This window comes from Methylomonas sp. DH-1 (assembly GCF_046097555.1).
GTDB lineage: Bacteria > Pseudomonadota > Gammaproteobacteria > Methylococcales > Methylomonadaceae > Methylomonas > Methylomonas koyamae.
Window position 1 is genome coordinate 400,766 of sequence record NZ_CP143089.1, and the last position, 57,671, is coordinate 458,436.

Below are 57,671 nucleotides of genomic sequence, written 5' to 3' on the forward strand. Positions count from 1 at the left end.
GGCCTCGGCCGCCTGCGCGATCCAGAATCTGTGGCTGGCGGCCCGCGCCGAAGGCCTGGGCCTGGGCTGGGTATCGCTGTTCGAGCCGGACGCGCTGGCAACATTATTGAACATGCCGGCCGGCAGCCGGCCGATTGCGATTCTGTGCTTGGGCCATGTCGCCGAGTTTTACCCGAAACCGATGCTGGAATTGGAAAATTGGGCCGCACCGCAGCCGCTGTCGGCGTTCGTCTACGAAAACACCTGGCCCGATGAAACCTAGCGCGCCGTTCCCGGCCTTGATGGTGCAGGGCACCACGTCCGACGCCGGCAAAAGCACTTTGGTGACTGCTCTGTGCCGTTACTACCGGCGCCAGGGCATCAGCGTGGCGCCGTTCAAGCCGCAAAACATGGCCTTGAACAGCGCCGTGACGGTAGACGGCGGCGAAATCGGCCGGGCGCAGGCGGCGCAGGCTGCCGCCTGCGGCCTAGAGCCGCACAGCGACATGAATCCGGTGTTGTTGAAGCCCAATTCCGATACCACGGCCCAAGTCGTCATCCACGGCAAGGTCTTGCAAAACCAGTCGGCGGCCCAGTACCACGACTATAAAAAAGTGGCGAAACAAGCGGTGCTGGAGTCGTGGCGGCGCCTGACCGCGCAATACTCGATGGTCGTGGTCGAAGGTGCCGGCAGCCCGGCCGAAATCAATTTGCGCGCCGGCGACATCGCCAACATGGGCTTTGCCGAAGCGGTGGATTGCCCGGTGATTCTGATCGCCGACATCGACCGCGGCGGCGTGTTTGCCCATCTGGTCGGTACGTTGGAATTGCTATCCGCCAGCGAACGGCGGCGGGTGGTGGGCTTCGTCATCAACCGCTTCCGCGGCGATATCGCTTTGCTGCAATCCGGGCTGGATTGGCTGGAAGCCAAAACCGGCAAGCCGGTGTTGGCCGTGCTGCCGTATCTGCACGATCTGTATCTGGAAGCGGAGGATGCGCTGTCCACCCGCCATGCCTGCAGTGCAAATAGCGCTGCATTTCATATCGTCGTGCCGCATCTGCCCAGTTTCAGCAACCATACCGATTTCGATCCGTTGCAATTGCATCCCGGCGTTCAGGTCAGTTTTGCCAAGCGGCCGGAACAGGTCGAAGGCGCCGACCTGATCGTACTGCCGGGCAGCAAAGCGGTGCGCAGCGATCTGGCGCAACTGCGCGAGCGCGGCTGGGACAGCTTCATTCGCCGCCATCTGCGATACGGCGGCAAGTTGCTGGGCATTTGCGGCGGGTTCCAGATGCTGGGCCGGGCAATCGCCGACCCGCTCGGCCTGGAAGGCGCGCCCGGCCAAGCCGAGGGCTTGGGACTGTTGGATATGGCGACCGAACTGCAAGCGGAGAAATGCCTGAAACGCACGGCCGGCCGGTTTTACCGGCAGAGTACGCCGGTGGCCGGCTACGAAATCCATCTGGGGCTGAGCTCCGGTCCGGCTTTGTCGCGGCCCCTGTTCGAATTAGCCGACGGCCCGGACGGTGCGGTTGCCGCCGACGGCCAAGTCGCCGGCAGCTATCTGCACGGCTTGTTCGACTTGCCGGAAGCCTGCGACGCCCTGCTGGCCTGGGCCGGTTACCGCGCCGAATCCGCCGTCGATTTGAATGCGCTGCGCGAGGCCGGCATCGAGCGTCTGGCCGACTGCTTGGCCGAGCACTGCGATTTCGCCAAGCTGGAAGCCGGCGTCCGCCGGTTCCGCTCAGAACAATAACTCGCAGTGCTCCAGTAACTGGACGATCTCCAGATTCACTTCCAGTAGCTTTTTAAACTGCTCGCCGGCTTCCGCGGCGCGGCCCTCTTGCCGGCTGCGCCACATCAGTTGCGCCAGCCGGTGTTGTTGTTCCTGCGCGCGTTCCAGGCGCTCCAAGATTTGCCGGTCTACACTGCGTTCGTTTTTCTGCCGCTCCAGCCAGCGGCCCAGATGCGACTTTTTCGCCGTCGCAACCGGCCAGCGCGGTTGGGTTTCGACGTTGTCGCCGTGCAGGCACTGCTCCAGCCGGCGCAGCCAATATTGCTGTTGCAATTTCAGCAATTCCAACTGGCCGTGCCAGGCGCTGCGCTCGGTTTTGGCGCTGCGGTTCCAGGCCGGCGGATGGCGGTAGTTGGCGACCCAGCCCAACACCGCGTCGGCCGGCATCGGCCGGGCAATGCCGTAACCCTGGGCGATGCAGCAGCCCAAGTCGATCAGAAACACGCCGTGCTCCAAATCTTCGACACCCTCGGCCACCGCCTCGCGTTTAAAGGCTTTGGCTAGGGCGATCACGCTCTCGACGATGGCCATGTCGTCCGGATCGTCGATCATATCGCGGACGAAGCTCTGGTCGATTTTGACGGTGTTGATGGTCAGATGGCGCAGATGGGCCAGCGACGAATAGCCGGTGCCGAAGTCGTCCAGCGCGCACGGTACGCCCAGTTCGTGGTAGCACTGCTTCAACACCTCGCCGACCGAAATCAAATCCTCCAACACGCTGCTTTCCAGCACTTCCAGTTCCAGTTGCCGCGAAGATATCTGCGGGAATTCCGCCAGCAGCGTCTCCAGCGTCTTGATGAAATCCGGCCATTGCAAATGCCGCGGCGAGATGTTGACGCTGATTTGCTGGTTCAGCCCCTGTTCGCGCCAACTTTGCAATTGCAGAAAGGCCTGGTGCAACACCCAGTTGCTGACGTCGATTTCCAGCGGCGTGTTTTCGATGATCGGCAGGAATTCGGCCGGCGGCAACAAGCCGCGCTCCGGGTGGCGCCAGCGGATCAGCGCTTCCATGCCGACGATCTCGCCCGATTTCAAATTGACCTTGGGCTGGTAATACAGGCGAAGCTGGTTTTGCGCCAACGCCTGGCCCACTTCGGCCAGGGCCTGCTCCAGCCGGCTGGGACGCTGGCTGGAGACAGTGCTCGGCTGCGCCAGATGTTCGTAAAGTTTGAAACGGTTGCGGCCGTCGAGTTTGGCCTGGTACATGGCCTGGTCGGCGTGGCGCAGCAAAATGTCCGGGTCTTCCCGGTCCAACGGGTAAATCGTTACGCCGCTGCTGGCGGCGATGCGGACGTGGCGTGCCGCTAATTCGAACGGCTCGGCCAAAGCCTGGTGGATCCGGCTCAGCGTGTCTTCGCATTGCTGGATCGACTGTAAATTCTCGAACAGCAAGGCGAATTCGTCGCCGCCCAGCCGGCACACCGTGTCGCCCTCGCGCAGATTCATTTTGATGCGTTTGGCCACCTCGACCAACAACTGGTCGCCGGTTTCGTGGCCGAAGTGGTCGTTGACCTGCTTGAAGCCGTCCAGATCCAGATAACACAATGCCAACAGCGACTCGGCGCGCTTGCTGTGGGCGATGGCTTGGGCGAAGCGGTCGGCAAACAGCGCCCGGTTCGGCAATTGCGTCAGCGGATCGAAATGCGCCAGCACCTCGAGTTCCTGCTGCTGCTTTTTGGTCTCGGTGATGTCGGAAAACAAGCCGATGTAATTGATGACGGCGCCGGATTCGTCGCGTAGCGCGGAGATGGTTAGCAACTCGGCGTACAGTTCGCCGTTCTTGCGCCGGTTCCAGATTTCGCCGCGCCAGTGCCCGCTCTGGCCCAGGGTTTGCCACATCTGAGTATAAAATTCGTTGGACTGGCGGCCGGATTTCAGAAACCGCGGATTTTGGCCGACCGCTTCGTCGCGGCTGTAGCCGGTGATTTCGCTGAAGGCGGTATTGACGTCGATGATCAGCGCGTCGACGCCGGTAATCATGATGCCCTCGTGGGCGTCGGAGAACACCCGCGCCGACAACCGCAGCTTTTCCTCGGCTTTTTTGCGCTCGCTGATATCGTGGACGATGCCGCGCATCCGTACCGGCTTGCCGGAGGCGTCGCGTTCGGCCTGGCCCACCGAGCGCATCCAGCGCCGCTCGCCGCCGGTAGTTTGAATCCGGTATTCGACCTCGTATTTGGCGCCGGTTTCGATATGGCGCCGCGTCGCTTCCAACAGTAACGGCCGGTCGTCCGGGTAAACCACGGCCAGGAAATCGGCCCAGGTATGGATGTCTTTGGCCGGAAAGCCCAGTTCTGCGGTGACGATTTCGGACCAGAACTGACGGTTGGTTTGCAAATCCGACTCCCAGATGCCGATGCCGCCGTAGATTTGGCTGATGCGGAACCGCTCTTCGCTTTGCTTCAGCGCCAGCTCGGTCCGCTTGCGTTCGGTAATGTCCTGCACCAGCACGACGAAACGGTCGTGGCCGGCTTTGTAGCTGTCGATCGCATACCAGCGGTCGATTTGGGCCACATGGTTTTCGAAGCGCTTCGGTTCGCCGCTGGTGTCGAGGTCGTCGAAGCTGCTGATCCAGGCCGCTTCGGTATGCGGCAACACCTGCTTGACGGTCTTGCCGATCCAGTTTTCGCGGCCCAGCCCGGTCATTTTTTCGAAGGCCGGATTGATATCCAGATAACGGTAGTCGACGATCTTGCCGCCGGGGTCGCGAATCACCTGATGCAACGCAAAACCCAACGACATATTGGTGTACAAGCGCGCCAGATCGGCTTCGCTGGACTTGCGAGCCCGGATCTCGCGGCGTAAGCGGTACACCCAGTAGACGCAGAACGCCAAAGCGATCAGCAAGGCCAGCGCCGGCCTGGCCAGGGCTTTGACGTCGAGGCCGGCATCGACTTGCATGCCCAGCCAGCGGTTGGTGATGGCATCGCGCTGGGCCGGGTCTATCGCCGCCAAGGCTTTTTCGAGCACACTCAGCAATTCGGGATGCGCCTTGGCTACTGCCAGCCGGCTTTCGCTGATATAACCGGTTTGGCCGACGATGCGCAGATTCGCCAAATCCAACTGCTTGATCGCATAACTGGCGGACGCCGCGTCGCCGATGTAAGCGTCGACTTTGCCTGCGGCCAGCAGCCGCAAACAATCCTGTACCGATGCGGCGACCGTCAACTGCAATTTGGGGTAGTCGCGGCTTAGCAGTTCCTGGACGAAATAACCTTGTTCCACCGCGACCCGGCGCCCGGACAACATCTGCAGCGAGCTGATGTAGGTACTGGATTTATTGCCGATAATGACCGCCGGCATCGACACGTAGGGCTCGGTGAAATTCAAGTATTGTGCGCGGTCCGGCGTTTTTACCGCGGCGCCGATCATATCCAGCTCGCCGCGCTTGGCCATATCCAGCACTTCCTGCCAGGATTTGTTTGGCACTGGCACGAACTTGATGCCCAGACGCGCTTCTAGCAGCTTCAGAAATTCGGGAATCGCACCGATGTAGCGGCCTTCGGCATCCAGCTTTTCGTAGGGCATGAAGTTGGGGTCCACGCCGAGTCGAATCGTCGGATGGGTTTGCAGCCATTGCCGTTCCGCTTCGGTGATGGCGATACCGTTCAAGCGGCCGCCACTCTGGATGAAACCGTCCAATTCCCTGAGTTTCAACGGCCGGATCAATTTCAGGTCGGCGTAAATTTCGGCGACTCGCCGCAGCCGGTCCACCTCGATTTGGCCGAGCGGGATCGTGTCGGCCTGAATCCGCTTACGGGTTTCCTCCGCTTCGAAGCGCAATTGTTCCCGGCTGAGCTTGCTGCGGTATTTGCTGCGGATCAGTTCGATGACTTCATCGGGATGTTCCAGCGCATATTGCCAGCCCTTCAGGCTGGCGCGGCGAAACGCCTCGCTGCGTCCCGGACGGTGGTCCTGCTCGGCGATGGTGGTAAACAGGATGTCGCCGTAAAAATCGATGCCGTAACTTTGCGGCGAAATCAGGTTGAACTTGACGCCTTTTTGCCGCAACAGGAAGGGCAGGTCGGTCACGTAACCGGCCATCACGTCGACCTTGTTGCGGATCAAGTCGTCGTTGGAGAAGCTTTGCGCCACTTTCTGAAAGCGGCTGTCGTCGAGATTGGCCTCGGCCAACAGGGCGCGGACTTGGGCGTTATTGTCGCCGGCCAGATCGAACATGATGCGCTTGCCCGCCATCTCGTAGGGGCTGAGAATGCCGGAGGATTGCTTGCTGAACAACGCCAGCGCGTCGTGCTGGAAGATGGCGGCCAACGCCACGATAGGTTTGCCGGCGGCGTAATGCGCAATCAGGCCGGAGTCGCCGACCCCGTATTCGGCCTGGCCGGAAACGACCTGGTCAACGAAATCTTGCTTGGGGTCGCGTTCGCGGATCTCGACCTGCAAACCTTCTGCGGCGTAGTAGCCTTGTTCGAGCGCGGCGTAGTAGCCGGCGAATTGGAATTGGTGGAACCATTTCAATTGCAACGCTACCGGTTCCGGCGTTGGCCCGGCCGCGAAGGCGACGGCACTGAACGACACGGCGCAAACCGTTGCCAGCCGAATAAAGCTTATTTTCATGGGGCAGCACGCCGGAACGAAAGTAGGGTTATTCTACATCCAAAAATCAAATGCCCCAGCCGGATTTAGTCGGCGTTGTAGGTCGCGGCAGTAAAGATTGCTTGAAACTTATTCTTGCCGGTATTCGATTTGCGTTGCTGGGTGCTGGCCAGGGCCAGTTTGGCCTCGTTTTGCAATTGGCTGTCGGCAAAATACTGGTTTTTCCGCAACGGCGCTTGTGCCGCTTTACGCAAATACTCTTCGGCTTCGGCGCTACGGTCTTGCTGCAACAAATAGTCGGCGTAGAAATAATTGGCGTCGATGCCGTCCGGGTTGATTTTCAGGCTGGCTTGCAACATTTGCTCGGCCAACTGGTTGTCGCCGAAAGAAATCGGCCAGCCCGGCGCCATGTAATACAGCGTTCCCAGTGTGACGTAGGCGGCTCCGTCCAGCGCTTCCGGCTTTATGGCAATGGCTTCTTCGAGCAGCCTTTTGGCCGTTTTCAAGCTGGACAGCGCTTCCAGCGACGGTTGAAACGCGGCATTGGTGGCAATAATGGTTGCCTGCCAGATTTTCGGTTCCGCGGCGCGCGGGAAACGCTTGCCCAATTCGGCGGCCTTGTCGATCAAGCCCGGATAGGCCTTCCGCTGCAGACTTTCGTCGCTTTGGTAATAAACCTTGGCCCACTCGCTTTCCAGGCTATCGATAGCCGAGGCCAAGTCCGAAGCGAAACTCGGTGTCGCGAAAAGTATCAAAAAAACAACAACAGTGGCTCTACTCATACAGAAAATATAGAGCATTGCAGTCCGCTTTTCAATACGTCCCGTAAATTATTGTTATTTATCCCAATCCTTGAACGGGTTTTTCGCCAAATTATTGTTGTAATAGCGCAAATCGTCGGTCACTTCTTGTCCCAGCCAGTCCGGTTTTGCAAAAGATTCGCCAATTTGCGACAACTCGATCTCGGCCACGATCAAGCCTTGGTTGTCGCCGAGGAATTCGTCGATCTCCCAAATATGCGGGTCGCGGCGCACGAAATGGCGAACTTTCTCGATCAGCGGTTTATGGCAAAGCTCGGCCAGCAATTGTTCGGCATCCGCCAGCGGAATCTCGTACTCGAATTCCAGGCGATGGGTGCCTATCGTCGCGCTTTTAATGTTCAACCAGGCCTGGCTGGCGGAAATCCGCACCCGGATCGAACTGAGCGGGCTACCGCTCAGATAGCCCTGTTTGTATATAACCGAATCCTCGACTTCGTTACGCCAAGCGTCGTTAGCCAACAAAAATTTGTGTTCCACTTCGAGCGCCATACTGTGTTTCCTCGCGGCAAAAGCGCCATGATAATGGCTAAGAGCGGACTTTTCAGGACTTCGGAACCGAGCCGGGCATAGTTGCCAGCGAGGGGAGGGGAAACTTGGAAAGGGCAGCGCCGCCGGTTCGCCCGGCGGCGTTTTACGGATTAAGGCGGTTGCCGATTATTCCGGCGATTCGGTATTGTTGCGGCCGACGCCGAAGCTTTCCAGCAACATCAGGCCCACGCCGATACAGATCGCCGAGTCGGCGATATTGAACGCCGGCCAGTGCCAGTCTTGATAATACACATCCAGAAAGTCGATCACGTAGCCGTAGGCGACCCGGTCGATCAGATTGCCGACCGCGCCGCCCAGCACCAGCGACAAGGCCCAGGCCATCAGGGTTTCGTGCGGTTTCAAACGGTAGAGCCAGACGCCGATGATGCCGCTCATCACCACGGCCAAACCGGCGAACAGCCAGCGCTGCCAGCCGCCGGCGTTGGCCAGGAAGCTGAAGGCGGCGCCGGTGTTATGGGCGTAAGTCAGGTTGAAATAAGGCAACAGCGGAATCGACTCGTAGAGTTGCATCGTCGCGTCGACCGCCAGTTTGCTGGCCTGGTCCAATACCAACACCAGCGCGGACAGCCATGACCACTTAAGCATACAAACGGGTCTCGCCGGCACCGGCCACGTTCTCGACGCAACGGCCGCACAACTCCGGATGTTCCGGATGTTCGCCGATGTCGTAGCGCTGGTGCCAGCAACGCACGCATTTTTGTTGTTCCGAGACGCTGACCTTGACCTTCAAGCCGTCGATGTCGGTCGCGACCGCATCGTCCGGGCAGAATTGCATATCGGAAACGCCGGCGTTCGAGGTAATGAAGACGAAGTGCAGCTCCTTGCCCAATTTATTCAATTCGGCAGCGTAGGCCTCGTCACAATACAGCTCGACCTCGGCATTCAGCGACGCACCGATGGCTCCGGCTTTACGCAAAGCTTCCAGTTCCTTGGACACCGCCGCGCGCACTGCCATGACTTTGTCCCAAGTGTCGCGGTTGATCGCGGCGTCGGCCTCCAGCGGGAACAGGCCTTGGTACCAGGTTTCCATAAATACCGATTCGCCGCGTTGGCCGGGAATAAATTGCCAGATTTCGTCGGCAGTGTAACTGGTGATCGGTGCCAGCCAGCGCGCCAGTGCCTCGACCACGTGGTACATTGCGGTCTGGCCGGAGCGGCGTGCCAGGCAATCTTCCTTGGCGGTGTATTGCCTGTCCTTGACGATGTCCAGATAAAACCCGCCCAAGTCGATGCTGCAGAAGTTCAGCACTTTTTGGTAGATGACCTGGAATTGGTACTCGTCGTAAGCGGCCTTGATTTCTTCCTGCAACTGCCATGCCTTGTCGACCACCCAGCGGTCCAGTGCCAGCAGATCGTTTTTGCCGACCTGATGTTGCGCCGGATCGAAACCGTCCAGGTTTGCCAGTAAAAAGCGCGCGGTATTGCGCAAGCGGCGATAGGCGTCGGAGGTACGTTTCAAAATTTCGTCGGAGACCGACATTTCGTAGCGGTAGTCGGTACTGGCCACCCAAAGCCGCAACACGTCGGCGCCCAGCGATTTCATCACCGTTTGCGGCAGCACCACGTTGCCCTTGGATTTAGACATTTTCTTGCCTTCGGCGTCGACCGTGAAACCGTGGGTCAATACTTCCTTATACGGCGCGACGTCGTTCATGGCGACGGAAGCCATCAACGAGGACTGGAACCAGCCGCGGTGCTGGTCCGAGCCTTCCAGATACAGATCGGCCGGAAAGCGAAGTTGTTCGCGTCGTTCCAATACGGCGGCGTGGGTCACTCCGGAGTCGAACCACACATCCAGGGTATCGGCGACTTTTTCGTAGTGTTCGGCTTCAGCGCCGAGCAGTTCCGCTGCATCCAGTTCGAACCAAGCGTCGATGCCTTGTTGCTCGATGCGTTGCGCCACTTGTTCGATCAATTCGGCGCTGCGCGGATGCAATTCGCCGCTTTCTTTATGCACGAAAAACGCAATCGGCACGCCCCAGGTGCGCTGGCGGGAAATGCACCAATCCGGGCGGTTGGAGATCATCGCTTCGATCCGCGCTTGGCCCCAGTCGGGAATCCAATCGACGCGCTTGACTTCGTTCAATGCCGTGTCGCGCAAGCCGTTTTGGTTCATCGAAATAAACCATTGCGGCGTGGCGCGGAAGATGATCGGCGTTTTGTGGCGCCAGCAATGCGGATAGCTGTGCAGCAACGCGTGGTGGTGCAGTAACTTGCCGCGTTCGCGCAGCACGTCCAACACCTTGTCGTTGGCGCTGAATACGTGCTGGCCGGCGAACAATTCGGTGCCGGGCAAAAACACGCCGTTGCTGCCGACCGGATTGTCGACCGGCAAGTCGTATTTCATGCCGACCACATAGTCTTCCTGGCCGTGGCCGGGCGCGGTATGCACAGCGCCGGTGCCGGCATCGGTGGTGACGTGGTCGCCGAGGATGATCGGCACTTGGCGGTCGTAGAACGGATGTTGCAGCAACAAACCTTCCAGCGCGTTGCCCTTGCAATAGCCGACGATGTGGTGCTCGCCGATGCCGTAACGTAACACCGCATCTTTTAATAATGCTTCAGCCAGCAACAGCCGTTCGGTTTGGCCGTCGATTTCACATTGCACGACGGCGTATTCCAGTTCCGGATTCAACGCCACCGCCTGGTTGGCGGGCAAGGTCCACGGCGTGGTGGTCCAGATCACCACCGACAGCGGGCCTTGGCCTTCGCGGTCGCCGGCATGGTGGCACTTGGCCATAAAGGCATGCTCGTCGACCACGGCAAAGCGCACGTCTATGGCCGGCGAATGCTTGTCCTCGTATTCGACTTCAGCCTCGGCCAGCGCCGAGCCGCAATCGGTACACCAGTGCACCGGCTTGAAACCCTTGCTCAAATGGCCTTTGGCGGCGATACGGCCCAAGGCGCGGACGATGTCGGCTTCGAAGGCGAAATCCATAGTCAAATATGGATTGTCCCAATCGCCCAACACGCCGAGGCGGATGAATTCTTCTTTCTGAATGCCGACTTGCTTCTTGGCGTAGGCGCGGCATTCCTTGCGGAACTCGGCCGGCGACACTTTAACGCCGGCCTTGCCGACCGACTTTTCCACCATCAATTCGATAGGCAAACCATGGCAGTCCCAACCCGGTACATAGGGCGCGTCGAAACCGGCCAGGGTTTTGGATTTGACGATAATGTCCTTCAGGACTTTATTGACCGCGTGACCAATGTGAATCGCACCGTTGGCATAGGGAGGGCCGTCGTGCAAAATGAATTTGGGCCGGCCGGCGCAAGCTTCGCGAATCTTTTGATACAGCTGGTTTTCGTTCCACTGTTTCAGCATCTCCGGCTCGCGCTGGGCCAGGTTAGCCTTCATTGCAAATTCGGTCTTGGGCAGGTTCAGGGTTTGTTTATAATCGATGGTCATGGTGATTTCTGCGTTGCATTCCGGCGCGCTGTCGCCGGCAACGGCCGCCGAAGCCCAACGCTTGCGCCGATTTGCCGAACGGTTCGATAACGGTAAACGCGCGATTCTAGCACCAACCGGCAAGCGCTATAAAGCGCCGGCTGCGCGAAGCAGGGAGCTGCAATGTTGAGGGAATAGCCTTGCAGGGCCGCCGCCGGCATTTTCGGCGGCGGGCGCAGGCGGCGACTCAGGCCCGGTTGCGCAGCCAGTAAAGCCCGTACACCGCGCCAATCAGGATGCTGACGCCGATTGCCGCCAGCGGGTGGTCGTATCCGGAAGCGTTTGCCCCGGAGACCGTGTCGAACACCAGCAGATTTGCCGCCCAGGAATGCGCCGGACCGGCCGCCGCAGCCATTGCGCAAATGCTAAATAACCACCACAGGCTTTTTTTTGGCATGATACCGCTCCCGGTTGAATTTATTGTTATAGTTTTGATTCGCTATCATATTAGCGGCAAAACCGGGCCGCGCAAACCTTTTTTTGATTCCTGATTTCGGGTGATCCTTATGCATAGAAAACCAGCCCAAACCTCGGTAGAAATTAGCGGCCTGATCGCCGAACGCTGGAGCCCGCGCGCATTTGCCGCCGACCTACCGGTCAGCCGGCGCGACTTGACCGCGTTAATGGAAGCGGCGCGTTGGGCGCCGTCGTGTTTTAACGACCAGCCCTGGCGCTTTATCGTTTGCGACAAATTCAGCGACGGCGAAGCCTGGCAAATCGCGCTGTCCACCGTTGCCGAAAAAAACCGGTTATGGGCGCACAATGCGCCGGTGTTGTTGCTGGCGGTAGCGATGCATAACTTCAACCACAACGGCAAGCCGAACCGTTGGGCGCCTTACGATACCGGCGCCTCCTCCCTGAGCATTTGTATCCAGGCCACCGCTTTGGGATTGGCGGCCCACCAAATGGGCGGTTTCGATGCCGATCTGGCCCGGCAAAGTTTCGGCCTGCCGGAAGACTGCACGCCGATGGCGATGATCGCGGTCGGCTACCCGGCGGATGCCTCGATATTGCCCGAGGATTTTCAGGCCGGCGAGCGCGGCGAACGCAGCCGGGCGGCTTTGGAGCAGCGCTTCTATTGCGGACACTGGGGCAAAGTCTTCGACTAATCCGTATTCTTAACATCCAATCCGGCGGTTCGGCATGTTGGCGAAATCTGCAAAAACATCGTATGCGCGCAGCCTGATCGAGGCCAGCCTGGATCCGTTGGTGACGATCAGCGCCGACGGCAAGATCATGGACGTTAACAGCGCCACCGAAAAAGTCACCGGCGTGCCGCGCAAGGAACTGATCGGCAGCGATTTTTCCAGCTATTTCACCGATCCGCAAAAAGCCCAGGACGGCTACCGCCTGGCCTTCTCGCAAGGCAAAGTCACCGATTATCCGCTGGCGATCTGCCACGCCTCCGGCAAGATCACTGAAGTTCTGTACAACGCCACGGTCTACCGCGACGAAGACGGCAATATCGCCGGCATTTTCGCGGCGGCCCGCGATGTCACGGCTTTGAAAAAAGCCCAGCGCGAACTGGAAGCGGCGATCTTGCACATGCAATTGATCCGGGAAATGACCGATCTGTTGCAAAGCTGCCAGAAAATGGACGAAGCCTATCCGATCATGAAAGCGGCCTTCATGCGCTTGTTTCCGGAATCCAACGGCGGCCTGTATATGCTGGACGCGGCCGGCAATTCGCTGGTAATGGCAGATTGCTGGGGCGATATCCGGCTGGAGGCGGTGTTCAATCCCGACGAATGCTGGGGAATGCGCCGCGGCCGCATCCATCTTGCCGGTTGCTGCAATTCGATCAACCCGGTCTGCGGCCATGTCCGCGCCGATGCCGGCCCCTATCTGTGCATCCCGTTGTTGGCCCACGCCCGCGGCCTGGGATTGATCTATATCGAGCCTCGTTTCGCCGACCCGAACGGCGACGGCATCGAGCGGATGCTGTCGATTGCCGAAGCGGCGGCGGACAGCGCCCGCTTGGCGCTGGCCAACCTGACGTTGCGGGAAGAACTGCACGAATTATCGATCCGCGACCCGTTAACAGGTTTGTTCAACCGCCGCTTTCTGGAAGAGGTACTGGACCGGGAACTGCTGCGGATGCGGCGGAGCGAGCAAATGCTGGCCGTGGCGATGATCGATATCGACCATTTCAAGATATTCAACGATAACTACGGCCACGACGCCGGCGACGAGGTATTGAAGAAAACCGGCCATTTGCTGAACGGTTTTCGCGAGGGCAGCGACATCGTCTGCCGCTACGGCGGCGAGGAGTTCGTCGTCGTAACCACCGAAGTCGATCCGCAGAAAATTTTACGCCGTCTGGAGGGGCTGCGGCTGGAAGTGGAGCATCTCAGCGTCAAATTCGGAAACCAACAACTTCCCAATCTGAGTGTGTCGATCGGGGTGGCGATTTTTCCGGAACACGGCAGTAACCGGATCGAGCTGCTGAATCGAGCCGACCAGGCACTGTATGTCGCCAAGGAAGCCGGCCGTAACCGGTTGGTTGTGGCTGGCTAAATCGGTTACGGTTTAGGCCGGTAGGCGAAGGGTTTGGCCAGCGGTTCGCCGACGAAAATACCCTGTCCCGGCTGCTGCACGCTTTTCCAATACGCTTCGATCAGGCTGCTGCCGCGCAGGTAAAAATACAGCACCACGCCGGGGTTCGGAAATTTGGCCGGAAAGTTACACGGTTCGACTACCGCGCCGTAACTGGCGGTGGCCCCGGCGCGCAGCCATTCGGTGATGCTCATTTGGCCGCCGCCGGACAGCACGCCGCCGGCCGAGGTCAAATGGTCGGCGATCGCCCCCGGCAGATAACGGTTTTCGTCCAGATGCGGCACATGGGTCAGGCCGGTGAAATAAAACATCACGTCCTGGCGGCCGCTGATGTAGTCCTGTTCCAGATAGTGCACCGGCCAGAAATTCTGCATCGCCTCTGCCACTTTGGGAAAGATTTGGGCACGCGAACTGCGCGCCTTGTCCGAGGTTTTCAGCAAATAAGCCGCACCCTGCGGATGCGAATAATCGGCAGCGACGCCGGTATCGATCAACCTCTTGGCGTCTTCGAAGGTTTTGCCGGCCACCGCCATGGTCGGCCGCCAAGCGTGGGCCTTAAACGGTTTGTCGGTTTCCGAGGTGAAATAAGGGCTGTTGCGCGTGGTTTGGCAGCCTTTGGCGCAAAACGCCGGATCGTAACCGGCCGCGAACGCGGTCGTGATCGACATGCAATCCACCCGGAACGGCAGCAGCCAGGTCAACGCAAACGCCTGCACATGGGCCGGAGTTTGTTGGTCGACTTGCCGCTTCAACGCCTCGAAGGTGCCTTGCGACATCACCGCCTGCCGCGGCGGAAACTGCAGATGGATAATCTGCTCGGCCGGAATTTGCCGCTGCTGGCGGTAATATTCGCCGATTTGCCGGCTCAGCGGGTCGGCGTCGTTGACGATCACCGCCAAATCCCGTCCCGTCAGCGCCGGCGCCGGCCGGTACAACGGCGAAATCGCTTCGGCCTGGACGTTGGTGCCATGCCAGCAGGCCAGAGCCAGTACCAGTGGTAGCAATCGAATCAGTTTGGCGTAGAACACGCGAGTCTCCTCCAGGAAGGGCCTGCTCGGCTTGAGATAGCCGCGGCCGGCGAAACGCCGAGCATAGCCGACGCCGGTTCGATTTCAAACCTAGCCGCTGCCGATACTCGATCCAGTCGCCAAATAATATGCACGGCGCCGATCCGGTTCGGCAAGCGGCAGCCCACGATTTTTGCCGACCGGCGCCGCGGCGGTTTCAAGTACAATCCGGGCTTCATTGCCGCGGCCGCTTCCGCCGCATCGTTTGCAATCGGGAACGATCTCCGCTTGACGCCAAAGGCGCAACGGCGATTGCCCGCCAAGCCGAGAGCCATTATGACCACGATCCGCCAAGACGATTTCATCCAAAGCATCGCCGATGCCTTGCAGTTCATTTCCTATTACCATCCCAAAGATTTTATCCACGCCTTGTATGCCGCCTACCAAAAAGAGCAAGGTCCGGCGGCGAAGGATGCGATGGCGCAGATTTTGATTAATTCCCGGATGTGCGCCGAAGGCCGCCGGCCGATTTGCCAGGATACCGGCATCGTCACCGTGTTTTTAAAAATCGGCATGGATGTGCGCTGGGACGCGAAATTGAGCGTGACCGAGATGGTCAACGCCGGCGTGCGCCAAGCCTACCTGCATCCGGACAACGTGCTGCGCGCGTCGATTCTGGCCGATCCGGCCGGCAAGCGCATCAACACCAAAGACAACACGCCGGCGGTGGTGCATATGGAACTGGTACCCGGCGATAAGCTGGAAGTGGAAGTGGCAGCGAAAGGCGGCGGTTCGGAAGCCAAATCCAAATTCGTCATGTTGAATCCTGCCGACAGCATCGTCGATTGGGTATTAAAAACCGTGCCGACCATGGGCGCCGGTTGGTGCCCGCCCGGAATTCTCGGCATCGGTATCGGCGGCACCGCCGAAAAAGCCATGATTTTGGCCAAGCAGGCCTGCATGGGCTCTATAGACATTCAGGATTTAATCGCGCGCGGCCCAAGCAATGCACTGGAAGAACTGCGGTTGGAGCTGTACGACAAAGTCAACGCGCTGGGCATCGGCGCTCAGGGCTTGGGCGGTCTGACCACGGTGCTGGACGTGAAAATCCTGGACTACCCGACCCACGCCGCCAACAAGCCGGTGGCGATGATCCCCAACTGCGCCGCCACCCGCCACGCCCATTTCATCCTGGACGGTTCCGGCCCGGCGATTTTGACGCCGCCCAAATTATCCGACTGGCCGGAAATCACCCAATCCGCCAGCAGCGCCCGCCGGGTCAATATCGATGGTCTGACCAAGCAAGACATTGCCGACTGGAAACCCGGCGAAACCCTGCTGCTCAGCGGCACTTTATTGACCGGCCGCGACGCCGCCCATAAGCGCATAGTCGATTTATTGAACAAGGGCGAACCGTTACCGGACGGCGTCGATTTAACAGACAAATTTATCTACTACGTCGGCCCGGTCGATCCGGTGCGCGACGAAGTGGTCGGCCCGGCCGGCCCCACGACGGCGACGCGGATGGACAGTTTTACCGACACCGTGCTGGAACAGACCGGCCTGCTGGGCATGATCGGCAAATCCGAGCGCGGCCCGCAAGCGATAGCCGCCATCGCCAAACATAAAGCGGTGTATCTGATCGCGGTCGGCGGCGCGGCCTATCTGGTGTCCAAAGCCATCAAACAGGCGCGGGTCGTGGCTTTTCCTGAACTGGGCATGGAAGCGATTCACGAATTCGTGGTCGAAGACATGCCGGTCACCGTGGCGGTCGATAGCCGCGGCGAGTCTATTCATAACAGCGCGCCTAAGCTGTGGCAGGCCAAAATCGGCAAAATCAAGCTGGTGGTGGAGTAGGGATGGCGCGCAAGCGCTGGTTTTAAGCTGCCGCGCCGGCACTGGCGCCTGCGCTTTGGCCGAGGCGGCGCAATCGTAAAAATGCGGCAAATCCCCTGTTTTTTCGAGTGCCGGTGGGGATTTCGGATTTTGAAACGTCTTAACTGACGAGGCCCTGCATGCAAGGGGCCCGCCATACCGTTTTCCACCGCCATTAACCGACGCATGCCATTACTCCGCAAACCGGCCTCGAATTTAAAGCTCTGCGCTTGGCTGGTAGCGGCGGCGTGCGCTTGCCAGCCATTGCCGCCGCGCGATCCGCAGGATTTAGCCTTTGCTGCGCCGCAGCAGTGGTCGGACCGGCCGGCCGCAGCGGAGCAGACGGTAGCGGCTTGGCTGGATAGCTTCGCCGATCCGCAGTTGAGCGCGTTAGTGGCCGCCGGCCTGGACGGAAATTTCGATTTGCAGGCCGCCGCGGCCCGCATCGATGCCGCCCGCGAACAAGCGGTGGTGGCTGGCGCCGGGCGTTGGCCGCAAGCTTATTTCAATCCCGGTTACCAGCGCAGCCGCGATTTCGGCGTCGAATCCGGCCAGTTTTCGGCATTGTTCAATCTGAGTTGGGAACTGGACGTCTGGGGTCGGATCAAGGCCGGGCAGCAGGCTGCCGTCAGTAACGCCGCAGCGGTTGCCGACGATTATCTGGCCGCCCGCTTATCGCTGGCGGCGCGGATTGCCCAAACCTATTTCGCGTTGAGCGAAGCCCGGTTACAAGCCAGCGTTGCGGCGCAATCGGTGCACGACCGCGGCGTGATCGCCAATCTGGTACGCGGCCGCTTCAACAAGGGCCTGACCCGCGGCCTGGATTTGCGCTTGGTGTTGACCGACTTGGCGAATGCCGAAGCGCAACTGGCGCAAGCCGACAACGAAGTGCAATTGTTGGCGCGGCAACTGCAAACCTTGCTCGGCCGTTACCCGGACGGGCGCATAGTCCAAACCGAAGCGAGCCGCGAATCCGGCTCGGCGCCGAAAAGCTTGCCGGAGCCGCCGCCGGGCCTGGCCGCCGGTCTGCCGGCCGAGCTGCTGCAACGCCGCCCGGACATCGCTGCCGCCTTCAAACGCCTGCAGGCCGCAGATTCGGGTTTGGAAAGCGCCGAGAAAGCCTTGCTGCCGCGGGTGACGTTGACAGCCGCCGGCGGCACCGCAAGCCCGGCCCTGGCCGAAATTGTCGATCCGCGCGCCGCGGCCTGGAATCTGGCGGCCGGCCTGGCCCAGCCTTTGTTCACCGGCGACCGCTTGCAAGCCGAGATCCGGTTGAACCAGGCCAGAGTTCGCGACGCCTACCAGCAATACCAAAGCGTGGTGCTGGCCGCGTTCCGCGAAGTCGAACAAGCCTTGGCCGCCGAAGTTCGCTTGCGCGAACAGGAACAGGCGCTACGCGAGGCGGTCGAGCAAACCGAAGCCAGCCGCAAGCTGGCGGTGTATTCCTACCAGCAGGGCTTGATCGAAATTCTGACCTTGCTGGACAGCTACCGCAGCACCTTGAACGCGCAAAGCGCGCATCTGGCGGTGCAGCGCCAATTATTGGCCAATCGCATCAACTTGTATTTAGCCGTGGGCGGCCCGGTGTGAACGATAAATCCCGTTGGTTACAAATTCTTTTGCCGGCCGCCGTATTGAGCGCGGCAGTCGGCGCCGCTTGGGCGATGATCGCCTTGCGGCCCGGCAGTTTACCGGCGCCGGCCGAGCCGCCGGTACCGCAGGTCGAGGTCGTCGCTGCCCGGCCGCAAACCTTGAAACTGAACGTGCAGTCGCAAGGCGTGGTCGCGCCGCGCGAAGCGATAGACTTGATCGCCCAAGTCGCCGGAAAAGTCGACCGGATCCACCCGGCGCTGGTGTCCGGCGGCTTTTTCAAGGCCGACGAGGTGTTGGCGACCATCGATCCGCGCGACTACGACTACGCCATCGTTGCCACTCAGGCCAAGATCGCCGAAGCCAAACGGGTGTTGATCAACGAACGCGCCCAGGCCGAGCAGGCGCTGAGCGAATGGCAGGCCTTGGGCCAGGGCGAAGCCAGCGATCTGGCCTTGCGCAAGCCGCAACTGGCCGAAGCCGAGGCCAAATTGCAAGCCGCCGAAGCCGATCTGGCCAAGGCCAAACTGGACCGTAGCCGCTGCGAAATCCGCGCGCCGTTTTCCGGGCGGGTGTTGAGCAAACAAATCGGCCGCGGTCAGTTTCTACCGGCCGGCGCCAGCATCGCCCGGATTTACGCCAACGACATCGCCGAAATCCGGCTGCCGGTCGGCATCAACGAATTGGCCTTTCTGGATTTGCCGTTAAGCGCATCCGGGCCGGCGGCGCATTGGCCGGCCGTTACGTTGAGCGCGGAAATGGCCGGCAAGCCGCAAATCTGGCAGGGCCGCATCGTCCGCAGCGAAGCCGAACTGGATAGCAGCAGCGGCCAGTTGTTTCTGGTCGCTCAAGTCGAACAGCCCGATAACAGCCGCGACGGCGGCGCACCGCTGCTGAGCGGCTTGTTCGTGCAAGCCGAGATCGAAGGCGTGGCCCGCGCCGGGCTGTATGCCTTGCCGCGCAACGCTTTGAACAATCTGCAGCAGGTCAAACTGGTCGATGCCGACCGGCGTTTGGTTTTCCGCGACGTGGAAGTCCTGCGCAGCGAACCGGACCGCGTCGTGGTCAAATCCGGATTGCAAGCCGGCGAGCGCATCGTGGTCTCGGAATTGCCGCTGCCGGTGGCCGGCATGCGGGTCGAAATCGCGCCGAGTCAGCCATGAGCGGCTCGCAAGGCGCGGCCCGTCTGGGCGGGCTCTTGGCCTGGTTTGCCGGCAATCCGGTTGCGGCCAATTTGTTGATGCTGCTGATTCTGGCCGGCGGCGTGATCGGCATGCTGGATGTCGATAAGGAAGTGTTCCCGCGCTTCAGTCCGCATCAGATCGAAATTACCGCGGCGTTTCCCGGCGCCGGGCCGTCCGAAGTCGAGGAAGCGGTGTGCATCCCGATCGAAGAGGCGGTGCACGACCTGCCCGGCATCAAGCATTTGCACGGCGAAATTCAGGGCGACACCTGCACGCTGGCGGTGGAGATAATGCCCGACCGGGACCGCGAGCAAATGATGGCCTTGCTGCGCGCCAGGGTGCAAGCCATTCCGCGCCTGCCCAAGCAACTGGAAAAAATCGACGTATTGCCGGCCGACCGTAAGGATGACGACGGCGTGATTTGGGTGGCGCTGCACGGCGACACCGACGCTTTTAAATTGCAGCAGTTCGGCGACCGTATTCAGCAACGGTTATCGACGATTCCCGGCGTCAGCCGGGTGCGCAATTACGGCGAACGCAATTACGAGATCGGCATCGAAGTCGCGCCGGAACAAATGCGCAAATACCAACTGACGCTGGACGATGTGACCCAGGCGGTGCGTGCCGCGTCGGTCGATCTGCCCGGCGGCCTGGTGCGCAACCCGGATGGCGAGCTGTTGCTGCGGGTGGCCGGCCGGGCCAAGGATGCCGACGCGGTCGGCGCCTTGGTCATCAAGACCTTGCCGGACGGCAACCGGCTGCGGCTGGACCAGATCGCCACGATCCGCGACGGCCTGGAAGAGCGCCTGTACGACTGGCGCCACAACGGCGAGACCGCGCAGGGCTGGGAAGTCCACACCGAACGCGACAGCGTCGCGGTGGCGCGCAAGGTCAAGGCGGAGGTGGCGGCCATCCGCGCCGGTCTGCCGGAAGGCTTGCGCTTGATTACCTGGTGGGACGATTCCCAGGCCTACGACGAACGCATCGGCACCTTGCTCGAAGACGGCCTGAGCGGCTTCCTGCTGGTCTGCCTGGTGTTGACCTTGTTTCTGCGGGTAAGGGTGGCGTTGTGGGCCGGGGTCGGCATCTTTACTTCGGTGCTGGGCGCGTTCTGGCTGATGCCGGCGCTGGATATTTCGCTGAACATGCTGTCGCTGTTCGGCTTTTTATTGGCGATGGGTGTGCTGGTCGACGATGCCATCATCATCGGCGAAAGCGTGCACAGCCGGCAAATCGAAGGCGGCGAAACGCCGCTGCAAGCTGCGGTCAACGGCGTGCGTGCGGTGGCGCTGCCGGTCACGCTGTCGGTGTTGATCGTGCTGGTGGCGTTTCTGCCGGGTCTGTATCTGCCGGGCTGGGCCGGGCAAATGATGCGGCCGATTTGCCTGATTATGATCTTGACCCTGGTGTTCTCGCTGGTCGAGGCGCTGTTGATCCTGCCTTCGCATTTGGTCGCGCCGGTGCAGGCACCGGCCGCCGGCAACGCCTTGCACCGGCTGCGCACCCGCTTGAACGGCGGGCTGGACCGCTGCGTCGAGCGGGTTTATCGGCCGTTGCTGGCGCTGGCCTTGCGCTGGCGCTATTTGACCGTGGCGCTGTTCGCGGCCCTGCTGATTATCTGCTGGGGGCTGGTAGCCAGCGACCGGGTGCGGCAATCGATCAATCCGGACGTATCCAAGGACAGCTTTTGGGTCTCGATCCGCCTGCCGCAAAGCGCGCCTTATAGCGAGACGAAGGCCCTGGCTACCCGGGTCGAAAATGCCTTGTTCGAATTGCGCGACGAATTGGACGGCGTGCCGCCCGGCGCCGGCAAGCGCGGTCACGATCCGGAGCATAGCGTGATCGTCGGCGTCGAAACCATCGTCTGGGAGCACGGCGCCGGCCTGTGGCTGGAACTGTCGGCGGCCGGCCGCCAGCGCATCAAGGTCGAAGATTTCATCCGCGACTGGCGCAAACGCATTGGCGAGATCAATCTCGGCCAGGTCGATTTCATTTTCAAGGAAGGCGACGAACCTTACGATTTGGAACTGACGGTCGGCGCCGACAATCCGGCCCAGCTCGGCCCGGCGGTGGAACAGCTCAAGCAACAGATCAAGGGCTTTCGCGGCGCCTATGACGTGATCGATTCCGGCGAGCCCGGCAAACCGGAAATCCATTTGACCCTGAAGCCCGAAGCCGAACGGCTGGGCATGCGCCTGGAACAACTGGCCGAGCAGGTCCGCAACGGCTATTACGGCGAGGAAGTACACCGCTTCATGCGCGGCCGCAAGGAAGTCAAGGTGATGGTGCGCTACCCGCTACGCGAGCGGCGCTCGCTGGAACAACTGAATGCTCAGCCGGTGCGGCTGCCGAATGGTGCCAGCGCGCCGCTGGCCAGCCTGGCCGATGTGGAAGTGCTGCAAGGTTACGCCCGCATCGTGCGCGAAGACCGGCAGCGGGTGCTGAAGGTCCAGGCCAGGGTCGATCCGACGCTGGCCGACGCCAACGAAGTCTACGCGGTACTGGAGCGCGAAGTGTTCCCGGCCCTGGAAAGCCGTTTTCCCGGCCTGAACCTGCAAATCGGCCAACAGCGCCAGGAACAGAAACAACTGCTGGCGGCCTTCGGCAAAAACACGCTGATCGCGCTGTTGGTGATTTACGCGTTGATCGCGGTGCCGTTCCGCTCCTACGCCAAACCGCTGATCTTTCTGCTGGCCGCGCCGGTGGCCTGGTGCGGCGCGGTGTTGGCGCACTGGGCCGCCGGCCTGCCGTTGTCGATGGAATCCTTGGTCGGCATGATCGCCGCCAGTGGCGTCGTCGTCAACGATAGCCTGGTGCTGCTGGATTATCTGCGCCAGCACGACGGCGACCAGCGGCCGGTGGATGCACTAATCGCCGAAGCCTGCTGCTCCCGCTTCCGGCCTATCCTGCTGGCCTTCCTGACCAACTTCGCCGGCTTCCTGCCCACCCTGCTGGAAACCAGCCCGCAAGCCCAATTCCTAATCCCGATGACCCTGTCGCTCTCGGCCGGCCTGCTGATCGGTATGGCCGCCAGTTTGATTTTGACCCCGGCGTGTTATGCGTTGTTGGGGGAGAGGTGAGTTGGGTGTCGCTGCGAACCGGCACTACGCGCGGTTGCAGCCTACCGTTCAACCTGATTCAATGCCGGCAAGTTGATGCTGGCCTATTCTATTTACTTGGCTCCAATGATATACGGAAACTATCAATAACTAGTCAAATCCAAAGGAGTAAATATGACCCAAGCAGTGTGTTTTAAATGCGGAGAAATCAAGTTTGGGGCTTTCGTGCTCTGCCCTAATTGCAACGCAAGGCCTGCAGCGGATGAGGAGCTAATTCTTTCCTTGGCGATGACGGACCACTACTTCGATCTTGCTACCATGAAACAAATGGGTGCGGCAATCAAAAATGGTAACCCCCCTCATCTTGACGAAAAGTCTCGCCAAGACCTTCAGAAGCAATTGGAGGAATTCAAAAAAATGCCAATGAGCAGCCTTATTACTGGTAAAGGTTCGATCCCTGCTAAGAGAAAAAGCAAATGGTGGCCATTTTAAGAGACTAATACACAGGAGAAGAAATGCGCATCGAACTAAACAAGTATCAGAGAGCCGCTCTTTTTGTTACAGCTGCAGTAATAGTTTTCGTTCAATTTGCCCAATTTGATCATGAAGGGTTTGAGGGCTACGGCTGGGCGTTTTCGTTTCTTATAGCAGGAGGGTTGATCGTCGTCGGCCTCGCAAAGAATTCCCGCTTTGATTTTCTTGCAAAAGCACCCGTGCAAAGCATCGTTCTACCCAGCAAAGACGAGCTAGAAGCGGGGTATGCAGTTCTTCGCGAAAATGCAGAGGTCTTGGCCGTCGAGGTTGAGCAACGAGCAAACATGCTTGCCGATGCTCTCATTAAAGAAGAGAATGAAATGACGAAAGGGTTAGTTCATACCATTCAAGGGAGCAAAGAACTGGGCGACAAGTTTGTCGAGCAGTTGAACATGCACATTCGGGAGCGCTGCATATATTTAATGTTGGGGCTGGTGGGAATGAGAAGGTCAAAAGGGAACAAGATGTACATAACTGGCATCGAGTTTAAAACCCTCCAAGAGAAAATCTATAAAAAACTTATTGAAGTGGCAGTTGCCTCTCATCGCCTCATGCCAGTTCCGATGGAAATAAATACAGAGGCTCTTTCAACGGCAATGCTGGAAGACATTCAGCAAATCAGAAAAACAATTACTCAATACTGTGTTGCTTGTGAATCAAAACTTCCTGATCCAGAAACATCGCTGCTTGAATGGTTTGAGTCAAAGTGCGGACTAAAAATAAAAGGAAATCCGCAAATTTCTCAGGTGCTATTCCAAGACAATGCCAATCCGTAAGGCGGAAGCCGGCAGGTGTTCCGCCGAATGGAAGCTAAAACGAGCCATGAAATATGCATTTTGAATGGGATCCGAAAAAAGCCACAGCAAACCGGCGCAAACATGGTGTTACCTTTGAAGAAGCGAGCAGTGCATTGCGCGATGTATTTTCGGCTAGTGCGCATGACCCTGACCATTCAGATGACGAGGATCGATTTGTAACCTTTGGTATTTCCTCCCAAGGACGATTACTTACGGTGGCACATACCGATAGAGGTAATGCGATTCGCATCATTTCGGCACGACTTGCGACTAATATTGAGAGGCAAATTTATGAAGAAGGTTAAATCAGAGATGGCTGACGAACTCAGACCAGAATACAACCGATCAGATTTCAGTGAAATCGTGCGCGGCAAATATGCAAACCGGATCAAAGAAGAGACCAATGTAGTGCTTCTTGAGCCTGATATTGCAGAAGCTTTTCCAAATGATGAAGCGGTAAACAAAGCACTTCGGTATTTGCTGGAAGTGGCAAAAACATCGACCAGCCTAACCCAACGCTCCAGCGGACTCCGCTAACGCTTCGCCGCTGAGCTCTGCGTTAGCTATTAAAACGAGCACCTATGGACGAAATCTGCAACAACATCCTTCGGCATTATCTGGAGTCATCCCGTTTCAACGGGGCTCGGATTGATGGCTCATGGGATCGTTCAGTAATTCGGTCACCTATCGAAACTGGAACCCTCGAAATAGTTGGCCCAGGCATGTTCCCCAACCCCTATATCAGGCCAATATCCTTGCGACTTTTTATTTTGTCTTGACAATTGGAATGTCGTCGTCCTCGATTCCGCTAGCGCTCCATCGAGGCTACGCAAGGCCAGCCAGCCGCGTAGGGTACGCACCGCGTACCTTTTCGCTTCGCTGGCGATAACAGCCTGTAGTCCGCATCGCGTACTTTTCTGTCTTCATCTCCGGACTCCTCTTAAGGTACGCGTTGCGTACCCTACATCTGCCTAGCAAGTAGCCTCGATGCAATCGAGGATTCGAAGGCTATACCCTATACAAATCGCCGATGTTAGTTTCGTGACCGAACCGCCGACACCCTCGATTCCGCTAGCGCTGCATCGAGGCTACGCGAGGCCAGTCCGCCCGATAGCTCGTAGGTCGGGTTAGCGAAGCGTAACCCGACCCAAAGCCGGCTAGACAAGCGCCTCTTTTAGCCGTTCAATTCCGGAATGTTGGCGGCTAAGCGGGAGCGCAACAAACTTAGCTGCCTTTGCAATTCGTCTTCGGCATCGCCGATATTTTTAAACGCCTGCAACACTTTTTGATCGTTCAGTGCGTCCGGATAATGTGCTTCGACGAAATCCAGAATTTCGGCGTCCATTTCGCTCATGCTTTTGACCATTGCGTCCAGCTTGTCCAATACCGCGCGGAGTTCGTTTAAATCTTTAGCCATAAATCTCTCGTTAATTTAGAGGGTTATCGTTAGCCGGCCGTTCGGCGCCATTGCCTATGCGGCCCGGTCAATCCGGCATAGTTGGCCGAATTCTGTTCAGCGCCACCTCCACACTCGATGGTTTAAGGCGCTCGTTCCAGCAAGGCGTTGCGGGCTTCGGTGATTCGGATAAATTGCTCGTGGCTGCCGCCGGCGTCGGGATGGGCCTTTTGGGCCAGGCGGCGAAATGCGGCTTTGATTTGCGAGGCTTCGAGCAAGCCGTCGAGCGGCAGGTGTAAGGTCTCGCGATGGCGGCGGTCGCTGAATCGGCGCTCCGGACCGGATTGCCGAAAGCGGCCGGAGTTGAATTGGGCTTGATAGTCGGACAGTCTTTCCTGGGCCTCGCGCCGCAGTTTTAACGATTCCCGGCGCAGTTCCACTTGGTCTTCCTGCCATTTTTGCCGGGACATGACGGTGCAAGCCGCGAAGCTTATCCGGCCGTTCGCGAGTAGATCGTCCAGGTTGAACGGTCCGACCATGTCGTAGGGTTCCTCCAACCACGCGCTGGTGCCATGCGGACCGGCTGCGATCCGGCCGACCGTCACCGTATCGACGACGCCGAATGAGCCGTTCCAGATGACCCATAACTCTTCGTGTTCCGGTTCCGGATTGCAATGCATGGTATTTGCCTGGTCAGCGAATAAAACAGAATGATTCGGTAACGCAGCAAAATGGATACCAAACTCGTCGGAGCCGCGAACTTGGCCGCCAGCCGGCGTTTTGGCGGTACCGGCCAGCGGCTGCTCGCGGTTAAATTAAATATTCGGAAGGATTCGAGCGCCGGAAAACTTACAAACTGTCGGGTTCGAGACAAGCCGGGCGAATACGCTTGTGCCGTTCCAAGACCGGGGTGTGGGGAGTTTTGGCTTGGTAGCGGGTTGGTTAACGCGTTAACCGGCGGGCGAACGGAATTTCTTCCAGTCATGCGTTTTCAGGAAATCGACCCAATCCAAGCGGCATAAATTGCGCTGGCCTGAGATAATAAGCCCTGCGTCGTTTCTACAAATTTGCCGTATCCGTGTCTCCCAAACTCAACCCGCAACAACTTGCCGCCGTTAAAACCGTCGATCGTCCGCTGCTGGTGCTGGCCGGCGCCGGTAGCGGCAAGACCCGGGTCATTACCGAGAAAATTGCCTATTTGGTGCAGCAAGGCACGCCGGCGCGGCATATCGCGGCGGTGACCTTTACCAACAAGGCTGCACGGGAGATGAAAAGCCGGGTCGGCCGCCTGATCGACGACAAACAAAGCCGGGGGTTGCGGGTGTCGACTTTCCATTCCTTGGGTTTGGATATTCTGCGCAAGGAGCACAAAGCGCTGGGTTACAAGGCGGCGATTACCTTGTTCGACGAGCAGGACAAGTTGAGTTTGTTGAAGCAATTGATCGGCCACGGTGCGGACGGCTGCGACATCGATGCCGCCGAGAGTTACAACCATAAGATAGGCCAGTGGAAAAACTCCTTCGTCAGCCCGGAACAGGCGCTGAACCGGGCTGAGGATGCCGAAACCGCGGCGGCGGCGCGCTTGTACGGACAATTCAACCGCAGTTTGAAGGCTTACAACGCGGTGGATTTCGACGACCTGATCGGCCTGCCGGTCGAATTGTTTCAACAGCATCCGGACATTCTGCAGAAATGGCAGAATCGGATTCGCTACCTGTTGGTCGACGAATATCAGGATACCAATATCACCCAATACCAGTTGGTGCGGGCGCTGGCCGGTTCCTTGGGCCGGTTTACCGTGGTCGGCGACGACGACCAGTCGATTTATGCCTGGCGCGGTGCTCAGCCGGAGAATCTGAGCCAGTTGCAGAAGGATTACAACCGCTTGCAGGTAATCAAACTGGAGCAGAATTACCGCTCGGCCGGGCGGATTTTGAAGGTGGCGAACCAATTGATCGCCAACAATCCGCATACCTTCGAGAAGAAATTGTGGAGCGAGTTGGGCTACGGCGAGCCGTTGCGGGTGTTGAGCCACAAAAACGATTTGGCCGAAGCCAAGCAAATCACCGCCGAGATCATTCACCACCGCTTCAAGACCGGCGGCAGTTACGGCGACTACGCCATTCTGTACCGCGGTAACCACCAGTCGCGGCTGTTCGAGAAGGAGTTGCGCGAGAACAACGTGCCCTATTTCATCAGCGGCAGCGCGTCGTTTTTTTCTTATGCCGAAATCAAGGACGTGCTGGCTTATTTGCGCCTGCTGGTCAACGCCGACGACGATGCCGCGTTCTTGCGGGTGATCAATACGCCGCGGCGGGAGATCGGGCCGACCACGTTGGAGAAATTGGGCGCTTATGCCAACGAACGGCATATCAGCCTGTTCCGGGCTTGCTCCGAGTTTGGGTTGCAGCAGCGCTTGTCGGAAAAGTCGGTGCAGCGTTTGACCAAGTTTTGCGACTGGCTGCGGGAAAAGGCCTTGAAAATCGAACGCGGCGATACCTTTGCCGAAATCGAGAAAATGATCGACGAAATCCATTATCCGCAGTGGCTGGACGAAAACAGCAAAACTCCGGCGTCGGCCGAACGCAAATTGAAAAACGTCTACGAATTGGTCGAGTGGCTGCGGCGCATTGCCGGTAAAGAGGAAGGTCGCGAGCAGTCGCTGGCTGAGGTGATCGCCAAGGTGATGTTGCTGGATATCCTGGACCGCAACCAGGAAGAAGAAGCCGGCGACCAGGTCAGTTTAATGACGTTGCACGCGGCCAAGGGCCTGGAGTTTCCGCACGTGTTTCTGATCGGCATGGAGGAAAACCTGTTGCCGCACCAGAACAGCATCGAGACCGGCAATATCGAGGAAGAGCGGCGTTTGGCCTATGTCGGCATTACTCGCGCCCAACAAACCCTGACCTTCAGTTATTGCACCCACCGCAAGCGCTACGGCGAACTGGCGGAATGCGAACCCAGCCGGTTTTTGGGCGAGTTGCCGGAGGAGGATTTGGAGTGGGCCAACCGAAAACAGTTGGCTCCGGAAGAGATCAAGCAGCGCGGCAAGGCCAGCCTGGCCGCGCTGAAATCGATGTTGGCTTGAGGCTTATTGCAGCACCACGAAAAACGCCTCGCCGCCGCGCTGCAGGTTGACCAGCAACGGCGCATTCGGGTTGACCACCTGTTTCATTTCGTCCAGGTTTCTGACCCGGTAGCGGTTGGCGGTGACGATGACGTCGCCGGGGCGCAGGCCGGTTTTCCAGGCTTTGGAGTTTTGCTCGATTTTTTCGATCAGGATGCCTTCCACTTGATCCTTCGGCGTGACGCCGAGCGTGGCGCCGCTCAACACCGGGTGCAGTTTGGCGCCTTCCAGTTGCGGCCGTTTCGGTTTGCCGATTGTGGCTTGCACGGTTTTGCGTTCCTCTCCGCGCATGATGTCCAGCTCGGCGGTATCGCCGACTTGCAATAGGCCGATCGCGTTGCGGATTTGAGCGCTGCCGCCTTTGACATCCTGGCCGTTGATCGCGACGATGATGTCACCCGGTTCCAGGCCGGCTTTTTCGGCCGGCGAGCCGGCTTCGACTCGGCTCACCACCGCGCCGCGCTGGCTTTTCAACGAAAACGCCTTGACCAATTCCGGCGTCAGATCCTGGGTGGTGACGCCGAGCAGGCCGCGCCGTACCTCGCCGTGTTGCACCAAAGATTCCATCAAACGCATCGCCATGTTGGACGGAATCGCGAAGCCGATGCCGACGTTGCCGCCGCTGGGCGCCAGAATTGCCGTGTTCATGCCGACGAATTCGCCGCGCAGATTGACCAGCGCGCCGCCGGAGTTGCCGGGGTTGATCGAGGCGTCGGTCTGGATGAAGTCTTCGTAGCCTTCGATGCCCAGGCCGGAGCGGCCCAAGGCGCTGACGATGCCGGAGGTGACGGTTTGGCCCAGGCCGAACGGATTGCCGATCGCGACGACGAAGTCGCCGACTTTCAATTGGTTGGAGTCGGCGATTTTTAACGCGGTCAGGTTGTCGGCCGGAATTTGGATCACGGCGACGTCGGCTTCAGGGTCGGTGCCGAGCAGTTTGGCGTTAAGCTGGCGGCCGTCGGCCAAGGTCACGGTAATCTTGTCGGCTTTGTCGATCACGTGGTTGTTGGTCAGCACGTAGCCTTGGTCTTTGTCGATGATGACGCCGGAACCCAGGCTGTTGCGTTGTTGCTGCTTGGGGTTGTTGGGGATGTTGAAAAAGCGGCGGAAAATCGGGTCGTTCATCAACGGGTTTTCCTGCATCCGCACATTGGTCGAGGTGGAAATGTTGACGACGGCCGGCATGCTTTGCTCCAGCATCGGCGCCAGCGACGGTAGGTTGCTGCCGTCCACTTGCAGCGGCAGTGCGGCGTTGGTTTGCCAGCTACTCAAGCCAAGCAACAATAGCAGAATCAGTTTATTCATGGTCGTCATGTTCTCCGGTTGTGGGTCGTTGAATCGCCGGCATGGACACGCCGGAGCCTAAATTTGTTTCAAAGTGTTTGATTGATAATCGGCTATCATAGGCCATGTTCTGTCGTTGGATTCCGTTCACTTCAATCCGCACCTGACTCGTGGCTGTCGACATCCATTCCGCCGAGGGCCGGATTATCCGGCAGTTAATTCCGCTCTCCACGCTGCCGTTTAGTAAATTTGAGGCGATATGCGCGCAAATCAATATCGAATCCGCCGAAGAGGGTAAATTTTTATTTGAACGCGGCGACGAGCGCAACGAGCTGGTCTATTTGCTGGACGGCAGCGTGACCTTGCAGACCGAAGCGCTCAAGATCGAAACCATCAGCGCCGACAGCCCTTCGGCGCGGTTTGCGCTGGCGCACCAGATTCCGCGAAAGGTGAACGCAGTCGCTAATAGCAGAATTCGGTTTTTACGTTTGAATAGCGATGTGGTCAAATCGGCGCAAGACGGCAATTTCGAGGAAAACGAGAGTTTTATGGTAGTAGAAGAGGTGGAAGACAACGACGACTGGATGACGACGCTATTGAAGTCGCCGGTGTTTCGGGCGTTGCCTCCGGCCAATCTGCAGAAAATTTTGATCGGCATGCAGGAACTGCGGGTCGAGGTCGGTGAAGTGATCGTCAGGCAGGATGACCCTGGCGACTATTTCTACATCATCAAGAAAGGCCAGTGCCAAGTCAGCCGCCGGCCGGCGCCGAACGCAAAAGAGATCAAGCTGGCCCAGCTCGGCGATCAGGATACCTTCGGCGAGGATGCGTTGATTTCCGGCGAACCGCGCAACGTGTCGGTGACCGCGCTGACCGATGTCAGCCTGTTGCGTTTGTCCAAAGAGCTGTTTCTGACGCTGATCAAACAACCGACGCTGAAATACATCGATTACCGGGAGGCGCAGGATTTGGTGGCGAAGGGCGCCGATTTGATCGATGTGCGCGAGCCGGACCGATACAAGCCATCGCATTTGCCGATGAGTATCAATATCCCGTTTTTTTCGCTAAGGATGCATTTGAAGACCTTGAACCGCCAACATCCGATCGTAGTGGTTTGCCAGAACGGCAGGATGAGCGAGGCGGCGGCATTTATCTTGATGCGGCATAAATTCAACGCGCTGATTTTGGCCGGCGGCATCGACGCTATCGATCCGGCCCATTTGAAAGCGCCGTCTTCTTTTCCGATCGACGATGGCGTCGAAACCAGCAATTTTCGGGAAGTATCCGGCGAAACCGGCATATCCGCCGCTAGCAGCCAAGTGTTCGCCGAGCCGTCGTCGTTACAGGACGACATGCTGAAGCTGCGCCGCTATTTGCAGCAATTTAAGACCAAGTACAATATTTTGGAAGCCGAGAAAAAGGCTTTGGAAATGAAGTATGTGTCGCTCGCCAAATACGCGGAAAGCCTGAAGGCTGAGTTGGCAGAGCTGAAGAAAGCCGACAACCGGGGCTGACCGGGTATCCCGGCCGCCCGGAGGGCTAGAAGCGGATTTATTTGATTTTGGCTTCTTTGTACATCACGTGCTTACGGACGACAGGATCGTATTTTTTGATCTCCATCTTTTCCGGCATGGTTTTTTTGTTTTTGGTCGTGGTGTAGAAATGGCCGGTGCCTTCAGTCGAAACCAATTTGATTTTGTCGCGCATTGTCTGTCTCCTTAAACTTGTTCGCCGCGGCTACGGATGTCGGCCAATACCGCATCGATACCGTTTTTGTCGATGATCCGCATGCCTTTCGAGGATACTCTCAAGCGTATCCAGCGGTTTTCGCTCTCGACCCAGAATCTGTGGTGGTGCAGATTCGGCTCAAAACGACGCTTGGTTTTGTTCATCGCGTGTGAAACGTTGTGCCCGCTCAGGGGGCGTTTACCTGTTACTTGGCATACTCTGGACATGACTACCTCAATGCGAGCTTTTGATTCAAAATAGCCGCGCTTTATATCAAAAAAACTTTTCCGGGTAAACCACAGCCCGGAAAATAAATTTGATAAAATCCGCTCCATTTCCACTTATTTCGCGTATTACAGGACTTTATGGCACTCAAACTCGGCATGGTCATGGACCCCATCGACCAGATCAATATCAAGAAAGACACCAGTTTTGCCATGTTGCTGGAAGCCCAGGCTCGCGGTTGGGAGCTGCACTATATGGAGCTGTCCGATCTGTTCATGCACAACGGCCACGCCTACGCCCGCAGCCGCTTGCTCGAAGTCAAGCGCGACGAGCGGCAATGGCATGCGTTCGGCGCCGAGCGGCAGATCGAGTTGTCCGAACTGGACGTGATCATGATGCGCAAGGATCCGCCGTTCAACCAGGAATACATCTATGCCACCTACATATTGGAACAGGCCGAACGCCAGGGTGTGTATGTGGTCAACAAACCGCAGTCTTTACGCGACGCCAACGAAAAAATGTTTACCGCCTGGTTTCCGCAATGCTGCACCGATACGCTGGTGGCGCGGGACCCGCAAAAAATCCGCAATTTTCTGGCCGAACAAGGCGAGATCATTCTGAAGCCTTTGGACGGCATGGGCGGCGCCTCGATTTTCCACGTGCGCGAGGGCGACCCTAATCTGAGCGTGATTCTGGAAACCATGACCCGCCACGGCAGCAGTTACATCATGGCGCAACGTTACTTGCCGGCGGTCAGGGACGGCGATAAGCGGATTTTGATGGTGAACGGCGAACCGGTGCCTTATTGCCTGGCGCGGATTCCGGCCAGCGGCGAAAGCCGCGGCAATCTGGCGGCGGGCGGCCGCGGCGAAGGCCGCGAATTGAGCGCGCGCGACCGCTGGATCGCCGAACAGGTCGGGCCGACCTTGCGCGAAAAAGGTTTGGTGTTCGTCGGTTTGGACGTGATCGGCGACTATCTAACCGAGGTCAATGTCACCAGCCCGACCTGCGTCCAGGAATTGGACAAGCAATTCGGCATCAATATCAGTGCGCAATTAATGGACCACATTGCCGCCCAAGTACAAGGCTGAAATGCAGGCTCCGCAATTGACGCCGACTCCGCTGTCGCAAGGCGATTCGCTGATCACGGCGCTGTTCCTGGCGGCGGTAGTTCATATCGCTCTCGTGCTCGGGATCAACTTCACGGCGCCGCAGCCGGCAAAAGTGAATAAGTCGATGGAAATCACCGTGGCGCACACGCCGCTGAAAAAAGCGCCGAAAGATGCCAAATATCTGGCCGCCGAGCATCAGCTCGGTGCCGGCGAAGAAACCAAGAAACCGGAGCCGTTGCAGCATAGAGAGGCCGTGCCGCTCGCGCCTCCGAGTCCGCCGCCGAAAAAAGTGCAGCCGCAACCGGCGCCGGTACCGGCAAAGCCGGTCACCGAGAAAGTGCTGGTCCAGGCCAAGGCGCCGGCCAAAGTGGCCGCCGAGCCGGAACAACCGGTGCAGACGCCGGAACCGGATGAAATGCACGATGCCGCCCCCAAATTGTCGGCGGAAGCGCTGCAGCAGCAAATCGCGCAATTGGGCGAACGGATTCGCAATAGCCAGCAAAGCACCCAGGAATCCAAGATCAAATTCGTGCACTCGATCAGTACCCACAAATACCTGGCGGCACAGTACGTCAGGGATTGGGAGGACAAGGTTGAGCGTACCGGCAATCTGAATTATCCTGAAGCGGCACGCAAAAAAGGCGCTTCGCAGACCTTGACGATGGATGTCGGCATCAACGCCGACGGCAGTATTTACAGCATGCGGATAGTCAAATCGTCCGGTAATCCGGCGCTGGACGACGCCGCCAAACGCATCGTCAAGATGAGTGCGCCGTTCGCGGCGTTGCCGGACGAGTTGTTACGGGAAGTGAACGTTTTGGTGATCACCAGGGTCTGGAAATTCTCGGACGAAACCGGTATGACCGCACGCTAGCCTAATGAGCAATGCCATGACAGACGTAACGTATTTGAACAATCAGTTTTTGATCGCGATGCCCGGCCTGGCCGACCCGCATTTCTTTCATACCGTCACCTACCTGTGCCAGCACAATGCGGAAGGTGCGCTCGGTATCGTCATCAACCGGCCGACCGGTATGAAATTGAAAGATATTTTCGAGCAGATGGGCATCAAATCCGAAATCGAAGCGGTGTTGAACACGCCGATTTTCGCCGGCGGCCCGGTGCAGCAGGAGCGCGGCTTCGTGATACACAATGCCTGCGGGCAACGTTGGGATTCCAGCATTTCCACTGCGGAAAACATTACCTTGACCAGTTCCCGCGACATCCTGGAAGCCATCGCCGAAGGCAGAGGCCCCAGCCACTACCTGATCGCGCTGGGTTATGCCGGCTGGGGTAGCGGCCAGTTGGAGAAAGAAATCGTCGAAAACGCCTGGTTGAATACGCCCTGCGGCGAAGCCATCCTCTACGAGACGCCGATCAGCCAACGCTGGAACGCCGCGGCCGGCCAGCTCGGGATCGACATCAACCGCCTGACCACGCCGGCCGGACATGGTTAAAATCGATCCGCTGGCTGCCAAATTAAGCAGCGACGCCTATTTGGGATTCGATTTCGGCAACAAAAAAATCGGCGTTGCGGTCGGTTATGCCGGCAGCGGCATCGCCAGTCCGCTGAAAACCATCCGTTCGTTAAACCAGGTGCCGGATTGGAACCGGATCGGCCTGCTTATCGCTGAATGGCGGCCGGCCGGATTGGTGGTCGGCATTTCCCGCCAAGCCGACGGTTCCGACAATGTCGTGACGCCGCGGATGCAAAAATTCTGCCGCCAGTTACACGGCCGTTACAATCTGCCGGTACACCAGATCGACGAAGCGCTGACCACATTTGCCGCCAAACAGATGCTGTTCGACGAATTGCAACTCAGCGCGACTAAACTATGGGCGGTACAGGACCAACTTGCCGCCCAATTGATTCTGCAAAGTTGGTTTGACCGATAAATCCGGATTTAGGGCGGATGGATTTTTGTCCTGCGCTCTATCGATAATAACTATAAAACTCTCGACCACGCCATGCCTACTGCTTCATTGAATATCGACATTCTGCTGGATAACCTGGAACTTGCCATCCGCCAGCAGATCGGCGAACGCAAACTGCATAATCCGCTGCTGATCGGCATTCACAGCGGCGGCGCCTGGGTCGCCCGCCACATGCATTTACGCTTGGGTATCGGCGAACCGTTGGGTTTGCTGGACATCACCTTTTACCGCGACGATTTTTCCCAAATCGGCATGCATCCCAAGGTCAAGACCAGCCAGTTGCCGCCGCATCTGGAAGGGCGCGATATCATTCTGATCGACGACGTGTTTTACAGCGGCCGCACCAGCCGTGCCGCACTGAACGAAATTTTCGATTACGGCCGCCCCAGCCAGGTAGTGCTGGCGGTGTTGATCGAGCGCAACGGCCGCCAAATTCCGCTGCAGCCCGATTGTCGAGGCATCCGTATCGATCTGGCCGAGGGCCAGCGGATCAAATTGACCGGCCCCGACCCGCTCGGTATCGAGATTCAGGACCTGGCCGGAGTCGCGGCATGACCCGGCATCTGCAACTGACCGAGCAAGGCAAACTCAAGCATTTTCTGACCATAGAAGGTCTGGACCGGGAGTTGTTGACCGAGATTCTGGACACTGCCGAGTCTTTCGTCGGCATGTCAGAACACCAGGTCAAAAAAGTGCCGTTGCTGCGCGGTAAGACCATCGTCAACCTGTTTTTCGAAAACTCGACCCGCACCCGCACTACCTTCGAATTGGCCGCCACCCGGCTGTCGGCCGACGTGTTGAACATGGACATCGCCCGTTCCGCGACATCCAAAGGCGAAAGCTTGCTCGACACGATCCGCAATTTGGAAGCGATGCAGGTCGACATGTTCGTCGTGCGCCATGCCTTGAGCGGGGCTGCCCATTTCATCGCCCAGCAAGTGGCGCCCCACATCAGTGTGATCAATGCCGGCGACGGCCAGCACGCCCATCCGACCCAGGCCATGCTGGATATGTTCACGATCCGCCAACACAAGAAACAATTCGAGGGCCTGAAAGTCGCGATTGTCGGCGACATCCTGCATTCGCGCGTGGCGCGTTCGCAAATCCTGGCTTTAAACGCGTTGGGAGTGGCCGAAGTTCGGGTCATCGCCCCCAAAACGCTGTTGCCGGCCCAGGTCAAAACCATGGGCGTCACGCCGATCCACGACATGGACGAAGGTCTGGCCGATGTCGATGTCGTGATCATGCTGCGTCTGCAAAAGGAGCGGATGAACTCGGCCTTCCTGCCCAGCGAAAGCGAATTTTTCCGCTGTTTCGGTTTGACCGAAGCCAAGCTGCAGCGGGCCAAGCCCGATGCGATCGTGATGCATCCGGGCCCGATCAACCGCGGCGTCGAGATCGCCTCCAGCGTTGCCGACGGTTCGCAATCGGTGATCCTGCAGCAAGTCAGCAACGGCGTGGCGGTAAGGATGGCGATCATGTCGATGGCCATGCAAAGCGGAGGTACGGCATGACCCCATTTCAGGACGGAAATTTTGCCCCGGCAGCGGCGGTCCGCCAGCGAGGTGCCGAGTGAGCAGGATTAAAATCGAGAACGGTCGCATCGTCGACCCGGCCAACGGCATCGACGCCATCGGTTCGCTGTATATCTCGGGCGGCAAAATCGTCGCCGTTGGCGAAGCGCTGGCCGATTTCGATGCGGAACAGACCATCGATGCGGCCGGCCAAGTGGTGTGCCCCGGCTTCGTCGACCTGAGCGTGCGCCTGCGCGAGCCGGGCCAGACCCAAAAAGGCAATATCCAATCCGAAACCCGGGCTGCACTGGCTGCCGGCGTGACGTCCTTGTGTTTGCCGCCCGACACCAAGCCCTGTATCGATACGCCGGCCGTGGTCGAGTACATTAAAGACAAGGCGGAGCAGGCCGGCTATTCGCAGGTATACAGTATCGGTGCGTTGACCCAGCGCCTGGACGGCAACGAACTCAGCACGATGTTTGCCTTGAAACAGGCCGGCTGCATCGCGGTGGGCAATGCCAGCGCGCCGCTCGGCAATTTGTTGATTTTGCGCCGAGCTATGGAATACGCCAGCAGCCACGATTTGCTGTTGATGTTCCGCGCCAACGAGGCGTCGCTATCCGGCAAGGGCTGCGCCCACGAAGGCGCGGTCGCCAGCCGTTACGGCTTGCCGGGCATTCCGGAAGCGGCGGAATCGATTGCGTTGGCGCAGTGTCTGGAACTGGCCGAATTGACCGGCTGCCGGGTGCATTTCAGCCAAATCAGTTGCAAGCAATCGGTGATCAAGATCCAGCAGGCCAAAAAGTACGGTCTGAACGTCACCGCCGACGTTGCGATACACCAACTGCATCTGACCGAAAACGACATCGAACCGTTCGACAGCAACTACCACGTGATGCCGCCGCTACGCGCGGCGATAGACCGCCAATACCTGCGCGAAGCCTTGGCCAACGGCACCGTCGACGCCATTTGTTCCGACCACCAACCGCACGACCTGGATGCCAAGCTCGGCGCGTTTCCGGAAACCGAATCCGGCGTGGCGGCACTGGAAACGCTGTTGCCGTTGACGCTGGCGTTGACCGGTCAACACCGGATCGGTTTGGCGCAAGCCCTCGCCGGCCTGACCTGCAATCCGGCGCGGATTATGGGCTTGGCCGCCGGCACGCTGGCAATCGGAGCGAACGCCGACGTCTGTATTTTCGACCCCGCTCTGGTCTGGCGGGTCGAGCGCCCGGCCTGGCTCAGCGCCGGCTGCAATACGCCCTATTGGGGGCGCGAGTTGATCGGGCGCGTGACCCACACCTTACAAGGCGGACGGGTGGCTTACCGGCTGCAGCAACCCGCGGCAACCAACCGGGCCTGACCTCCGTAACCGTGACGGCGGGCAGCCCTCGCCAAGGAAGCAAACATGAGTTGCATCAAAAACCGAACCAGCAGTTCCGCATCGACCAGCATTATCGACGATTTGAAGGGCGATCAATCCTGGCGTATTTTTCGCATCATCAGCGAATTTACCGAGGGTTTCGACGAATTGTCCGGCCTGTGCGACGCGATTTCGATTTTCGGCTCGGCCCGCTTGAAACCGGAGCATCCCTACTACGCCAAGACCGTGGAAATTGCCGACCTGCTCAGCAAACACGGCTTTGCCATCATCAGCGGCGGCGGGCCGGGCGTGATGGAGGCGGCCAATAAAGGCGCCATCGCCAACGACCAGCCTTCTATAGGGTTGAATATCGAATTGCCGATGGAACAAAAGCCCAACCCTTACCAGAACATCGCGCTGAATTTCCGTTATTTCTTCGTGCGTAAGGTGATGTTCGTGCGCTACTCGATCGGTTACGTCTGTATGCCGGGCGGTTTCGGTACGCTGGACGAATTTTTCGAAGCGCTGACCTTGATGCAGACCCACAAGGTCTATCCGATTCCGTTGGTGTTGTTCGGCAGTGATTTCTGGAACGGGCTGATGGACTGGATGAAGGCGAAAATGCTCGAATACGGCACGATTTCCGAAGAAGATTTGGCGCTGATCACCGTCACCGACGACCCGCACGAGGTCGTCAAAATCATGGTTGCCCACCGCGAATGGAAAGACCGGCAACGCAAAAACTAGTCGAACCGCAACTTTTCGGACCGTTGCCGGTCCCAGACCGGCAAACTTTAAAACCTTAATCAGACATGACCGCTACCAGCCCAGATTCCTGCCAAACCGCGCTGCAACAACTCAAACACCACATCAACAGCCAAATCATCGGCCAGGAAGTCCTGGTGGAACGGATGTTGATCGCGCTGCTGGCCGACGGCCACCTGTTGGTGGAAGGTGCGCCGGGTCTGGCCAAAACTCGCGCCATCAACGTTCTTAGCCAGGGCATTCAGGCCGATTTTCACCGGGTGCAATTTACCCCGGACCTGTTGCCGGCCGATTTGACCGGCACCGAAATTTACCGGCCGCAGCTCGGCAGTTTCGAATTTCAGACCGGCCCCTTGTTTCATAACTTGATTCTGGCCGATGAAATCAACCGGGCGCCGGCCAAAGTGCAGGCGGCGTTGCTGGAAGCGATGGCCGAGCGGCAGATTACGGTCGGCAAAGCCACTTATCCGTTGCCGCAACTGTTCATGGTCATGGCCACGCAAAACCCGATCGAACAGGAAGGCACCTATCCGTTGCCGGAAGCGCAGCTCGACCGGTTTTTGCTGCACGTCAAAATCGATTATCCGGACGCGGTCCACGAACAAGCCATTCTGCATTTGGCCCGTGCCGAAGCCAGAGGCGCCTTGCAGGCCGGCGCCGCGCCGGCGGTAAAGATCAGTCAGCAAACCCTGTTCGCCGCCCGCGGCGAAGTGCTGGACCTGTATCTGGCCGACAGCCTGGAGCAATATTTGTTGCAGATCGTACTGGCAACCCGTAAACCGGCGGCCTACGGCCAGGACTTGGCAGGCTGGATTCAATACGGCGCCAGCCCGCGGGCCAGCATCGCGCTGGACCGTTGCGCCCGGGCCAAGGCCTGGCTGGCGCAGCGCGATTTCGTCGATCCGGCCGATATCCAGGACATGGCTTACGACGTGCTCCGCCACCGGCTGATTTTGTCTTACGAAGCCGAAGCCGAAGGCATCACCGCCGACTATGTGGTCAAGGAACTAATCGCCAGAATCGCCGTGCCCTGATGAATGCGCAACCAACGGCCGACAACCCGCGGGTGGCCGTCTCTCTAAAAGCGTTGGTCGATCTGGCCAAACCGGCCGCTGCGATTAGCCTGGGCCATGCCAACATCCGCGCGGCGCAGAGCGGGAATTACCTGTCGCATCTGAAAGGGCGCGGCATGGCATTCGACGAAACCCGGCTGTACCAGCCCGGCGACGACGTGCGCCGCATCGACTGGCGCGTCACCGCCCGCACCGGCAAACCGCACAGTAAGATTTTCAAGGAGGAACGGGAGCGGCCGATGTTCATCGCCGTCGATTACCGGGCGGCGATGGCGTTCGCTACCCGCGGCGTATTCAAATCGGTGCAGGCAGCTCGACTGGCGGCTTTGCTGGCTTGGGCCGCACTACAGCAGGGCGACCGCATCGGCGGCCAGATATTCAGCGAAGCCGGCTGCCAGGAAATCCGTCCGCAAACCGGCAAACCGGCCTTGCTGCGTTTTTTGAATGCCCTGGTAAAACCCGTCTATAGCGGCGATCCGGCCGCTACGCTCGACCTGCCGTTGTCCCGATTGCTGCACCATGCCCGTCCCGGCAGCCGGGTCTATATCCTCAGCGACTTTCGCGGCCTGAACCCCGCCGCCGAGCGGCATCTGGCCAATTTGGCCAAGCACTGCGAAGTGGTCCTGGTTCACATCGCCGATCCGCTGGAAATCAGCCTGCCCGGCAAGGGTCGCTACCGGTTTACCGACGGCTTGCGGGAAATCCTGTTCGACAGCGGCGACCGGCAACGGGCGGAGGCTTACCGGCAACGTTTCGCCGACCGCCGCCGGTTGTTGCAAAAGTTGTCCAACCAATTGCGTCTGCTGTTGATTCCCTGCAGCACGCAGCAAGCGGCGCTGGACGTGCTGACCGGCGCCCGGCCGCAATACCGCTAGCGTTTAGAACGACCATGCCCGCTTCCCTGAATCTTTTACGTTCCGCCAATCTGGCCGCCCCGGCGCTGCGGGCACGGCAAGCCGGATTTATGCGGCCATGGCATTTCGCCGGCGGCATCGGTTTGCTGGCGGCCGCGATTTTTCTCGGCGGTTGGTTGGGGATGAAACTGGTGATTCCGCCCGGTTATTCCAGCCCGCTATGGCCGCCGGCCGGGATTGCATTGGCCGCGCTGCTGATATTCGGCCGCCGGTTCTGGCCCGGCATCTGGTTGGGGGCGCTGCTGAACGAACTGGCCACGGCTGCGAGTTTCTCCGGCCAATTGGACTTGGCCGCTATTGCCGCCGCGTCGCTGATCGCCAGCGGCAGTACCCTGCAAGCCGTGGTCGCGTCCGTGTTGTCCGAAAAATACCTGCAGCCTGGCTTGCCGAAGCTGGAGACGCCGGGCGCCATCCTGGCATTTTTCGTGTTGGCCGGCCCGCTGGCCTGTTTGACCGCACCCAGCGTTGGTGTCGCCACCCTGTACGGCCTGGATTTGATGCCCGGCGACGAGTTGCAAAACTCCTGGCGAAACTGGTGGATCGGCGACAGCTTGGGGGTGATGGTGATCGCGCCGTTGCTATTTTGCGTCTGCGGCCGGCCGCAGGCGTTGTGGCGGGCGCGGCGCTTGAGCGTGGCCTTGCCGCTGCTGGGAACTTTGCTGGCGCTGGTTTTAGTGTTCATGCAGGTGTTTCGCGCCGAGCAAACCCGGATCCAGCAGGCCTTCGACAATCGGGCCGCCGCCATCGAAACGCTATTGGTGGAATATACCACCCATGTCGTCGACAGCAGTCTGGCGTTGCGGGATGTGTTTCTGGCGTCCAGCGATGTCAGCCGCGCGGAATTTGCCGTGTTCGCCCGCGGCATTTTGGAACGGCATCCGGAAATCCAGGCCTTGGAATGGTTGCCGCGCATCCGCCTCGAGCAACGCGCAGCCTTCGAGGCCAAAGTGCAGCAGGAAGGCTACGCCGGCTTTCGCATTACCGAGCGCGGCGCCGACGGCGGTTTGGCGCCGGCCGCCGAACGCGCCGAATATTTTCCGGTGGCCTACGTCGAGCCGATGGTCGGCAACGAAAAAGCGTTCGGCCTGGATTCGCTTTCCAATCCGCTGAGCAAACTGGCCAAGGACGAGGCCCGCGCCACCGGCAAGCCGACCGCGTCGGCCGGCCTCAGTCTGATGCAGGTCAACGGCTCGGCGCCGGGCGTATTGGTGTCGATACCGGTGTTCAAGGCGGCGGCCGGCGTTAGCGGCCAGGATTTTGCCGGTTTCGTATCGGCGGTGATTTTGCCGGCGCGGATGGTGGAAGTCGTTACCAAGGGACTGAACACGCAATCGCTGGACATCAGTATCGAAGATACCGCCGGCAGCGGCGTGCATAAGGAACTGTTTGCCAAGCGTCTGCCGGCCACGGTAAGGCAAAATTACGCGCTGCGGGATTGGCAGCGCATCTTCAAGTTCGTCGACCGCGATTGGCGGGTGACGATCTCGCCGAGTAGCCTGTTCATCAACGAACAGGGTTCTTCCGTGCTGTGGGTGACCTTGCTCGGCGGGCTTTGTTTCACCAGCTTGATGAACATTATGCTGTTGATCGTCAGCGGCCGTACCGCCGCAGTCGAAGCTTTGGTCGAACAGCGTACCCGCGATCTGGAAACGGCGGTGGCCGAACAAAAAGCCGCGGCGCAACAGGCGCAGGAGTCGGAGCTGAAATTGCGCACTATCGTCGAATCGCAACCGGAATGCGTAAAACTGCTGGCGCGCGACGGCAGCCTGCTGCAGATGAACCGGGCCGGCCTGGACATGATAGAAGCCGATAGCTTGCAACAGGCCCAGGATTGCCGGTTGGAATATCTGGTTGGCGCCAAATACCGTAGCCAATTCAAGAAATTGATCCGCCGCGTCTTCGCCGGGGCTTCCGGCACGCTGGAATTCGAAATCACCGGTTTACGCGGCGGCCAGCGCTGGCTGGATACCCATGCCGTGCCGATGCGCGATGCCGACGGCAATATTACCGCCTTGCTCGGCCTGTCGCGCGACATTACCGAGCGCAAATTGGCCGAGGATGATTTGAAACTGGCCGCCCGCGTATTCAGCGCAGCCCACGAGGGCATTTTGATCACCGACGCCGCCGCCAACATCATCGACGTCAATCCGACGTTTTGCGAGATTACCGGATACAGCCGGGACGAGATCGTCGGCAAAAATCCAAGCATTCTGCAATCCGGCAAATACGGCCCGGAATTCTATGCCGAGATGTGGCGCGAGTTGCGCCAGCACCAGCATTGGCACGGCGAATTGTGGAACCGCAAGAAAAACGGCGATTTATATGCGGAATGGTTGACGATTTCGGCGTTGTGCGACAGCGACGGCCACATCACGCATTACGTTGGCTTGTTTTCCGACGTGACCCAGGCCAAACAACAGCAACAGCTTTTGGAGTTGGTGGCGCATTACGACCCGCTGACCCGCTTGCCGAACCGGATATTGTTCGCCGACCGTCTGAGCCAGGCTATCGCCCACAGCAAGCGGGACAAGTCGCTGCTGGCGATCTGCTTTCTGGATCTGGACGGTTTCAAACCGGTCAACGACGTGTTCGGCCACGACGTCGGCGACCGGGTGCTGGTGGAAGTGGCGGAGCGCATCAAAAATGCCATACGCGAGGAAGACAGCGTGTCGCGCCACGGCGGCGACGAATTTGCGTTGCTGCTGCGCGATATCGACACGCTGGAGCAATGCGAGCAGGCCATTCTGCGCATTCACCAGGCGATTTCCGAACCGTTCGCCATCGACGGCCAGCAAGTCACGGTCGGCGCCAGCAGCGGCTATACCTTATATCCGCTGGACGATGCCGATCCGGACGGCCTGTTGCGTCACGCCGACCACGCCATGTACCAGGCCAAATTGGCCGGCAAGAACCGCTGCCAGTTGTTCGATGCGACCCAGGACCAGCAGATCATGCATCGCCACCAGCAATTGCGCGATATCGAAGCGGCCTTCCTCAACGGCGAAATGTGCCTGTATTACCAGCCCAAAGTCGATATCAAGCGCGGACGGGTGGCCGGGGTCGAGGCGCTGATCCGTTGGTTGAGCCCGCAACGCGGCATGGTGCCGCCGCTGGATTTTTTGCCGGCCATCGCCTCCACCGATCTGGAAATCCGCATCGGCAATTGGGTGATCGAGCAGGCCTGTCGCGACCTGGCGGCCTGGCGGGCGCAGGGGTTGAAGTTGGAAGTCAGCGTCAATATTTCCTCTTACCACTTGCTGTGGCCCGGGATTCAGGACCATATCGCCGGCATCTTGCGGCAACATCCCGAGGTTCCGGCGCAAGCCTTGCAGCTCGAAATACTGGAAAGCACGGCGTTGGACGATTTGGGCGCCGTGAACCGCATCATCAAGAATTGCCGGGAACAACTCGGCATCAGCGTGGCGCTGGACGACTTCGGCACCGGCTATTCGTCGTTGACTCATTTGCGGCATTTATCGGTCGATACCGTCAAAATCGATCAGACCTTCGTTCGCGACATGCTGGACGACCCGGACGATTACGCCATTATCGACAGCGTGATCGAGCTGAGCCAGGCTTTTAACCGTAAGGTGGTTGCCGAAGGCGTCGAAAGCCAGGAGCAGGGCGTCGTGCTGTTGTTGCTGGGCTGCCGGCTGCTGCAAGGTTACGCCATTGCCAGGCCGATGCCGGCCGCCCAGGTCGCCGAATGGGTCGCCGGCTACCGGCCTTTTGCCGACTGGAATTTCTATGCCAATGCCGAGTTGACGCCGGAACAGACCATGATCGCGATTCGGCGCTGCGATGCCCGGCAATGGTTGCAGCGGGTGCGGGATTGCCTGTACGGTGCCGGGCAGAAGCCGGCGCCGGCCTGGCCGATCATGGATCGCAAACGCACCCATCTCGGGCGCTGGCTGCGCCAGGCCAAGCAGGAGCGGCAATACGCCGAGGATTGGCTGGAACGGCTCCAGCAATTGCAGCACGATTTGCACAGCCAAGCCGACCGCTTGAAGCATCGGTACGATGCCGGCGAGTTGGCGGCAGCGCAAGCCGGGTTTGCCGATTTGCAGGCGCTACAACAGGAAATCGACGAACGTCTGATCCTGTATACTCAACTTCCCTGAATTCGATAACGCCAACGATGGAACAATTGCCGTTAAGAGATATTCATTTGCCCGACGCCGTCGGTTTTTGGCCGCCGGCGCCCGGCTGGTGGGCGTTGGCGCTGTTGCTGCCGGTTTTGGCGCTTGCCTTGCGCCAACTTTATAAAAGAATGCGCCGGCGCAGCGCCGTTAAAACCGCCGGCAAATTGCTGCAAAGTATGCGCCGCCAACCCAACGGCGATGCCAAACAAACCGTGGCGGCCTTGTCCGCGTTGCTGCGCCGGGTCGCAATGAGTACCGCGCCGCGGCGGGACGTGGCCAGCCTCAGCGGCCACGCCTGGCTGCAGTATCTGGACCGCTCCCTGCCGGATGCGCCGTTCACGCAAGGTCCGGGCCGATGCCTGGCCGATGCCCACTTCCGGCCGCACGCGCCGGCCGAAGCCGAGCTGGACGCGGTGTTCGAGCTGTGCGAACGCTGGCTGAAACAACAGGCGAAACACGCATGATAACGCTGGTCTGGCCTTGGCTGTTGGCCCTGGCGCCGTTGCCGCTGTTGCTGCGGCGCTGGTTGCCGGCCCAGGTTCCGGCCCGGCAAGCGGCGTTGAAAACGCCGTTTCTGGACGATTTCGGCAGCGATCCGGGGCAAATCGCCAGCAGCGAACGGCGCTGGCCGCTATGGCTGGCCGCTTGCGCCTGGCTGTGTCTGCTGCTGGCGGCGGCGCGGCCGCAATGGCTGGGCGAGCCGTTGGAGCAGGCGGTCAGCGGCCGCGATCTGATGCTGGCGGTCGACGTATCCGGCAGCATGCAGGAGGAAGACTTCCTGTTGGGTAAACAGCGGGTCGACCGGCTGACCGCGATCAAACAGGTGGCCGGAGAGTTCATCATGCGCCGCGCCGGCGACCGTCTCGGCCTGATTCTATTCGGTACCCAGGCTTATCTGCACGTACCGTTGACCTTCGACCGTAAGACCGTGCAGACCTTGCTCGGCGAAGCCTTTATCGGCATCACCGAAGACGAACCGAAAACCTCTATCGGCGATGCCATCGGCCTGGCGATAAAACGCCTGCAAGACCAGAAAGATTCCAGCCGGGTGCTGATTCTGTTGACCGACGGCGCCAACACCGCCGGCGAACTGGAGCCGCTGAAGGCGGCCGAATTGGCCGCCGAACACCACTTGAAAATCTATACCATCGGTATCGGCGCCGACGAGATTTTGGTGCGCAGTCTGTTCGGCACCCGCCGGGTCAATCCGTCGCTGGATTTGGACGAAAAGACCTTGACCGCCATCGCCGATACCAGCGGCGGCCACTATTTCCGCGCCCGCAATACCGAGGAATTGGAACGCATTTACCAAATGCTGGACCAACTGGAACCGGTGGAAAAAGACAAACAATATTTCCGGCCGCGCACGGAGCTGTTCCATTGGCCGCTGGCACTGGCCTTGTTGCTGGCCGGTTTGGTCGCCACCGGGAGTTTGCGGTGGAGCTGATGCCGGCAGAGTTCCATTTCTTGCGTCCGCTCTGGTTTCTGGCCTTGGTGCCGGCAGCTTTGCTGTTGCTGAAACTGGCGCGGCACCGGCAAAGCCGGGCGAATTGGACTGAAGTTTGCGATGCGGAACTGCTACCGTTTGTACTGCAGGACCAACCGGGGGCAGCGCAACAGCGCCACAGCGTTGCCGCCGCCGCGCTGGCGGCAGTACTGGCGGTCACCGCGTTGGCCGGCCCGACCTGGGAGCGTTTGCCCAGCCCGGCCTTCAGAAACGATGCGGCTCTAGTGATTGCATTGGACTTGTCCAAATCGATGGATGCCGCCGATATCAAGCCCAGCCGCATCGGCAAGGCCCGCTACAAAATCGCCGATCTGCTGAAACAGCGCAAGGACGGCCAGACCGCGTTATTGGTTTACGGCGGCGACGCCTTTACCGTGACGCCGCTGACCACCGACACCGCGACCATCGACAGCCAGTTGCCGGCATTGACCACCGACATCATGCCCAGTCCGGGCAGCCATACTGGTATCGCCATCGAACACGCCGCCAATTTGTTGCGCCAGGCCGGGCTGGCCAAGGGCCATATCCTGCTGGTCACCGACGGTGCCGACGCCGACGTGGCGGAACAGGCCGAGCAGTGGCTGGGCGGCTACCAATTATCGGTGTTGGCGGTCGGTACTGCCGACGGCGCGCCGATCCAGGCGGCCGGCGGCGGCTTTTTGAAAGACCGCAGCGGCAATATCGTCGTTGCGAAAATGGACGAAGCGACGTTGGCAACTCTGGCCCGCCACGGCGGCGGCCTTTACCAGCCGGTAACGGCCGGCGACGAAGACGTCGAAGCCTTGAGCCGGGCGTTTAACGCAGCACAAACCGATCCGCAAAACCGGGATTCGAATTTGCTGTTGCAGCAATGGGACGAGAAAGGCCCGTGGCTGGTTTTGCTGGTGTTACCGTGGGCGGCGCTGCAGTTCAGGAAGGGTTTGCTGCTCTGGTGCCTGTTGAGCCTGGCGCCGCTACCCAGAAACGGATACGCGCTGGATTGGCAAAGTTTATGGAAAACCCCCGACCAACGCGCGCAACAAGCCTTCCAGCAGCAGCAATACCAGCAAGCGGTCGAGCAGTTCCGCGATCAAGCCTGGCGCGCCGCCGCCCAATACAAGGCCGGCCAATACGAACAGGCCGCCGAAACCTTGCAACACGCCGACAGTGCGGAAGGCCATTACAACCGCGGCAACGCGCTGGCCCTTGCCGGCCGGCTGCCGGAGGCGGTGGAAGCTTACCGCGAAGCCTTGCGGCTCGACCCGCAGCACCAGGACGCGCGCTTCAACAAGGAATTAGTCGAGAAGAAATTGCAGGAACAGCAACAACAGCAACAGCAACAGCAAGCGCAGTCCGGTCAAGCCGACCGCGACCGGCAGGCGCAATCGGCTGAGCAACAACGAGAACCAGCGGCGGAGCAACGGCAGTCTGGGCAGCAACCGCAAACGCCGCAGGAGCCGAAACCAGCGGATGAACAACAACCGGCGCAGCCCGACCCGGCCCAAGCCCAGCCCAAGGACGCCAAACCGGAACCGCAGCCGGCGCAATCGGCCGCCGAGGTCGAGCAGAACGAAACCGAGCGCGCCAACCAACAGCTATTGAAACGTATCCCCGACGAGCCCACCGGTTTGTTGCGGCGTAAATTCAAATACCAATACAGCCAACGCAATCGCCGGACTCAGGCCGAAAACCCCTGGTAAAGCGAAGCGTAACCCGTTCCACAGACTGATGAGAAGACGATGGATATTGGCCTGATACTGCTCTTGATTTTGCTCAACGGCGTGTTCGCCATGTCGGAAATGGCGCTGGTGTCGTCCGGATTGGCCCGCTTGCAGAAATTGGCCGGAGAAAAGCGCGCCGGTGCCGCCACCGCATTGAAACTGCACCAAGACCCGTCCCGGTTTTTGTCGACGGTCCAAGTCGGCATTACCTCGGTCGGCATCCTCAGCGGCGCGCTCGGCGAGAGTGCCTTGACCGAGCCGCTGCAGCGCTACCTAGCCCAATTTCCCTGGTTGGCGGCTTACGCCGACAGCATCGCTCTGATCGCAACCGTGGTTGCCATCACCTATTGCTCGGTCGTGGTCGGCGAATTGGCGCCGAAGCGCTTGGCTTTGCTGAATCCGGAACGGATTGCCCTGGCCGTCGCCAAACCGATGAACATGTTGGCTGCGCTCGCCAGTCCGCTGGTCTGGTTGCTGTCTTCGTCCAGTTCGCTGTTGTTGCGCTTGTGCGGCGCCCACCAGCCGCCGCAGGCCAGCGTGACCAACGAGGAAATCAAGTTGCTGATGGAAATCGGCGCCGAGTCCGGCGTGTTCCATGCCAGCGAACGCCATCTGGTCGGCAACGTCATGAAACTCGACGAGCAGCGGGTCGGCGCGGTGATGACGCCGCGGCTGCAGATTTATGCCGCCGACCTGCAGGACGGCGACGCCGCGGTGCGGCGCAAGATTGCCGAATGCCCCTACGCCAGAACCGTGATTTGCCGCGGCGGGCTGGACAACATCGCCGGCGTATTGGCGCGCAGCGATTTGCTGCTGCCGGCGATGAGCGGAACGGCGTTCGAAATTGCGCCGTTCGTCCGCACGCCGCATTACGTGCCGGAGACGATGACGCTGGTGCAACTGCTCGAGTATTTCAAAGCCAATAAGGCCGATTTGGCGCTGGTGGCCAACGAATACGGCGATATCGAGGGCCTGGTGACGTTGAGCGATGTGTTAAAGGCCATCGTCGGCGAACTGCCCGGCGGCGACCTGGATGTCGACATTGCCGAACGGGCCGACGGCTCTTGGTTGGTCGACGGCGGTGTCTCGGTGCAGCGCCTGAAATCGTTGATCGGCATCAGCGGCGAACTGCCCGGCGAAGCCGACAATGCCTACCATACGGTGGGCGGCTTCGTCTTGTTTTACCTGGAAGACATTCCGCGCGTCGCCGAAACCTTCGAATATCGGGAATGGCGGTTCGAAATCGTCGACATCGACGGCGTGCGGATCGACAAAGTGCTGATCACACCGCGCCCCGGCGAAGAATAAGCGCCGGGGCCGGCCGGTTGCGGCAGCGCCGGGCTAGCAGATTACTGACAAAAGGAAATAACCATGCAAGTACAGCGATTCTTAACCCTGTTCCTCGTTTTAGTGTGGCGGGCCGGACCGGTTCCGGCCGCGGACATGAAACCGTTGCTGGAAGCGTCGCCGGCGTTGATGAAATTGTTGACGATAGAGGAAGTCAGGCCCGGCGAGATGCGGGAGTCGTTGAGCTTGTCGGCACAAGTGGACTTAGACCAGCATCGGGTGGCCCGGATCGGTGCCAGCGTGACCGGCCGCATCACCGAAATCAATGCCATGTTGGGCCAGAACGTCAAGAAGGGCGACCGGCTGGCACTGTTGAACAGCACCGAACTGAGCCAAGCCCAATCGGATTATCTGAAAGCCACCTCGCAAGTCAATTTGCGGCGGATCACCGTCAAGCGCGCCGAACGTTTGCTGGAAAGCGGGGTGATAGCCGAAGCCGAGTTGCAGGAACGGCAGGGCGTGCTGGTTGAAGCCGAGGTGGACTTGCGCGCTGCCAGCGACCGCCTACGGGTGATGGGCATGAGTGAGGCCGATCTGAAGCGGCTGGACAAGCAGCGCAGCATCCATTCGTTTTCGCCGGTCACCTCCAGCATCGACGGCGTCGTGATCGAGCGTAACGTTGCGATCGGCCAGGTGGTGCAGCCGGCCGACAGCCTATACACGGTCGCCGATTTGTCGCAACTGTGGCTGGTCGCCGAGATCCCGGAACAACAGGCGCACTGGGTGCACCAGGGCGACCAAGTGCTGGCCGAGGTGCCGGCGCTGCCGGGCGAGAGCGTCAGCGGCAAATTGATATACGTCTCCGATCTGGTCGATCCCGACACCCGCACCGTGACGGTAAGAATGGCGCTGGCCAACCCGCAACGGCTGTTCAAACCGCAGATGCTGGCAACCCTGAAAATCAGCAAGCCCGGCGCCCAGTCGCTGCTGATTCCTAGCCAGGCGGTGGTGCGGGAAAACGATAAAGACCACGTGTTCGTGCAGAACGCCGACAACCGCTTCGAATTGCGTCCGGTCAAACTGGGCCGCGAGGAAGCGCAAAAGCGCGAATTATTGGATGGACTGCGGCCCGGCGAAAAGATCGTCGTCAACGGCGCCTTTCATTTGAACAACGAACGCCTGCGCAGCACATTGGAGTAAGCCATGGTCAACCGTCTGATAGAACTGGCGCTGCAACAACGGATTTTGGTGGCGGTGCTGGCGGTGGGTATTGCGTTGTTCGGCGTGCGCGCGGTGCGGCAGCTGTCGGTGGATGCGTTTCCGGACGTGACCAACATCCAGGTGCAAATCGCCACCGAGGCCACCGGAAAATCGCCGGATGAGGTCGAGCGGCTGGTGACCGTGCCGCTGGAAATCGCGATGGCCGGCTTACCGGGGTTGGAGGAAATGCGCTCGCTGAATAAAAACGGCCTGTCGCTGATCACGCTGATTTTCACCGACAAGACCGAAGTGTATTTCGCCCGGCAGTTGGTGATGGAACGCCTGATCGAAGTCAAGCAGCAGATGCCGCCCGGCGTCAACCCGGTGCTGGGACCGGTATCGACCGGTCTGGGCGAGGTTTACCAATACACGCTGGACCGCGACGACGACGGCGAGCGGCCGTTGACCCAGGAAGAATTGCAGTACCGGCGCGAAGCGCAAGATTGGGTGGTCAGGCCATTGCTGCGCGGCATACCCGGCGTGGCCGAGATTAATTCCCAGGGCGGTTACGTCAAACAGTACCAGGTATTGGTCAATCCCAACCGCTTGCACCATTACCGGATTTCGTTGAACGAGGTATTCGAGGCCTTGGCCCGCAACAACGCCAACAGCGGCGGCGGCGTACTGCCGCACTATGCCGAGCAGTATTTGATCCGCGGCGTCGGTTTGATCAACGACGTCAACGACATCGGCAATATCGTATTGAAAGAGGAAGACAGCGTGCCGGTGCACATGCACGACGTCGCCGAAATTAAAATCGGCCACGAAGTGCGGGCCGGCGCGGTCATCAAAAACGGTTACACCGAGTCGGTCGGCGGCATCGTCATGATGTTGCGTGGCGGTAACGCCAAGGAAGTGGTGAGCCGGATCAAGGAGCGAGTGGCGGAAATCAACGCCAAGGGCATGTTGCCGGGCGGCTTGAAAATCGTGCCGTATTACGACCGCAGCGATTTGGTCGACGCGGCCTTGCATACCGTAACCAAGGTGTTGATGGAAGGCATCGTCTTGGTCGTCATCATTTTGTTTCTGTTCCTGGGCGACGTGCGTTCCAGCCTGATCGTGGTCGGCACGCTGATCGTGACGCCGTTGGTGACCTTCATCATGATGAACCAGCTAGGCTTGTCGGCCAATCTGATGTCCTTGGGCGGGCTGGCGATTGCTATCGGCTTGATGGTGGACGGCTCGGTGGTCGTGGTGGAGAACGCGTTCCGCCTGCTCGGCGAGCGCAAGGGTCGCGCCACCAGCCGGGTGCGGGTGGTGCAGGCCGCGACCCAGGAAGTGGCGACGCCGGTGTTGTTCGGCGTCGGTATCATCGTCCTGGTGTTTTTGCCGCTGATGACGCTACAGGGCATGGAAGGCAAGATGTTCGCGCCGCTGGCCTACACCATCGCCATCGCCTTGCTGATTTCGCTGGTGGTGTCGCTGACCTTGTCGCCGGTGTTGTGCGCATTTGCGCTGGAGGGCCACGACGGCGAACACGACACCCGCTTGATTGCCTTTATCAAACGCCATTACCTGCGCTTGCTGGATTTTGCCATGGCCAACCGGCTGAAAGTGGTCGGCGCCGCTGTGGCGACGTTTATCGGCTCGTTGCTGCTGTTGCCGTTGCTCGGCACCTCGTTCATTCCGGAAATGAAGGAAGGCTCCATCGTGCCGGCAATTAACCGGATGCCGAATATTTCGCTGGAAGAAAGCATCAACGTCGAGATGCAGGCGATGAAAATGGTCATGCAGATTCCCGGCGTCAAGAACGTGGTGTCCGGCGTCGGCCGCGGCGAAAGCCCGGCCGATCCGCAATCGCAAAACGAGTCGACGCCTATCGTCACTTTGAAACCGCGCGAGGAATGGCCGCAAGGCTGGACCCAGGACAATATTGCCGATGCGATGAGCGATAAGCTGGTGGAAAACCTGCCCGGCATGCAGGTGGTGATGGCGCAACCGATTTCCGACCGGGTCGACGAGATGGTGACCGGCGTGCGTTCCGACGTGGCGGTAAAAGTGTTCGGCGACGATCTGGCCGAGCTGAAACGGCTGGCCGACGCAATCGCCGGCGTTGCCAACGGCGTCAACGGCGCCCGCGATATCCGGGTCGAGCGGCTGACCGGCCAGCAGTATTTGAACATTACCGTGGACCGCCAGGCGATTGCCCGCCACGGCCTGAATGCGTCGGACATCCACGACGTGATCGAAACTGCGATTGCCGGCAAGGTGGCGACCGAGATTTACCAGGGCGAGCGGCGTTTCTCCGCTGCGGTGCGGTTGCCGGAACCATTCCGTAACAATATCACCGCCATCGACCAGTTGATGCTGACCTCGGCCAACGGGGCGCGGGTGCCGCTGGGCGACGTCACCAAGATCAGCCTGAACGACGGTCCGGCCCAGATCAGCCGGGAAATGGGCAAGCGGCGGATAGTGGTCGGCATCAACGTCCGCGACCGCGATTTGGGCGGTTTCGTCGCCGAATTGCAAAAAGCCGTGGCCGACAAGGTCAAATTGCCGGAAGGCTACTATCTTCAGTGGGGCGGCCAGTTCCAGAACATGGAGCGGGCCTTGGGCCATTTGCAAATGATCATTCCGGTGACGATTGCGGCGATCTTCTTTCTGTTGTTCATGCTGTTCAAATCGCTGCGTTTTGCGGCGTTGATCATTTTGGTGCTGCCGTTTGCCTCGATCGGCGGTATCGTCACGCTGTTTCTGAGCGGCGAGTACTTGTCGGTGCCGGCCTCGGTCGGTTTTATCGCCTTGTGGGGCATCGCGGTGTTGAACGGCGTGGTGCTGGTGTCGTATATCCGGGCGCAGCGCGAGAGTGGCTTGAATCTGGAATATGCGGTGCGCCGCGGCTGCGAACAGCGTTTCCGGCCGGTGATGATGACGGCGACGGTGGCCTTGCTCGGGTTGGTGCCGTTTCTGTTTGCGGTCGGACCCGGTTCGGAAGTGCAAAAGCCGTTGGCCATCGTCGTGATCGGCGGCCTGATCAGTTCCACCTTATTGACCCTGGTGGTATTGCCAGTGTTGTACGGCTGGTTCGACGGCCGCCAGGATGTTCATAAACCGTTTTCGATGAAATGAACCGGGTTTTTGCCTATGCGTAATTGTTTGCTGCCTTGTTGGTTGGGGTTGTGCTTGTTTTTGCTGAGCGGCGTTGCCGGCGCCGCCGAGATCGGCGTTGCGGTGGACCGCAATCCGGTCGGGCTGAACGAATCGTTTCAAATCACCTTTACCGCGGCCGAGCAACCGGACGGCAGTCCGGATTTCGAGCCGTTGCGGCAGGATTTCGAGATCGTCAACCAACAACGCAGCACTAGCGCGTCCTGGGTTAACGGCAAAAGCAGCCGCAACGAACAATGGCTTTTGACGGCAATGGCCAAACGTAGCGGCGAGTTGACGATACCGGCGATTGCCTTCGGTGCCGACAGCAGTAAGCCGTTGGCGCTGACGGTGACCGAAACCGCGCAGCCGACCGCAAAGGACGACGAGCTGTTCCTGGAAGTCTCGGCAACGCCGGAGCAGCCTTACGTGCAGGCGCAGGTGATTTACACGCTGAAATTGTTCCGCCGGGTCCAGATTACCCAGGCCAGCCTGAGCGAGCCGGAAATCAAGGATGCCCTGGTGGAAAAACTGGGCGAGGACAGCACTTATTCGACCCAGATCAAGGGCGTCGATTATTGGGTAACCGAGCGCAAATATGCCATTTTTCCGCAGCAGAGCGGGCTGTTCACGATTGCGCCGCTGGTGTTGAACGCCGAATACGTCAGCGGCCGGCAGCAGCCGCGATTCAACGGCTTTTTCAACCGGCCCAGCACCGAAACCCGGCGGGTGGTATCGAAAGCCGTGACGCTGAACGTGCGCGCGGTGCCGGCCGAGTTTAAAGGCGCTTGGTTGGGCGCGGAATCGCTGGAATTGAGCGAGAGTTGGTCCGACGCCTCCCGCCAAGCCAAAGTCGGCGAGCCGCTGACCCGCACTTTGACCCTGAAAGCCAAGGGGGCGACGGTCGGCCAGTTGCCGGAGTTGTTCGACAAAACCCCGATCGACGGCATCAAGACCTATCCCGACCAACCGCTGTTGAACGAAGACAAACAAAGCGGCAGCTTAACCGCGTCGCGCGAGGAGAAAATCGCCTTCATTCCGTCCAAGCCCGGCGAATACAGTCTGCCGGCGCTGCACATCCGCTGGTTCAATACCAAAACCCACAAAATCGAGGAAGCCGCATTGCCGGCCGCCAAAATCAAGGCCTTGGCCGTTGCCGGAACAGCGGGGCCGGACGTTGCCGCGGCCGCCGCCAAGCCGGCCGAACCCGGCGCGGTTGCCGCAACGCCGATCGGCGTTTGCTCGGATAGGGAAACCAGAGTGTGGCAGGTGGTGTCGGCTATTCTGGCGCTGGGGTGGCTGCTGACGGTAATCGGCTTGGTTCGCCGCCGCCGCAACGGCGGCCGGAGCGGCGCTAGCAACCCGGCTTCGGCCGAAAGCGCGCTGGAAAAAGCCTTGAAGCGGGCCTGTTGGGAAAACAATCCGCAAGCGGCCAAACAGTTGTTGTTGCAGTGGGGCAAAACCCGCTACGGTAGCGACAGTCTGGCCGGTTTGGCGAATTGTTGCGGTGAGACGCTACGCAGCGAAATCGATAGCTTGAACCGGTTGCTGTATACCCCCGGCGGCCAGGACTGGCAGGGACGGGATTTGTGGGCGGCGTTCAGCGCCGAACCGCGGCAGGTCAGCGATGTGGCGGACAACGGCGACGGCCTGGAGCCCTTGTTCAAAATCTGAGCTAACCGCGCCGCTCCAGGTGGGCCAAAGCCATGTACAGCGCGGCGATAGAGCGCGCCTCGCTGCATTCCCCGCTGGCCAACAGGCTGTCGATGGCTCGCAGCGACCAGGGGACCACCTGTAACTCCTCCGGTTCGTCGCCTTCCAATTTTTCCGGGTACAGCTCTTCGGCCAGGATGATGTCGATGGTGTGTTCCAGATAAGACGGCGCCAGCGAGACCCGGTGCAGATGTTGCAGTTTGCCGGCGCCGTAGCCGATTTCTTCCTTCAACTCCCGGTTGGCGCCGCTGAGCATATCTTCGCCGGCGTCGAGTTTGCCTTTCGGTAGGCCCAGTTCGTAGCGGTGGACGCCTGCCGCATATTCCCTGACCAGTAATACCGTTTCCGGATCCAGCATCGGGACGATCAGTACCGCGCCGTGGGAGGTGCTGCGCGCCAGCCGTTCGTATTGGCGGCGTTCGCCGTTGCTGAATTCCAGGTCCAGCGCTTCGATGCAGAACTGGCGGGTCTGGGCCAGTACCGTCTGTTTCAGGATTTTCGGTCGCTTGGGCATGGTCGTTGGCGGGGTAGCGATTAAGGCCGGTGGTCGGGCTTGGGTTATACCCGAAAAAAGTCGACCGCGCTTTGCAACTGTTCGGCCTGGGCGTTGAGTTCCTCCGCCGTTGCCGCCATTTCTTCGGACGCTGCCGCGTTTTGCTGGGTGACTTTGTCGAGTTGCCGCATCGCCTCGCTAATCTGGCGTACGCCGACAGCCTGTTCGTCGGAGGCGGCGCTGATCTCTTGCACCAGTTCCGAGGTCTTGGCGATATTCGGCACCACCTCGCCGATCAATTGCCCGGCCCGTTCGGCGATGGCGACGCTGTTGGACGCCAATTCGTTGATTTCCGCCGCCGTCGTGCGGCTGTTTTCCGCGAGTTTTCTGACTTCGGCGGCGACCACGGCGAAGCCCTTGCCGTGCTCGCCGGCCGAAGCCGCCTCGATCGCGGCGTTCAAGGACAACAAGTTGGTTTTGTAGGCGATGTCTTCGATCACACCGATTTTTTTGGCGATTTGGTGCATCGCCTTGACCGTCGCCGTTACCGCGTCGCCGCCTTGACCGGCTTCTTCGGCCGAGGATTTGGCCAATTGTTCGGTGGCGCGCGCGCTTGCCGAATTGTGTTGGACCGAGGCGCTGAGTTGTTCGACGGCGCTGGTGGTTTCGTCGACGCTGGCCGCCTGCTGCGTTGTGGCCTGGCTGATCGATTGCGCGGTGGCGTTGACTTCCCGCGAAGCAATGCTCAATGTTTCGGCGTTGCTTTGCACTTGGCGCACTGTTTCGGCGAGTTGGTCGGCCATGGTTTTCAAATCGAACAACAGGCTGCCAGTGTCGCCGGGTTGGATGTCGATATGCGCCGTCAGGTCGCCCTCCGCCATTTGTTTGACGGCTGCCGCGGCGTAACTGGGTTCCCCACCCAGTTGCCGCATCAGGCCGCGGGTGATCAGGTAAGCCGCAGTGCCGCCGCACAGGACCGACAGCAAAGCCATCAGCTCGATGATGCGAACGCTATTGCTGACCGCGGTGCGCGCCTCCTTGCCGGTGGCTTCCATCAATTCGGTTTGAAACGCGATCAAAGCGGTTGCGTTGTCGAAGTAACGGCTTTGCAGTTGCCGGATTTCGTTTAGCAAGTAATCGGCGGCCTCTTGCTGTTTGCCTTGCCGGGCCAGGGCGATAAAGCGGTCTTGCGCCGCCACATACGGCGTCCGGGCGTCGAGTATGGCTTGCAATAAGCGGCGGCCCTCGGGGCTCTCGATTTTGGCGTCGAGCTTGTCCAGGTTTTCCTTGATTTTGCCGCGAGCTTGCTGAATCCGCACCAACTCTTTTTCGATCGTGGCTTGGTCTTTGACGATCAGGGTATTGCGCATCGAGCGGGCAATGACGTTGATGTTGTCGATGATGTCGTGGGTCCAGACCGTTTTCGGAAATTTATCCTCGACCATGTTTTCGATATTGGCCTGCAGTCCGTTCAAGTTGTTGACGCTGACCAAGGCGACGACGGCCAGCAACAGCATTACTCCGCCGAATCCGAGTCCGAGCCGGGTTTTGACAGTCAATTCACGCATATGGGCTTCCTTTGTCTAGTGCCTGGGCTTTGCTTGCCATTGTAAAGCGTTGCCGGTACGGCGGATAGGGTTGAATTGGCCGAAGCTGCCGTAGCCGGCGGCGTCCGGCTTATAATTGGCGAAAAATTAACGGAGAATTTTAGCGATGTTGGACTGGCGGCAAATCGAGACGGTGATGCTGGATATGGACGGCACCTTGCTGGACCTGAATTTCGATAACCATTTCTGGCAGGAATTCGTGCCGGAACGCTTCGCCCAATTGCACGGCTTGACGCTGGAGCAGGCCAAACAAGCATTGGCGCCGCGCTTCAAGGCGATGGAAGGCCGTTTGGAGTGGTATTGCCTGGATTATTGGAGCAGCGAGTTGCGGTTGAATATCGCCGGCTTGAAGCAGGAGCTGGCCGGCCTGATAGCGGTGCATCCGCACGTGGTCGAGTTTCTGGATGCGTTGCGCGGCAAGCGGCGCCTGCTGTTAGTGACCAACGCCCACCGCGACAGTCTGAATCTGAAAATGGAGAAAACCTGTCTGCACCGCTTCTTCGACGAGATCGTCAGTTCCCACGACTTCGGTTTTGCCAAGGAACAACAGGGCTTTTGGCAAGCTTTGCAGCAACAACATCTATTCGAGAAACACAGCAGTTTGTTGGTCGACGACAGCCTGGCCGTGCTGCGCTCGGCGCGTCAATTCGGCATTGCCCATCTGGTTTCGATCAGCAAGCCTGACAG

48 protein-coding genes (2 of these 48 running past the window's edge) are annotated in these 57,671 nt (G+C 59.4%); 34 read left to right on the plus strand and 14 right to left on the minus strand.

Annotated features, from left to right (window positions below; all coding sequences use genetic code 11):
* Positions 1-262, plus strand: partial view of a 5,6-dimethylbenzimidazole synthase gene (bluB, locus tag VXJ35_RS01830; RefSeq protein WP_064020251.1) — the end only. The gene continues 395 nt to the left of window position 1, outside the view; only the last 262 of its 657 coding nucleotides appear in the window; its start codon lies off the left edge, out of view; its stop codon occupies positions 260-262.
* Positions 252-1,736 (plus strand): cobyric acid synthase, encoded by a 1,485-nt coding sequence (locus VXJ35_RS01835; protein WP_064020252.1) that lies wholly within the window; start codon positions 252-254, stop codon positions 1,734-1,736. Before bluB ends, VXJ35_RS01835 begins: the two co-directional genes overlap by 11 nt.
* On the opposite strand, the gene VXJ35_RS01840 is transcribed toward VXJ35_RS01835, so the two are convergent.
* The 6 genes from VXJ35_RS01840 to VXJ35_RS01865 all read right to left on the minus strand — a co-directional run bounded on the left by VXJ35_RS01840 (position 1,725) and on the right by VXJ35_RS01865 (position 11,547).
* Positions 1,725-6,353 (minus strand): EAL domain-containing protein, encoded by a 4,629-nt coding sequence (locus tag VXJ35_RS01840; RefSeq protein ID WP_064020253.1) that lies wholly within the window; start codon positions 6,351-6,353, stop codon positions 1,725-1,727. The two genes, VXJ35_RS01835 and VXJ35_RS01840, sit on opposite strands and share 12 nt — an antisense overlap.
* A 65-nt stretch (positions 6,354-6,418) precedes the next feature.
* Positions 6,419-7,051, minus strand: coding sequence for a tetratricopeptide repeat protein (locus VXJ35_RS01845; RefSeq protein WP_231879431.1), 633 nt, complete (start codon positions 7,049-7,051; stop codon positions 6,419-6,421).
* 117 nt (positions 7,052-7,168) lie between these two features.
* Complete coding sequence (locus VXJ35_RS01850; RefSeq protein WP_064020255.1) at positions 7,169-7,642, minus strand: CYTH domain-containing protein; 474 nt, start codon at positions 7,640-7,642, stop codon at positions 7,169-7,171.
* A 165-nt stretch (positions 7,643-7,807) separates the two neighbouring features.
* The gene (lspA, locus tag VXJ35_RS01855) at positions 7,808-8,287 is read right to left on the minus strand and encodes a signal peptidase II (protein ID WP_064020256.1); all 480 of its coding nucleotides are present in this window, start codon (positions 8,285-8,287) and stop codon (positions 7,808-7,810) included.
* The gene (gene ileS, locus VXJ35_RS01860) at positions 8,280-11,111 is read right to left on the minus strand and encodes an isoleucine--tRNA ligase (RefSeq protein ID WP_064020257.1); all 2,832 of its coding nucleotides are present in this window, start codon (positions 11,109-11,111) and stop codon (positions 8,280-8,282) included. Before ileS ends, lspA begins: the two co-directional genes overlap by 8 nt.
* A 226-nt stretch (positions 11,112-11,337) precedes the next feature.
* A complete protein-coding gene (locus VXJ35_RS01865) occupies positions 11,338-11,547 on the minus strand; it encodes a hypothetical protein (RefSeq protein ID WP_064020258.1) in 210 nt (69 codons plus the stop codon).
* Positions 11,548-11,656: 109 nt separating this feature from the next.
* Between VXJ35_RS01865 and VXJ35_RS01870 the strand changes: the two genes are divergently transcribed.
* Positions 11,657-12,259: a nitroreductase family protein gene (locus VXJ35_RS01870; protein ID WP_064020259.1), complete on the plus strand. Its 603-nt coding sequence runs from the start codon at positions 11,657-11,659 to the stop codon at positions 12,257-12,259.
* A 34-nt stretch (positions 12,260-12,293) separates the two neighbouring features.
* Positions 12,294-13,667, plus strand: coding sequence for a diguanylate cyclase (locus tag VXJ35_RS01875; RefSeq protein WP_064020260.1), 1,374 nt, complete (start codon positions 12,294-12,296; stop codon positions 13,665-13,667).
* A 5-nt stretch (positions 13,668-13,672) separates the two neighbouring features.
* On the opposite strand, the gene VXJ35_RS01880 is transcribed toward VXJ35_RS01875, so the two are convergent.
* Positions 13,673-14,734, minus strand: a complete 1,062-nt coding sequence (locus tag VXJ35_RS01880) for a TIGR03790 family protein (protein ID WP_231914831.1) — start codon at positions 14,732-14,734, stop codon at positions 13,673-13,675.
* A 315-nt stretch (positions 14,735-15,049) separates the two neighbouring features.
* Between VXJ35_RS01880 and VXJ35_RS01885 the strand changes: the two genes are divergently transcribed.
* The 8 genes from VXJ35_RS01885 to VXJ35_RS01920 all read left to right on the plus strand — a co-directional run bounded on the left by VXJ35_RS01885 (position 15,050) and on the right by VXJ35_RS01920 (position 24,289).
* Entirely contained in the window at positions 15,050-16,570 is a 1,521-nt protein-coding gene (locus tag VXJ35_RS01885) for a fumarate hydratase (RefSeq protein ID WP_064020262.1), read from the plus strand.
* Positions 16,571-16,774: 204 nt separating this feature from the next.
* Entirely contained in the window at positions 16,775-18,178 is a 1,404-nt protein-coding gene (locus tag VXJ35_RS01890; RefSeq protein ID WP_064020263.1) for an efflux transporter outer membrane subunit, read from the plus strand.
* Positions 18,175-19,341: an efflux RND transporter periplasmic adaptor subunit gene (locus VXJ35_RS01895; RefSeq protein WP_064020264.1), complete on the plus strand. Its 1,167-nt coding sequence runs from the start codon at positions 18,175-18,177 to the stop codon at positions 19,339-19,341. Before VXJ35_RS01890 ends, VXJ35_RS01895 begins: the two co-directional genes overlap by 4 nt.
* On the plus strand, positions 19,338-22,442 hold the full coding sequence (locus VXJ35_RS01900; protein WP_064020265.1) for an efflux RND transporter permease subunit: 3,105 nt from the start codon (positions 19,338-19,340) through the stop codon (positions 22,440-22,442). Before VXJ35_RS01895 ends, VXJ35_RS01900 begins: the two co-directional genes overlap by 4 nt.
* A 153-nt stretch (positions 22,443-22,595) precedes the next feature.
* The gene (locus VXJ35_RS01905) at positions 22,596-22,913 is read left to right on the plus strand and encodes a hypothetical protein (protein ID WP_064020266.1); all 318 of its coding nucleotides are present in this window, start codon (positions 22,596-22,598) and stop codon (positions 22,911-22,913) included.
* 23 nt (positions 22,914-22,936) lie between these two features.
* Entirely contained in the window at positions 22,937-23,731 is a 795-nt protein-coding gene (locus VXJ35_RS01910) for a hypothetical protein (protein WP_064020267.1), read from the plus strand.
* Between the two features lie 53 nt (positions 23,732-23,784).
* On the plus strand, positions 23,785-24,057 hold the full coding sequence (locus VXJ35_RS01915; protein WP_082880767.1) for a BrnT family toxin: 273 nt from the start codon (positions 23,785-23,787) through the stop codon (positions 24,055-24,057).
* Positions 24,044-24,289, plus strand: coding sequence for a hypothetical protein (locus VXJ35_RS01920; RefSeq protein ID WP_064020268.1), 246 nt, complete (start codon positions 24,044-24,046; stop codon positions 24,287-24,289). The genes VXJ35_RS01915 and VXJ35_RS01920 overlap by 14 nt, the downstream gene beginning before the upstream one ends.
* A 637-nt stretch (positions 24,290-24,926) precedes the next feature.
* Here the strand turns inward: VXJ35_RS01920 and VXJ35_RS01925 are convergent.
* Both VXJ35_RS01925 and VXJ35_RS01930 read right to left on the minus strand, forming a co-directional pair.
* Positions 24,927-25,169: a hypothetical protein gene (locus VXJ35_RS01925; protein WP_054762391.1), complete on the minus strand. Its 243-nt coding sequence runs from the start codon at positions 25,167-25,169 to the stop codon at positions 24,927-24,929.
* A 122-nt stretch (positions 25,170-25,291) separates the two neighbouring features.
* Complete coding sequence (locus tag VXJ35_RS01930) at positions 25,292-25,828, minus strand: hypothetical protein (protein ID WP_064020269.1); 537 nt, start codon at positions 25,826-25,828, stop codon at positions 25,292-25,294.
* A 51-nt stretch (positions 25,829-25,879) separates the two neighbouring features.
* Between VXJ35_RS01930 and VXJ35_RS01935 the strand changes: the two genes are divergently transcribed.
* Together VXJ35_RS01935 and rep are read left to right on the plus strand one after the other, a co-directional pair.
* Entirely contained in the window at positions 25,880-26,170 is a 291-nt protein-coding gene (locus VXJ35_RS01935) for a hypothetical protein (protein WP_064020270.1), read from the plus strand.
* Between the two features lie 56 nt (positions 26,171-26,226).
* Complete coding sequence (gene rep, locus VXJ35_RS01940) at positions 26,227-28,236, plus strand: DNA helicase Rep (protein ID WP_064020271.1); 2,010 nt, start codon at positions 26,227-26,229, stop codon at positions 28,234-28,236.
* A gap of 3 nt (positions 28,237-28,239) precedes the next feature.
* Here the strand turns inward: rep and VXJ35_RS01945 are convergent, their stop codons facing one another.
* Entirely contained in the window at positions 28,240-29,580 is a 1,341-nt protein-coding gene (locus tag VXJ35_RS01945) for a DegQ family serine endoprotease (RefSeq protein WP_197496063.1), read from the minus strand.
* A gap of 149 nt (positions 29,581-29,729) precedes the next feature.
* Between VXJ35_RS01945 and VXJ35_RS01950 the strand changes: the two genes are divergently transcribed.
* Positions 29,730-31,073, plus strand: a complete 1,344-nt coding sequence (locus VXJ35_RS01950; RefSeq protein WP_064020273.1) for a cyclic nucleotide-binding domain-containing protein — start codon at positions 29,730-29,732, stop codon at positions 31,071-31,073.
* 37 nt (positions 31,074-31,110) lie between these two features.
* Here VXJ35_RS01950 and rpmG read toward each other — a convergent pair whose 3' ends face one another.
* Both rpmG and rpmB read right to left on the minus strand, forming a co-directional pair.
* Positions 31,111-31,266 (minus strand): 50S ribosomal protein L33, encoded by a 156-nt coding sequence (rpmG, locus tag VXJ35_RS01955; RefSeq protein ID WP_054762382.1) that lies wholly within the window; start codon positions 31,264-31,266, stop codon positions 31,111-31,113.
* An 11-nt stretch (positions 31,267-31,277) separates the two neighbouring features.
* Positions 31,278-31,514: a 50S ribosomal protein L28 gene (gene rpmB, locus VXJ35_RS01960; protein ID WP_054762397.1), complete on the minus strand. Its 237-nt coding sequence runs from the start codon at positions 31,512-31,514 to the stop codon at positions 31,278-31,280.
* A 138-nt stretch (positions 31,515-31,652) separates the two neighbouring features.
* Here rpmB and gshB point away from each other — a divergent pair, with 138 nt between their 5' ends.
* From gshB to VXJ35_RS02050, 18 genes are all read left to right on the plus strand, one after another.
* On the plus strand, positions 31,653-32,603 hold the full coding sequence (gene gshB / locus VXJ35_RS01965; protein ID WP_054762380.1) for a glutathione synthase: 951 nt from the start codon (positions 31,653-31,655) through the stop codon (positions 32,601-32,603).
* Between the two features lies 1 nt (position 32,604).
* The gene (locus VXJ35_RS01970) at positions 32,605-33,498 is read left to right on the plus strand and encodes an energy transducer TonB (protein ID WP_064020274.1); all 894 of its coding nucleotides are present in this window, start codon (positions 32,605-32,607) and stop codon (positions 33,496-33,498) included.
* 16 nt (positions 33,499-33,514) lie between these two features.
* The gene (locus VXJ35_RS01975) at positions 33,515-34,081 is read left to right on the plus strand and encodes a YqgE/AlgH family protein (RefSeq protein WP_054762395.1); all 567 of its coding nucleotides are present in this window, start codon (positions 33,515-33,517) and stop codon (positions 34,079-34,081) included.
* Positions 34,074-34,520: a Holliday junction resolvase RuvX gene (gene ruvX, locus VXJ35_RS01980; RefSeq protein WP_064020275.1), complete on the plus strand. Its 447-nt coding sequence runs from the start codon at positions 34,074-34,076 to the stop codon at positions 34,518-34,520. Before VXJ35_RS01975 ends, ruvX begins: the two co-directional genes overlap by 8 nt.
* Positions 34,521-34,592: 72 nt before the next feature.
* A complete protein-coding gene (gene pyrR / locus VXJ35_RS01985) occupies positions 34,593-35,114 on the plus strand; it encodes a bifunctional pyr operon transcriptional regulator/uracil phosphoribosyltransferase PyrR (RefSeq protein ID WP_064020276.1) in 522 nt (173 codons plus the stop codon).
* The gene (locus tag VXJ35_RS01990) at positions 35,111-36,073 is read left to right on the plus strand and encodes an aspartate carbamoyltransferase catalytic subunit (protein WP_064020277.1); all 963 of its coding nucleotides are present in this window, start codon (positions 35,111-35,113) and stop codon (positions 36,071-36,073) included. Before pyrR ends, VXJ35_RS01990 begins: the two co-directional genes overlap by 4 nt.
* A 58-nt stretch (positions 36,074-36,131) precedes the next feature.
* A complete protein-coding gene (locus tag VXJ35_RS01995) occupies positions 36,132-37,436 on the plus strand; it encodes a dihydroorotase (protein ID WP_064020278.1) in 1,305 nt (434 codons plus the stop codon).
* A 45-nt stretch (positions 37,437-37,481) separates the two neighbouring features.
* On the plus strand, positions 37,482-38,183 hold the full coding sequence (locus VXJ35_RS02000) for a TIGR00730 family Rossman fold protein (protein ID WP_064020279.1): 702 nt from the start codon (positions 37,482-37,484) through the stop codon (positions 38,181-38,183).
* A gap of 65 nt (positions 38,184-38,248) precedes the next feature.
* Entirely contained in the window at positions 38,249-39,235 is a 987-nt protein-coding gene (locus VXJ35_RS02005; protein WP_064020280.1) for a MoxR family ATPase, read from the plus strand.
* Positions 39,235-40,149 carry a DUF58 domain-containing protein gene (locus VXJ35_RS02010; RefSeq protein WP_064020281.1) on the plus strand — a complete coding sequence of 305 codons (915 nt, stop codon included), beginning with the start codon at positions 39,235-39,237 and terminating at the stop codon, positions 40,147-40,149. The genes VXJ35_RS02005 and VXJ35_RS02010 overlap by 1 nt, the downstream gene beginning before the upstream one ends.
* Before the next feature lie 14 nt (positions 40,150-40,163).
* The gene (locus VXJ35_RS02015) at positions 40,164-44,309 is read left to right on the plus strand and encodes an EAL domain-containing protein (protein WP_064020282.1); all 4,146 of its coding nucleotides are present in this window, start codon (positions 40,164-40,166) and stop codon (positions 44,307-44,309) included.
* Positions 44,310-44,326: 17 nt separating this feature from the next.
* Positions 44,327-44,794 (plus strand): DUF4381 domain-containing protein, encoded by a 468-nt coding sequence (locus tag VXJ35_RS02020; protein WP_064020283.1) that lies wholly within the window; start codon positions 44,327-44,329, stop codon positions 44,792-44,794.
* Positions 44,791-45,777: a VWA domain-containing protein gene (locus VXJ35_RS02025; RefSeq protein WP_064020284.1), complete on the plus strand. Its 987-nt coding sequence runs from the start codon at positions 44,791-44,793 to the stop codon at positions 45,775-45,777. The genes VXJ35_RS02020 and VXJ35_RS02025 overlap by 4 nt, the downstream gene beginning before the upstream one ends.
* The gene (locus tag VXJ35_RS02030; protein WP_064020285.1) at positions 45,777-47,516 is read left to right on the plus strand and encodes a VWA domain-containing protein; all 1,740 of its coding nucleotides are present in this window, start codon (positions 45,777-45,779) and stop codon (positions 47,514-47,516) included. Before VXJ35_RS02025 ends, VXJ35_RS02030 begins: the two co-directional genes overlap by 1 nt.
* A 39-nt stretch (positions 47,517-47,555) precedes the next feature.
* On the plus strand, positions 47,556-48,845 hold the full coding sequence (locus tag VXJ35_RS02035) for a hemolysin family protein (protein WP_064020286.1): 1,290 nt from the start codon (positions 47,556-47,558) through the stop codon (positions 48,843-48,845).
* Positions 48,846-48,908: 63 nt separating this feature from the next.
* The gene (locus tag VXJ35_RS02040; protein ID WP_082880768.1) at positions 48,909-50,024 is read left to right on the plus strand and encodes an efflux RND transporter periplasmic adaptor subunit; all 1,116 of its coding nucleotides are present in this window, start codon (positions 48,909-48,911) and stop codon (positions 50,022-50,024) included.
* A 3-nt stretch (positions 50,025-50,027) separates the two neighbouring features.
* The gene (locus VXJ35_RS02045; protein WP_064020288.1) at positions 50,028-53,153 is read left to right on the plus strand and encodes an efflux RND transporter permease subunit; all 3,126 of its coding nucleotides are present in this window, start codon (positions 50,028-50,030) and stop codon (positions 53,151-53,153) included.
* Between the two features lie 15 nt (positions 53,154-53,168).
* Positions 53,169-54,845 (plus strand): BatD family protein, encoded by a 1,677-nt coding sequence (locus VXJ35_RS02050; protein ID WP_064020289.1) that lies wholly within the window; start codon positions 53,169-53,171, stop codon positions 54,843-54,845.
* Position 54,846: 1 nt separating this feature from the next.
* Here the strand turns inward: VXJ35_RS02050 and nudE are convergent, their stop codons facing one another.
* Entirely contained in the window at positions 54,847-55,398 is a 552-nt protein-coding gene (gene nudE, locus VXJ35_RS02055) for an ADP compounds hydrolase NudE (protein ID WP_054762356.1), read from the minus strand.
* Positions 55,399-55,442: 44 nt separating this feature from the next.
* Complete coding sequence (locus VXJ35_RS02060; RefSeq protein ID WP_064020290.1) at positions 55,443-56,945, minus strand: methyl-accepting chemotaxis protein; 1,503 nt, start codon at positions 56,943-56,945, stop codon at positions 55,443-55,445.
* Positions 56,946-57,090: 145 nt separating this feature from the next.
* On the opposite strand from VXJ35_RS02060, the gene yrfG reads away from it, so the two are divergent.
* Positions 57,091-57,671: the 5' portion of a GMP/IMP nucleotidase gene (gene yrfG / locus VXJ35_RS02065; protein WP_064020291.1), read on the plus strand. 97 nt of this gene lie beyond the right edge of the window; the window shows 581 of its 678 coding nt (coding positions 1-581); its start codon is at positions 57,091-57,093; the stop codon falls past the right edge of the window.

Excerpts from the sequence above, each read along its gene's own strand:
- nudE (WP_054762356.1), bottom strand. The coding sequence starts at position 55,398 with ATGCCCAAGCGACCGAAAATCCTGAAACAGACGGTACTGGCCCAGACC.
- VXJ35_RS01885 (WP_064020262.1), top strand. The coding sequence starts at position 15,050 with ATGACCACGATCCGCCAAGACGATTTCATCCAAAGCATCGCCGATGCC.
- VXJ35_RS01900 (WP_064020265.1), top strand. The coding sequence starts at position 19,338 with ATGAGCGGCTCGCAAGGCGCGGCCCGTCTGGGCGGGCTCTTGGCCTGG.
- VXJ35_RS02030 (WP_064020285.1), top strand. The coding sequence starts at position 45,777 with ATGCCGGCAGAGTTCCATTTCTTGCGTCCGCTCTGGTTTCTGGCCTTG.
- VXJ35_RS02060 (WP_064020290.1), bottom strand. The coding sequence starts at position 56,945 with ATGCGTGAATTGACTGTCAAAACCCGGCTCGGACTCGGATTCGGCGGA.
- VXJ35_RS02025 (WP_064020284.1), top strand. The coding sequence starts at position 44,791 with ATGATAACGCTGGTCTGGCCTTGGCTGTTGGCCCTGGCGCCGTTGCCG.
- VXJ35_RS02005 (WP_064020280.1), top strand. The coding sequence starts at position 38,249 with ATGACCGCTACCAGCCCAGATTCCTGCCAAACCGCGCTGCAACAACTC.
- VXJ35_RS01890 (WP_064020263.1), top strand. The coding sequence starts at position 16,775 with ATGCCATTACTCCGCAAACCGGCCTCGAATTTAAAGCTCTGCGCTTGG.
- VXJ35_RS02040 (WP_082880768.1), top strand. The coding sequence starts at position 48,909 with ATGCAAGTACAGCGATTCTTAACCCTGTTCCTCGTTTTAGTGTGGCGG.
- VXJ35_RS02035 (WP_064020286.1), top strand. The coding sequence starts at position 47,556 with ATGGATATTGGCCTGATACTGCTCTTGATTTTGCTCAACGGCGTGTTC.
- VXJ35_RS01945 (WP_197496063.1), bottom strand. The coding sequence starts at position 29,580 with ATGAATAAACTGATTCTGCTATTGTTGCTTGGCTTGAGTAGCTGGCAA.
- rpmB (WP_054762397.1), bottom strand. The coding sequence starts at position 31,514 with ATGTCCAGAGTATGCCAAGTAACAGGTAAACGCCCCCTGAGCGGGCAC.
- gshB (WP_054762380.1), top strand. The coding sequence starts at position 31,653 with ATGGCACTCAAACTCGGCATGGTCATGGACCCCATCGACCAGATCAAT.
- VXJ35_RS01870 (WP_064020259.1), top strand. The coding sequence starts at position 11,657 with ATGCATAGAAAACCAGCCCAAACCTCGGTAGAAATTAGCGGCCTGATC.
- VXJ35_RS01840 (WP_064020253.1), bottom strand. The coding sequence starts at position 6,353 with ATGAAAATAAGCTTTATTCGGCTGGCAACGGTTTGCGCCGTGTCGTTC.
- VXJ35_RS01850 (WP_064020255.1), bottom strand. The coding sequence starts at position 7,642 with ATGGCGCTCGAAGTGGAACACAAATTTTTGTTGGCTAACGACGCTTGG.
- VXJ35_RS02020 (WP_064020283.1), top strand. The coding sequence starts at position 44,327 with ATGGAACAATTGCCGTTAAGAGATATTCATTTGCCCGACGCCGTCGGT.
- ileS (WP_064020257.1), bottom strand. The coding sequence starts at position 11,111 with ATGACCATCGATTATAAACAAACCCTGAACCTGCCCAAGACCGAATTT.
- VXJ35_RS02045 (WP_064020288.1), top strand. The coding sequence starts at position 50,028 with ATGGTCAACCGTCTGATAGAACTGGCGCTGCAACAACGGATTTTGGTG.
- VXJ35_RS01930 (WP_064020269.1), bottom strand. The coding sequence starts at position 25,828 with ATGCATTGCAATCCGGAACCGGAACACGAAGAGTTATGGGTCATCTGG.
- VXJ35_RS01875 (WP_064020260.1), top strand. The coding sequence starts at position 12,294 with ATGTTGGCGAAATCTGCAAAAACATCGTATGCGCGCAGCCTGATCGAG.
- VXJ35_RS01835 (WP_064020252.1), top strand. The coding sequence starts at position 252 with ATGAAACCTAGCGCGCCGTTCCCGGCCTTGATGGTGCAGGGCACCACG.
- VXJ35_RS01920 (WP_064020268.1), top strand. The coding sequence starts at position 24,044 with ATGAAGAAGGTTAAATCAGAGATGGCTGACGAACTCAGACCAGAATAC.
- VXJ35_RS01905 (WP_064020266.1), top strand. The coding sequence starts at position 22,596 with ATGACCCAAGCAGTGTGTTTTAAATGCGGAGAAATCAAGTTTGGGGCT.
- VXJ35_RS02050 (WP_064020289.1), top strand. The coding sequence starts at position 53,169 with ATGCGTAATTGTTTGCTGCCTTGTTGGTTGGGGTTGTGCTTGTTTTTG.
- VXJ35_RS01915 (WP_082880767.1), top strand. The coding sequence starts at position 23,785 with ATGCATTTTGAATGGGATCCGAAAAAAGCCACAGCAAACCGGCGCAAA.
- VXJ35_RS01975 (WP_054762395.1), top strand. The coding sequence starts at position 33,515 with ATGACAGACGTAACGTATTTGAACAATCAGTTTTTGATCGCGATGCCC.
- VXJ35_RS02000 (WP_064020279.1), top strand. The coding sequence starts at position 37,482 with ATGAGTTGCATCAAAAACCGAACCAGCAGTTCCGCATCGACCAGCATT.
- rpmG (WP_054762382.1), bottom strand. The coding sequence starts at position 31,266 with ATGCGCGACAAAATCAAATTGGTTTCGACTGAAGGCACCGGCCATTTC.
- VXJ35_RS01865 (WP_064020258.1), bottom strand. The coding sequence starts at position 11,547 with ATGCCAAAAAAAAGCCTGTGGTGGTTATTTAGCATTTGCGCAATGGCT.
- lspA (WP_064020256.1), bottom strand. The coding sequence starts at position 8,287 with ATGCTTAAGTGGTCATGGCTGTCCGCGCTGGTGTTGGTATTGGACCAG.
- VXJ35_RS02015 (WP_064020282.1), top strand. The coding sequence starts at position 40,164 with ATGCCCGCTTCCCTGAATCTTTTACGTTCCGCCAATCTGGCCGCCCCG.
- VXJ35_RS01990 (WP_064020277.1), top strand. The coding sequence starts at position 35,111 with ATGACCCGGCATCTGCAACTGACCGAGCAAGGCAAACTCAAGCATTTT.
- VXJ35_RS02010 (WP_064020281.1), top strand. The coding sequence starts at position 39,235 with ATGAATGCGCAACCAACGGCCGACAACCCGCGGGTGGCCGTCTCTCTA.
- VXJ35_RS01970 (WP_064020274.1), top strand. The coding sequence starts at position 32,605 with ATGCAGGCTCCGCAATTGACGCCGACTCCGCTGTCGCAAGGCGATTCG.
- ruvX (WP_064020275.1), top strand. The coding sequence starts at position 34,074 with ATGGTTAAAATCGATCCGCTGGCTGCCAAATTAAGCAGCGACGCCTAT.
- VXJ35_RS01925 (WP_054762391.1), bottom strand. The coding sequence starts at position 25,169 with ATGGCTAAAGATTTAAACGAACTCCGCGCGGTATTGGACAAGCTGGAC.
- pyrR (WP_064020276.1), top strand. The coding sequence starts at position 34,593 with ATGCCTACTGCTTCATTGAATATCGACATTCTGCTGGATAACCTGGAA.
- VXJ35_RS01935 (WP_064020270.1), top strand. The coding sequence starts at position 25,880 with ATGGATACCAAACTCGTCGGAGCCGCGAACTTGGCCGCCAGCCGGCGT.
- VXJ35_RS01910 (WP_064020267.1), top strand. The coding sequence starts at position 22,937 with ATGCGCATCGAACTAAACAAGTATCAGAGAGCCGCTCTTTTTGTTACA.